Genomic DNA, 57,671 nt, shown 5'->3' on the forward strand with positions numbered 1-57,671 from the left:
TGAACAGGTCGGCAAAGATAAGGGCATTGATAAAGGTGTCGTTATTGATGCTGTTATCCAGGGTATGTTAGTGGCTGCTCGAAAAAAGTATGGGACTTATCGTGAAATTGAGGCTCAATATAACGAGGAGTCTGGTGAGATAGAGCTCTATGAATTTAAGGAAGTGGTCAACGACGAAGATTTTTGTGACGAAGAAGTTGAGATTAAGTTATCTAGTGCCCTCGAGTTGGACCCTGATGCTCAACTTCACGATTCGATTGGGCATAAGTTAGAAACCTCCGATTTGGGGCGAATTGCAGCTCAGACAGCTAAGCAGATTATCACTCAGCGAGTGCGCGATGCCGAGCGCGACCTTATTTTTAATGAGTTTGAGCAGCGAAAGGGAGAAATTGCCTCAGGAATTGCTCGACGAGTTGAAAGAGGGGCTATCGTTGTTGATCTTGGTCGGACAGAGGCCTACATCCCACCCCGGGAACAGATTCCAGGCGAGCAGTACAAGCCGGGAGATCGGATTCAAGGCTACATTGCTGATGTTCGCCAAACCACCAGAGGCCCTCAGATTATCATGTCTCGAGCTGATGAGCGCTACCTGATGAAGTTGTTCGAAATGGAAGTTCCAGAGATTTATGATGGTATTGTTGAGATAAAGGCAGCTGCTCGTGAGCCTGGTCAGAGGGCTAAGATTGCTGTGAGTTCTAAGGATTCTGCCGTTGACGCCTTGGGTGCTTGCGTGGGGATGAAGGGCAGTCGCGTACAGAGTATTGTGCAGGAACTGCGGGGCGAAAAAATTGACATTGTTAATTGGGACGATGAGCCAGCTCGATTTGTTTGCAATGCTCTGGCTCCAGCAGAAATTTCTAAAGTGTATATGGACGAGAATTTGATGGAAATGGAAATCGTGGTTCCGGATTCTCAGCTCAGCTTGGCCATTGGGCGAAAGGGTCAGAATGTTCGTCTGGCGGCAAAGCTCACGCGTTGGAAATTGGATATTGTTTCTGAATCGAATGCTTCGCAGAGAACAGCCGAGGCGATATTTAATCTGATGCTGATTCCTGGGATGAGTCAAACGATGGCACAGAATATTTTCCAATCAGGATATGGGTCTTTCCAAGCCATAGCTGAGGCACAGATTGACGATGTGATGAAGGTTCCTGGATATGAAGATATAAACAGGGCTAAGAAATTAGTTGAAGATTCAAAGGCTCTCCTCGCTCAGTACCAGCAAGAAGGTAAAGCAGTGCCAACGGCTCCAACGAAGACCCCAGAGGTGCAGTTGGAGGGAGATGCGAAGTCTCAGGCAGCGCAGCGTTTGAAAGAGGAGATGGTTCAGTTGACGGCGCAGGAAGAAGCGGCAGGTGGTGAGAAAACTGAGGTTGGCGGAATTCAGGAATAATTGAAAAATCTAAAGTGTGGTTGATTCGAGACAAAGAGATAGACAGCGGTATAAAGCGACAGTTTGGTTGAAGGAGAATGAGTGACCCAGCCCAAAGTTTATGAATTTGCAAAAGAGATTGGTATCGAGACTCTGACTCTCATGGATAAGATTCGTGAATGGAATCTTCCGATTCGAAGTCATATGGCTGGTTTAGATGAGGCCATGATCCTCGAAATCAAGAGCCGTTTTGATGCAGAGGCGGGAACAAAAAAAGAGACAAAGGCTAAAAAAGCCAAGCCAAAGAAGAAGAAGGCCACGACCACGTCCGTGCGCAAGGTCGTTACAGCCACTTCTAAGGCGGATGAAAAATCCGTGAAAGAAAAGAAGGCAGAGAAAGCCGCAGCGGCCCTACCAAAAGTGATTCGACGTAAGGCTGGAGAAAAAGAGGAGGCCGAGGCGGCGGCGGCAGCAGCGGCCCTGGCGGCACAAGTAGAAAGTCAGGAGATTTACACCTCAGAAGAAGTGAGTGCGACTGATGGGTCAGAAGAGGACTCTGATGCTGCAGCTCATTTGAGAGAAACAGGCTCCGAGATGAGTGCAGAAGGTGTGTCTCCAGATTCGATCTCACCTGAATCACCCGAGACGAAAACTCGTCGTAATATTGTGGGTCGCATGGATCTGAAGAGGGTTGTTCGTCCTGTGGCTCGAGCAAGCAGCACAGTTTCTTCATCAGGACCATCTGGAGCTGCAGGGACGGGGGCAGGGACCTCGCCTTTTTTTTCCGGGCAAGTTTCGGATCCTTCTCGTCCTCCGCGGCCGGGGGTTGGTCGGACTTTGAGAACTGGATTTGTAGCTCCCTCGCCTTTTCTCGATGAAGTTGTGATTGAGGAAACGCAGAAGGAAAAGGATGATAAATTAAAAAAGCGTCCTGGGGCGGGCAAAGAGCTTCCTTCGGCGGTATTTTCGGCTTCGGAGTTTAGAAAAAGAGAAGTTGTTTTCCAGCCAAAAAAGAAAAAGATTCCTGGTCGGGGAGAGGTGAGAAAGACTCAGATTACAACTCCAAAGGCCAGCAAACGAGTGGTTAAATTTCATCATGTAATTAAGGTCGGGGAACTAGCCAACCAAATGAATTTGAAGGCCCCTCAGCTGATTAAGAAATTAATGGGCGAAGGAATTATGGCCACGATTAATACAGATCTTGATTTTGATACTGTGGCTCTGATGGTACCCGAATTCGGTTTTGAAGCTCAAAATGTGGCTTTGTCGCCCGAGGGCCTGATAGAGGAAGCTGTTTTCGGTGATCTTTCTTCGGAGATGGTGCCTCGAACACCAGTCGTGACAGTGATGGGACACGTCGATCATGGCAAAACAACATTGCTTGATTCGATTCGCAACGCAGATGTCGCGTCCCGAGAGGCTGGAGGTATTACCCAGCACATTGGGGCTTACCAAGTAACTCTTGAAGATGGAAGTCACATCACCTTTATCGATACTCCCGGCCACGCAGCTTTCACAGCCATGCGGGCCCGCGGAGCTAATGTGACAGATGTTGCGATTATTGTTGTTGCAGCGGACGACGGGGTCATGCCTCAGACGGCCGAAGCCATTAATCATGCTAAGGCCGCCGGGGTCCCGATTATCGTGGCAGTTAACAAAATGGACAAACAAGGTGCTAATCCAGACCGAATCAAGCAACAATTGACTGAATTCCAACTCGTTCCTGAGGAGTGGGGTGGAAGCACGATCTTTTGTCCTGTTTCGGCTCTAAAGGGAGAGGGAGTTAAGGAGCTACTTGAGCAAATTCGACTTGTGGCCGAGGTTCAAGAGCTTCGCGCGAATCCGAACCGCTCAGGTACGGGCTTGGTGATAGAGAGCCGTATGGAGAAGGGTCGGGGATGTGTCGCCACTTTATTAGTGAAAGATGGGACAATCAGGGTGGGTCAGGACATTGTTGTTGGAACTGTGGCCGGTCGAATCCGGGCCATGAACAATGATCGAGGCGAGCAAATTAAATTGGCTGGCCCAGGCACACCCGTCGAAATTTTTGGTCTTCCCGAGACTCCTTTGGCTGGGGATCGTTTTGATGTCACGGAGACAGAAGCTCAGGCCCATGAAATTGCTGAATTGAGAAAACATCAGGCAGAGGCCGCGATCGCAAGTCTTGATAAAACCATGACGTTGGAGCAGATTTTTTCTAAGGTGAAGGCGGGTGCCGCAAAAGAGCTTTCGGTTGTGTTGAAGGCGGATGTGGCCGGCAGTTTGGAAGCCATCAAGGGGATGTTTGAAAAGGCGGGGACGGAAGAAGTCAAAGTGAAGATCGTTCACTCAGGGGTAGGTGGAATCAGCGAATCGGATGTGTTGTTGGCAGGAACGGCCCATGGGCTGGTTCTTGGCTTTAATGTTCGTCCGGATGGTTCTGCTCAAAAACTGGCAAAAGAGAAAAATATTGAGATCAAGGTCTATACAATTATTTACGAGCTGATTGATGATGTTAAAAAAGCTCTTGGAGGATTGTTAGCGCCTGAGATAGTTGAAAAATCATTGGGCAGAGCTGAAGTGCGAAATACTTTCTCGGTGCCAAAATCAGGAGTTATTGCAGGATGTTCTGTTTTGGATGGGAAAATTACGCGAAGTAACCAATTGCGATTGGTGCGAGATGGCCGAATTGTCTATCAAGGAAAAGTTTCCAGTCTGAAGCGGTTCAAAGATGATGTCAAAGAAGTGGCCTCGGGCTTTGAATGTGGGATCGGAATTGAAAACTTCAATGACATTAAAGTTGGTGACGTGATCGAGGCCTTCGAGGTTGAGAGCATCGCGAGGGAGCTCTGAGTTGTCAGGAGAAAGCAGGCGCATACAAAGGGTTGAAAAAGAACTTCGTCATGTTGTAGCTGGTTACCTATTAACTGGCCTAAGGGGGTCTTTTTCCTGCTTGATTTCAGTGACACATGTCAAAGTCTCACCGGATTTGCGCCACGCCAAGGTTTACGTTAGCCTCATGGGTGATTCAAAAACGAAGCAAACTGACTGGTTGCTGCTTGAAAAGCAAGTTTCGGAAATTCAAAGACATGTGGGCGCAAATCTCAAGCTGAAGTTCACTCCGCGATTGCAGTTGTTCCTTGATTCGTCTGCTGATGAGGTTGATAAAATCCAACGAATTTTGAATGATATAAAGGCGGGCGAGATGCAATTGCGACCCAGTGTTGAAGGCGAAGATGAAGGCTAAGGCTAAGCGATCTGAGCCAGGGCTTCATGGTCTTTTGTTGGTTGATAAACCAAGCGGGATAACGAGTCATGACGTGGTTGCCAGAGCTCGACGTTGTTTAGGAATGAAGGCGGTTGGCCATGCGGGGACCCTGGATCCTTTGGCAACGGGCCTTATTGTTTTGCTCCTAGGAGAGGCCACTAAACTATCAGATTATGTTTTGAATGCGGATAAGAGCTACGAAGTTAAGGTTCGGCTGGGCCTGATCACGGATTCTTTGGATATCACAGGAAGGGTTCTTGAACGTCGCGAAGTCAATGTTTCAGAAGAGACTTTAAATAGGGCGATATTGGATGCTCAAGGTGAGCTCTCTTTGCCTGTTCCTGCCTATTCAGCGGTCAAGGTGGGTGGAAAAAAACTGTATGAACTGGCTCGAGCGGAAAAACTGAGTTCCACACCAGTTCGCAGCATGAACTTTTTTAACCTGAAATTAGTTGAGTTTGGTCAGGATTGCTTCTCGGCTCGGGTCGATTGCCATAAAGGTGGCTACATACGATCCTGGGTTGAATTCGTAGGAAGAAATCTCGGTTGTGGCGCAACGGTTGAGGAACTCAGACGTTTGGGATCAGGCAGTTTCCGAGTAGAGAAGAGTCTCAGTTTAGAAAGTCTTGAAGAATTGGCGAGCCTCTCTAAGATGGAAGGGCGGGACCAACAGGCCTGTGGTGCCATAGATCCTCGGGCTTTTGGAGATTCATTTGTTTCTTTAAATCAAGCTCTTCCTCAGTGGAAGGCCTTGACCGTAAAGGGACGCGATGAGCATTTAATGGTGAATGGACTCGTCAGTCATGATCTGAGTCGTCGTTTGATATCAGAAAGAAAAAGGGCCAACAATCAACGTGTAATCGTGCCCGTGAAAATCCTGAGTTCTGCAACGGGTCAGCTCCTTTCCCTGATTGAAGCGATGCCTGAGGGTGGACTTAAGGTGAGGCGAATATTTCAGCTCCCGGCCCTCTGAGGACGTGGCAAAAAAGTCGTTTTTTCTTTCTCCACTTGCTCTTGTTTTGAAAGCCTTGTAAGTATGGCTACTTAATGCTCTCTGGGACGAAAGCCATAACGTTCCAATGGGGGTTTTTGGAGGTAACCAATGGCGCTTTTAGCTTCACAAAAAGAAGAAATTGTAAAAAAATTCCGTCAGTCTGAGTTGGATACGGGGAGCTCGCAGGTGCAAGTCGCTCTCCTCACTCATCGAATTAATCATCTAACTGAACATTTCAAAAAGAATAAAAAAGATGTTCATGGGCAACGTGGCCTTCTAAAACTGGTGAATCGTCGTCGAAAACTCTTGGACTATCTTCGTTCTCAAGATTCGGCTCAATATTCTTCGTTGATATCTGAGCTTGGTTTAAGGAAGTAATGTCTAAAAACTTAAATCTGGTTACCTACGCATCGAGGCCTATATCTCCGTTCCTGAAATGAGACGTCGCTGGCGTATGAGCCCGCGATAGGGGATTTGGTTGGTTTAAAACAAGGAGAGGAAATGAAACAGACAGTGACCTTTGAAATGAACGGTAAGGAAATCGTTCTTGAAACTGGTCGTTTAGCAAAACAGGCCGATGGTTCGGTCCTTGTTACCTGTGGCAGCAATATGGTCCTCGTGACCGCCGTTTCAAACAGGAAGGAGTCCACCATGGATTTCTTCCCGCTGACGGTGGAGTACGCTGAGAAATTTTATGCCTCAGGTAAAATTCCTGGCGGTTATTTTAAGCGCGAAGGCCGTCCCACTAATTTGGCTACTCTAACAGCTCGAATGATTGATCGCCCGGTTCGTCCTTGTTTTCCCGAGGGCTATCGTTATGAGACTCAGCTGGTCGCCACAACTCTGAGCTATGATGGCTCCTGCCCCATTGATATTTTGGCCAGCATCGGTGCGAGCGCTGCTCTTCATGTCAGTGATATCCCCTTCAATGGCCCAACTTCGGCCGTTCAAGTGGTACGAGTGAAAGGGAAATTCATCGCGAATCCGACACCGGAGCTTCTCAGCGAATCGGATATGGATATTGTTGTAGCTGGGACACGTAATGGTATTTTGATGGTTGAGGGGGAGCTTCACTTTATCTCTGAAGCCGACGCTTTGGCAGCATTGAAGTTTGCCCATCAAGCCATGATGCCTTCCTTTGATGCTCAGGATAAATTGAAATCCTTGGCTGGAAAAAAGAAGCGTGATTTTACACCCGTATTTCCGGATGCGTCTTTCAAAAGCGAAGTGAAGGATTTCGCTGCACCCAAGGTTGCAGCGGCCTTAAAAATCAGAGAAAAGTTAGAACGATACGCGGCCCTGGATGCGGTCCTTGCTGAGGCAAAGGCGAGGTTTTTGGCAGCTGATGAGGACAAAGAGGTACTTGCGAAGAGAGCAAAGGACCTGAATTCCATTTTTGAAGATGTGAAATACTCGGTGGCTCGAAATTTAGTTCTCGACACGGGCTTTCGAATTGATGGTCGATCAACTACTCAGATACGCCCCATTGCCTGTGAAGTTGCTTTGTTGCCGAGGGCACACGGGTCTGGATTGTTTACTCGTGGAGAGACCCAGGTTCTTGGGACAGTGACTCTTGGTACAGGCGATGACGAGCAAATGATTGATGCGTTGAGTGGTTTGGTAAAGAAAAAATTTATGCTTCACTATAATTTTCCTCCTTACTGTGTTGGAGAGACGGGGCGTATGGGGGGACAGAGTCGTCGTGAGATTGGTCATGGATTTTTGGCGGAACGTGCTATTCAAGTCGTACTTCCAGACTATGACAAGTTTCCCTATGTGGTTCGTATTGTGAGTGAGGTTTTAGAATCAAATGGCTCAAGTTCAATGGGAACAGTTTGTTCTGGAATTTTGGCTTTGTTAGATGCTGGCGTCCCTATTAAGGGAAACGTCGCTGGAATCGCAATGGGACTGATCAAAGAGGGCGATCGAGTGGCAGTTCTAAGTGATATTCTCGGTGATGAGGATCACTTGGGAGATATGGACTTTAAGGTTGCAGGTACCAGCAAGGGCATCACTGCTTTGCAAATGGATATCAAGATTGACTCCATTAGCTTTGATATTATGGAGCAGGCTTTGAATCAGGCTAAGGAAGGTCGCGATCACATCCTAGGGAAGATGGAGGAAGTGATTCGGTCTCCTCGCGGTGAGATCTCTCAGTTTGCTCCACGTATTGAAACTATTCAAATTAAGTCAGAGAAGGTTCGTGAAGTGATTGGTGCCGGAGGAAAGGTCATTAAGGGGATTATCGAAGAAACAGGTGTGAAGATCGATATTGAAGATGGTGGGAAAATCCATATTTCTTCAGTGAACCCTGAGGCGACCAAGAGGGCGATCATGATGATACGAGACATTTGCGCAGAAGCCGAAGTGGGCAAAGTGTATTCTGGCAAGGTCGTTAAAATTATGGATTTTGGAGCCTTTGTCGAGATTTTTCCAAATACAAGCGGGCTTCTTCATATTTCTGAAATTGCTCATGAGCGCATTAGAACTGTGTCAGAGGTTCTTAATGAAGGGGATGACGTGGAAGTCAAAGTTCTCGATGTGGATCGAGCTGGACGTATCAAGCTGAGCCGCAAGGTTCTCCTTGAAAAGCCACAGTGAGGTAAATATCAGGGGAAAAACTGCGGCCTTTGATTTTCAGCCGGAATTTCGTAAAACTATCTTGGATAATGGTGTTCGAGTTGTTACTGAGCATCACCCTTTTTCTCGGTCCACTTCAGCTGCAATTTATGTGGAGATAGGAACGAGAGATGAGTCCAAAAGAATTAATGGGGCAGCTCATTTTGTAGAACACCTCGTTTTTAAGGGGACCAAGTCGCGCTCTGCATTTGAAATAGCTAAAAGTCTTGAATCTGTCGGAGGTGAGCTCAACGCATATACCTCTCGAGAGGTGACCTGTTTTCATGCGACCAGTTTGCGTGAGCATTTGCCTCTCAGTCTGGACGTTTTGGTCGACTTGGTTGGGGGTGCTGTTTTTGATTCCAAAGAATTTGTTAAAGAGAAGGATGTGATCCTTCAAGAAATTGATATGTCGTCAGAAGTGATCGAAGATTACATTTTTGATTTGTATTTTGAAAAGGCGTACTCTGGTCACTCACTTGGAATGCCAATCCTTGGCACCCCAAAATCTCTAAATCGCATTTCTCGCAAGGATTTATTTGATTTTTATCATCATCGATATGGTGGTCGTAATTTGGTGGTGAGCGTTGCTGGTGATGTGGATCATGATAGGGTGTTAGAATTGGTTGGTAAATCACTGAGTCGCTCAAAAAATGATTCAGTGAGAAAGAAGCGGGTGAGGCCAAAGCAGAAGGCCTTTACGCAAGTCATCTCTCGCCCCAGTGAACAGGTGCACATGTTGATTGGGTTTCCCTCTGGTGCCTTCACGGATTCTGCGCGCTTTGAATCCTATATCGTTAATGCCGTTCTGGGCGGAGGTATGACCTCACGGCTTTATCAGAAGGTAAGAGAAGATAGAGGTCTGGTTTATTCAATATATAGTTACCTTCATTCTTTTACAGACTGTGGATCCATAATGATCTATGCCGGATCTTCCCAGAAAAATGCACCAAATGTTCTGAAGATCATATCCATGGAAATCAAGAAACTCTTAAAGAGAGGCTTGAGCAAAAAGGAATTGGAGTTTTTTAAGACGCAGGTAAAGGGGTCCATTTTACTTGGATCAGACGACGTTGAAAGTCGAATGAACTCGATCGCGGTTAATGAGATGGTGTTTGGAGAGTACCGGCCCGTCGATGAGGTCGTAGCGCAGATTGACAGGGTGTCTTTAGGGTCAATTCATGAGTACCTTGAGCGTTTTATTGATTTCAATAAATCAGGTGTCATGTTGGTGGGGGATGTGAACGAGGAGAGAGGGTCTCGTTGGGTGGAAAACTCATTCGAAAAATAGCGCAAGGAAGGAGTGGCAGTATGGGGAAGCCAGATTCGGAGAGGCACAGATTTGAAGTGAATTCAGACACAAACTTCTTAAACAAATTGAGGCAGTTTTCGGTTCGAGTGGGATCTGTCGCCGGGGCGGTGGAAGATTTTGTCGAGCACAACATTATTGAGAGAGAGAAACTGGATCACGAGATGAAGAGTCTTCTCTTTGGGATTGAAAAATTCGTGAAAGAGAACCTTGCCAAAGGAATCTCAAAGGGACTTCAAAATATCGAAGACCTTTCGCACGCTTCCAAAACAGTGGAGCTGAAAGTGAAAACCTGGCCTCATTTCAAAGGTGACTTGCCAAGTTATCAGTCAGCTCTGGCAAGTGGCTTTGATGTAAGAGCTCAATTGAGTGAGCCCATTAAAATAGCTCCTGGAGAGAGGGTTTTGGTGCCGACGGGTCTCAGTTTCTCCATTCCTCCTAATTTTGAACTGCAGATGAGACCTCGTTCCGGCTGGGCCATTCGTGATGGAATCACTCTTCTTAATTCACCTGGAACAATTGATGCTGACTATCGAGGTGAAGTGAAGCTTGTTGTTGTGAATCTGGGAGAGTCGGAGGTTATGGTTAAGGACCAGGATCGAATTGCTCAAGGGGTTCTTTGCCCTGTCTTTCAAGCTTGTTTAACTTTAACGACTGAACTTGATTCAACTTCGCGGAGTGATGGTGGCTTTGGCAGTACGGGAAAATGAAATAAAGGAAACTTGCTTCCGCTTCCATATTTGGCCATGGAACAGACTTGTTTTTAACTTCTTTTTAGAGCCTCTAGTTTTTTCTGAATAGCGTCTCGGAATTTTCTTTGATTGCCATCTGCCAAGAAAACAATCAGAAACAGAATAGCAAGAGCAAAAAATAACCAAACTGCAATGGGGAGAAGATCTCCTCCAACATTTGGCTTTGGGCCTCCAATAAATTCGGCCCCCACGGCTCTATCGCCTTCGAATCCCAAACTCCTCATCAACGCAGAGATGGTTTCCATTTGGTATACCTCCCTATTCAAATCTAGTCGACCAGGAAAACGGACACAGTCCATCTCGTCCCATACCCCATGTCACAAAAAAATAAAAGGATTTTTTTATGATCTCATTCCTGACCTCCTGAAATTCAAATTAGGTCAATAGAGGAGACTTCATTAGTCGACAGATATGGGGTCTTTTTTGGAGTGGGGAATTTCTGATACCAAAAACATTAAGACTGCCTGTTAATGCAGCAGAAAGATTTCGATTGATACCGAAATAGATTTTATCCAGTGTCCTTTTGCGCCTAGACCTCTGTTGCTTGCATCCTAATTTGATTTGGAGTTGGTCCGTGATTTGCTCTGGATACTCCGTGTGTGCGAATCACGCACATCAAATAAAAAGGAGTGGGAAATGAAATGCGCAGTAGCTCTCTTGATAACAGCAGTGACGTCAGCAACTTTAGGTATGAGCGCTCAGGCGGATGATATTAGGCTGGGGACACCAGGCTATGGTGGAACCGGATGCCCTGGCGGAAGTGCTTCAGTAACTTTGAGTCCCGATAAAAAATCTCTGAGCATTCTCTTTGACGAATATATTGTTGAGGCAGGAGGAAGTTCGGGAAAGAAAATTGATCGGAAGAGCTGTAACATCGCTGTTCCTGTTCATATCCCTCAAGGATATAGTGTCAGTGTGTTCCAAGTTGATTATCGAGGCTATACTTTTGTTCCGTCCGGAGGAGAGGCAAGATTTAATGCTGAATACTTTTTCGCAGGGATTCGAGGGCCAAGTGTCGAACAATCCTTTCGCGGATTTGTAGACAATCAATACGTTATTACCAACCGTCTTGCTGCTGAATCTCTTGTGTGGTCCGCCTGTGGACAAGATGTCAATATGAGAATCAATACGGGAATGCTGGCAAGGACCAATGGCCGTGGTGATCAACTCCTTGCAACGGTCGATTCCACAGACATTAAAAGTGGGATTGTCTATCATGTTCAGTGGCGCCGTTGCTCTTAAGTTGAATGAGTTGGTCTAAAGCCCTACTTTGTCACTCGAATTCAGCGAAGCGGTGAGAGAATCTATCTCTCACCGCTTTTCATTTCCCCAGTCTAAGCCAAGGGATCCTTAACAGAAGTCTGCCATTTTAAGCACTGATCCTCACCCCTAGACTTAAGCCTAGCATTAAGTTCACCTGTCCATCATCCGAAAGATTCACATGAACCGGTTGAAAATTGTCCAACTGTTTCAAAGGGTTTGTGAACGATATGGGTTTTGATTACGAAAAATCGAAATCAAAGTCAGAACACAACGATAGCTTTTGGGTATCGTACTCTGATCTTTTCATGATGTTGTCTGTTGTATTTTTACTCCTATATACGGTCACTAGTTTAAGAAGTGGTACCTTCGGAATAGAAAAAAACATGGAAGCTCAAAGAATAGCTTATGAGAACGAAGATCTAAAACAGCAAATCAAGGTTTATGAAACTCTAAAAGAGCAGCAGGTGCGTGAGTCGAGTCCAGAAGATACTCAGGTCTACGAAGAACTGATGGGTCAGTTGCATTTACTAAAAGACGAAGCCAAAGATGAAAATATGCAGCTGAAAAAGAAAGTCGCTGAAAATGAAACAAAAGAGAAGGCGTTAAATAAGTACCAACAAATCATTCGTAATATAATCAATTCAAATGTATTGGCCCAGGCTCGCCTTCATCGTCGGGACAAAATCATAAAAGAAAGAGAAAGCGAAATTTCAAATAAGTCAGTTGAAATTCGTGGACTGAAAAAAGTGGTCGATGAGAAGCAGAAATCAATTGCTCAGAGCGAACTGGAAGTTGCTCGAATAAATAAGAAGCTAGAAAATAAGATTCAGGAAGTGAAAAGGGCCTATTCAGAGAAAAGAATAACTGAGGAAAAAATGGAAAAATCCATTTCCGACCTCAGACGAGATTCTGTTGAGAAAGTGACATCTCTCCAAGAATCAAAAAGAAACTTGGAAAATGAGCTGAATCAGGTTTCAAGTAAGTTAAACGTAGCCAGTCGTGATTTGAAATCGGCAAATTCAGCTATCGCCCTCAAAGATCAAGAAAAACAAAAATTGGTCGATGAACTGACCTTTGTTAAGTCCAGCTACAAACAGCAGATGGGAAATCTTCAGGCAGAGTTTGATGCAAAACGCGAACGTGAGCAAAGAGAGCTGAGAACCGCTTTGGCAGATGCAAAGGCGTCCGCCGGAGAGATTGCAGCGAGGGAAGCAGAGCTTAGGGCCAAAACGGAAAAGGATCAGCAGACCCTCAATCGCCAATTGGGTTCACTTTCCAAAAAAATACAAGATACTGAGGGTAAATTGTCAGATGCGCTCGCAAGCAAAGATGCCATTGCTCAAGAGGCCTCCTCGATGAGAGAAAAAACAGTTGCTCTCAAGAAGGATCTCAGTCAGATGAGAGAGCTAGCTGATGCCAGGAAGAATCTTGCTCGAAGAATAAAGCAGAATTTCTCAAAAGCAGGAGTTAAAGCGGACGTGGACTCCAACACGGGAGATGTAATCATTTCGTTTGGAAATGAGTATTTTGACACAGGAAAATCTGATTTGAAAGCGGGAATGAGAGCCATCCTTGAGAGGTCAATTCCGATCTATTCGCAGAGTCTCTTTGAAGATAAGGCGACCGCCGAGAAATTATCCTCCGTTGAAATTGTTGGATTTTCATCCCCTACCTACCAAGGTCGCTACATTGACCCTGATTCATTAGAGGAGAGGGATAAGGCTGCTGTTAACTACAATCTGGATTTGAGTTACTACCGAGCCCGTTCGATTTTCTCCTACATTTTTGACACCAAAAAAATGGTGTACAAGCATCAAAAAGATCTCTTGCCGCTTGTTAAAGTGACGGGCCGAAGTTATCTCGCAGAAAAAAAGGGTTCAAGAAATGTAGCAGGGGATGACTCAGGATCGGGATTTTGTGGCAGTCATGATTGTAAGAAAGCACAAAGAGTAATCATTAGATTTGAATTGGAATAGTTTAGAATAGTAAGGAGAAAAAAGCGATGTTAACCTATTACATTGACCAGGTGGTGAACATGGTGGTCACGCTTGCAACAGGAATTCTCATGCCCACGATGGTGTGTGTCTTCTTTGTCGCAATGGTGTTGAGACTTCTGATTTTCTATACGGTGAAAAGAGAGGAATGGTTTGCAAAGGAGTTCGACCGACGGGTTGATAATTATCTAGAGGAAGCAAAGAAAAAGGACTTTGAATCTTTTTTCATTGCCTGTAAACGCCTCTTAGAGAAGACATATTATGAGATATTCGAAGTGAGAGCTCTTCTCAAAAGACGGAAACCAGATTCAGTTATGCATTGGAGTGATAGAGTCTTTTTGATTAAACAAGGGACGGCATGGATGGTGAAGGATTTGTTGAAGCACTTGCGCCATTTGCGATTTCATCACGATAGCCGTCCGAAATTGTTGCAAATATCAAAAATTAGTTTTCAGAGAAATCCTTGTTTTAGCAAGGTATTCGGTTTGCTTCCGGCATCTGCCTTTTCTGATATTTTGAATATTCTTCCCAGCATGTTTATCGTGGGAGGGATTTTCGGAACTTTTGTCGGAATAATGAAGGCCTTGCCGGAACTTGGAGGAATGGATTTCAATGACGTTCAAGGAAGCAAAACTGTGATGGATCAGTTTCTGATGAGCGTTGCTTTTTCTATGAAGACATCTGCCGTTGGAATTATGCTTTCTGTGACATCTGGTTTTGTCAATGCACTTTTTGTTCCAGAAAAGGTCTTTGTAGAGACAGTTGATCGGATGGAAAGCTCGTTAGATAAGTTGTGGCATATCAGCAACAACAATGATCTTCCACACGAAATCCCAGCTTTTGATGAGCATCGGGATCCGTTGGATGCTTTGGCGGAACAGGCGGTGGATTTAGAGTTTAACAAAGCAGAACGACGCGGTGGCGGTGTAGGAAGCAGCAGGGATAGCGAAAGAGGTCATGGGAAATCATCGACGGAGGGGTCGGAGGTTAAGCGTACCGGGTAGAGAGGATCATCTAAGAAGATATGTCAAAGGACACAGCTGTTTTTATTATTGAGGAGCTTCTGACAAGAGGCTCCAAATTTCATTATCTGGATGAGGAAAGCTTTTCCATCGGACGATCCGGAGAAGCTGGGCTCCAGATTGAAGAAAACGGCGTTAGTCGCGTCCATGTTGTCGTCTGGGTTAGCAACAATCAGATGTTTATCGAAGATCAAAACTCAAAAAATGGAACCCGTGTCAACGAACAAGCGATTTATCCATCGAGTCCTGTGCCTCTCCAGCATGGCGATATCATTCAACTGGGCAATTACAAACTGATTAAGATTAGTTTAGGTCCCGGGGCCACAAAAGCTAGTGAGGTGGAACCTCAAAGCGATCTTGAGTTCAAAGGTCAAAGTGAAGAACCGAATGAGGACCTTGAGGATAAGACCACCCTGGACGAGAATATGGATCCGGAAAAAACAGATGTTTCTCAGGTGGTTCACATGATAGAGGAGGATTCGATTGAACGACCTCCCTATTATGGCAAGTCGAGTCAGTCCACTGTCCCTTCATTTGGCGACGGAGCAGGCGCCGACTGGAAAAGCGACGCGCAAAATAGAAAAGATATAGACGCAGAAGAAAGTGAATATCGCCCTCCACTACCTCCTAAAGCTGTTGAAAAGCCATCGATCCAGTTTCATGAGGCCCAGAAAGTTCTTGGCGAGGCGAACCTAATTCGAGGTGAGGCACAGAAGAATTCCTCAGAGCTGATCCGTGAAGCACAAGAGACTGCCAATAAGCTAAAGCGAGAAGCCGAGCAGTCCGCAAAGTCGATAACTGAAAACGCGAAGAGAAGTGCAAAGGAGATTATCGAGAAAGCCGATTTGGAGGCAAAGGATGTAACAAGTCGATCAGAAATGGCTGTTGATTATGCCCGCCGCGAGCTTGAGGAGTTTGTTGATAAAACAGAAAAGGCAAGGGTATCTCTGGCCGATTTGAATCATGAGATACTGGGGCAAGAGAGTCGAAAACAAGAGCTGATCGAAATTCTTGCCAATTTAACCGAGGAAAGACTTCAGGCGGAAAGTGATCTGAGAGAGAAAAAGCAGAAACTTGAGGAGGAGGTCAAGCAAGTTGAAAGGGCCTTGCGGGAACTTAAATCTGAAGTGGCAGAAAAGGAGGAGAAGCTCCGTGACTTGATGCTGGAGTGCGAAAGGGTCAGGAGATCGGCAGAAAAGGCTCTCGAGGAAGAAAAAAGGTCCGTACAAGCACAGTTGAACTCTGGGGTGCTCACTGTAGAAGCAGAACGACGTTGTTTGAGAGCAGAAGAAGATTTCAATTTTCTGACGACGGAAATAAAAAAATTAGAAAGCGGAATTTTGAGTCTTCGATCAGAAAGAGATCTGCAGATTGAAGAAATTCGAAAAAATCGCGACGAGGCAGAGGAACATGTAAAACTTCTTCGCGCCGTGACAGTAGAAGAAATTGAGGCGTTTAAGAGTCTGATTGAGGATGAAGCCTTCAAGCTAATGGATGAGGCCGAAGCAGAAGTGACGAAGATTGCCGATCAGCTGGGCAGAGCCCTAGAGGGAAAGCGTGAAGTTTTGCGAGTCGAAAAGGAAGAGTTTGAAAAGAGAAGAGTTGAACTTGAGTTGGAGTCCAGTTCCAAGGCCAAGGAGGTGATGGCCGAGGCGCAAAGGCAGGCGGAAGTTGTATTGAAGAATGCTGAAAAGTGGGCAGATGATAATTTTAATAATTCCCGTCGAAAAGCGGAGGAGGAGCTCGAGCGCATCCGCATTGAAAAGAGAAGTCTTGTGGAAAAGGCCGAGGAGGATCTGTTAAAGGCGCAGAGGGAGTCACGAAGCCTTTTGGATGAGAGCCAGATGAAAGCTGAGAGCGTTTTGCGCTCGGCCAAAGATCAAGCGCAGGCGGAGTGGACCAAAGCCGCAGCTTTGGCTGAAAATGAGTTGGGCACTGCCAGAGAAAAAGCTCGGGAGCTGTTGGAATCTGCCGAGGCCCAAGTGGCGCGACGTCATAAAGAGGCTCAGGAAATATTGAGCGAATCTCAAGCCAAGTCCGAGGAACAACTGGAGAAGGCCAAAAAGACAGCGGAGGAACTTGCGGTCTTTTCTCAGCGTGAGTCAGATCGTTTGACCGAGGAGGCTCGAGAGAAAGCACGGCAAATATTTGAGGAGACTCAGAGGAGTCTAGATCAGGAAAGGACCACCTGGGAGGAACGAAAGCGCAGGATTGCTGAGGAAGTAACCTCAATTCGTGAAGAGGCAGAGGCAAAAACAGTTGAGATGACAACTTCTGCCCAGAGAAAATCTGAGACTTTGCTTAAGAAAGCACAAGAAGAGTATGATTCTAAGATGCAAAAATTGGAAGCGGAGCGAAAAACTGCTGAATTGGAGATGACACAGGAAAGGGAGAGGGTTCAAAAGGAAGCGGCCCAAGAGCGCGAACGACTTTTGGAACAGGCAAAAAGTGAATACAATGAGCAGCGGCGCAAAGATAGCCTGGAATTGAGTGCCTTTAAAATGAAACAGGTAGATGAGGCGAAGGAGAGATTTAAGGAAGCAGAAAGAGAAAATCAGTTTCGCAGAAGAGAAGAGGCCTCGGAAATCGCAGCCGCTATTGATAAGGCTGTTTTGCGAAGGATTCAAGATATTGCATCGAAGGATGTGGCTCCAGAGGTGCGAGATCAAATCTCAACAGAAATCCAGGACGTTGTTAAAAGAATACTCAATGATGAAGCTCTCAACGATCAGGAAGATTTGAAAAAAATCATGTTTTTTACTTCAAAATCAGGATGGAAGGCAAGACGCTTTTGGCGCCGCATGGGTTACGCGGGGGCAGTCGCTGCATCAGTTATCATTTTCTTCACAGTTTTTCCTCTTGTATTTCCTCAGTGGAGTTCCAAGGTTGTGGATTTGGCCTCGTCCGATAAATCAATTCAGGAACGCTATGTCGACGAAATTAGAAAGCAGCGTGAAAATCGTCCTCGTTATGAGCCTCCCCAAACGGATGATTTCAAAAATTCCTATGTCGAAAATGTTCTTTATACTCGAGATTTCGTCAAAATTAAAACCGACAAGGGATTTCAAGAGCGCTGGATTTCTGACCTAAATAAATTCTTTCTTGATAAGTTGCGATTAAATGAGAGTGTGATTGTCAACTTTATCTCACGGGAAAACACCTTGCTAAAGGATCTGCAGATGGTTCAGCAGTCCCTCCAGCCAGCAACTGCTGAAGAGGGAATAAAGCGAATGAATGACATTGAAGCCATCGCAATTGAGGACATGAAGAAGATTTTGGGTGGAAATCTCAAAATAAAAAAATACAAGGAATTTGCGGCGAGCTACTATGTTTCTCATCAGGGCAAGCAGGGATCTGCTTACGAAGAAGAAGTGCCAAGTCAAAAAACCTCTTCTCAAAGTGCGAGAAAGGGTCTTGGAGAAATGAAAGAAAAGACTGAGGAGGGCGTCGCACCACCCCTTAAAGGCGAAAAGCAAGAACTGTCTTCTTCTGAGACAGAACAAGATTCTTCTGTCAAAAGTCCAAAGAATAAAAAGAGACAAAGAGAAGAAAAGATCCTGGACACTGAAGTGGATCAGCTGGATCAGCTGGAACAGGAAATTCAATAAATTAGCTTTTCTTTTGTTAATTTGGGTTGGCTAAACACCGATATGACTCCAGGGTGTCGATTAGAGCTCAGGGTGGGAAGATCCAAGTGACAGCGGCAAAGCAACTTGAAATTTCTCAGTATCATTTATCTCTTATTCAGCTCTTGGATAAAGCGGATCAGGTGATACTCGGTAAAAGGCCTCAGATTAAATTGGCCCTTTGTTGTCTTTTGGCTCGCGGGCATTTACTTATTGAGGATATACCGGGTGTTGGAAAGACGACTTTGGTCCGTTTGCTCGGAAAAAGTTTAGGCTTAAATTCCACTCGAATTCAATTCACGAACGATCTCTTGCCGTCTGATATTATTGGAACGACAGTGTTTGATTCTGATAAAAGGCTATTTCATTTTCATCGCGGCCCGATTTTTGGTGAGATGGTAATTGCTGATGAATTGAATCGGGCGACTCCTAAAACGCAGAGCGCCTGTCTCCAAGCAATGGAAGAGCGCAAGGTTACCGTTGATGGAGTAACTCATGAACTTCCAGTTCCGTTTTTTGTGGTCGCTACTCAAAACCCGATGAATCAGGCCGGAACCTATCCGCTGCCAGAATCCCAATTGGATCGCTTTTTGATGAGAATTGAAATTGGCTACCCTCATGCTCTCGCCGAAAAAGCCCTTTTAAAGGGTGAGAGTAGAGACAAGTTGATTGAGGAATTGGAGCCTTCTCTTTTTCCTCAGGACTTAGTTGAAGTGCAAAAAATTGTCGGAGGGATCCACTGTTCGGATCCCATTATTGACTACATTTATCGAATTCTCGAATACACTCGCAATCAGGCGACGGACCAATGGGGGTTGTCTCCACGTGCAGGACTTGCGCTCCTGAGAGCATCAAAGGCGTGGGCCTTTATTGAAGGTCGTAACATGGTGGTTCCGGAAGATGTCCAAGCCGTGGGAGTTGGTGTCATTTCTCATCGACTTAACGGGGGAGACAATTTTCAGAACGGGATTGCAAACCAGAAAGCCAAGGAAGTCCTGCAAGCCGTTAGGGTGGACTAAATGGAAAAATGGGCTCGCCATTTTCCTGGAATGAGGTACGGAAAGGTTTATATTTTTCCGACGGGAATGGGCTTTGTTTTTTTGATTGGAACGGCTCTTGTGATCATTACGGGAGCTACTTACAACAACAATTTGGTTTTTCTCTTGGGCTTTTTTCTATTTTCCATTTTTGTTATCAGTATGGTTGAAACTCACAACAATTTGAGGGGTATTAGTGTGGAATCGGCTTCGATACCCGATCAATTTGCCGGCTCGCCTTTTTCAATCCCTCTGCGGTTTGTGAATCAGGGGAGCTCTGTTCGTCAAATGGTTGAATTCTATGCTTCTCATTCGAAAAATTATCTTGGCCATCGCAGCTTGATCGAGGAATTAGGAGGTCGAGCGATGGTTCTTCATCCCTTGGTTTGTGGCGCTGGAAGCCGTGGGATCTGGCCAGTTCCTCAGGTTGTCTTGACGACAGTCTTTCCTTTGGGGTTGTTTCGCGCTTGGACAGTTCTGAATCCTGGAGGGGAGGTTATTCTTTATCCCAGTCCAATTGGTAATTTGCCACTTAGCTATACCACTAAAGAGAATGATACTTCCAGCGTGAATAGGAATCTGGGACATCAGCGCGGCGATGATTTCAGGGAGCATAGAAAGTACGTACTTGGTGATAGCTTTCGGCGTGTCGATTGGAAGATTTTTGCTCGCCGAGAGCGACTAATGGTTAAGGAGTTTGAGGGTACCACGGATAAGAAGATATCGGTTAGATTTAGTGAGGTTTTGGCTCGTGATTCAGAGCTCGTTTTAAATCAATTGTCCCGTTGGCTTGAATTGGCAAAGGAAACAAATGCGCCGTTTGAATTGGTTATGCCGGGGGGGAGAATTCCATTTGGAGTCGGCCCTCAACATTACCAGAAGTGTCAAAGAGAACTGGCGCGTTTTAATAGGCCCGCATGAACTATGATGATAAAAAGCGAAATCTCATTTATTTCCTAGTTGGATTCAATATTCTCCCTCATGCGCTGACGGTACCAACTTGGGTTATAGGGGTGTCGGCACTTTTTCTCCTCTGGGGGCTTTCCCATTACTACCGTTCCTGGCCGCTTCCGCGCTCGGGATTTTTGAAGGGGATAGTTGCACTTGGGGGAGCGGGTATATTCTTTCAGTATGGCACTGTGATGGGACAAGAGCCGGCAACAGCACTTTTGGTTCTGATGGTTTCGGCCAAACTATTGGAGTTAAGGAAGTTTCGAGATGCTGTGGTCGTCATTTTACTTTGCTACTTGATATTGATGGCCAAATTAATTGAATCACAATCAATGGAAATGACGCTATTCATGGTTTTTGATGTTCTGCTCATTACAGCAGTTCTGGCCACCCTTTATTCGTCCTCTACTCAGGGAAAAATTCGATTTCTCATGCGTCGGTCCTTGATTTTTGCTTTGCAATCGATGCCATTGGCATTTGTTCTTTTTGTTGTCTTTCCTCGATTTAGTCTAAATCTTTGGAATCAGTCAAAGAAAGTAACAGGAGAGACCGGATTTTCTGATTCTCTGCGCCCGGGCCGAGTGGCTCATTTGGCAGAGTCCGATAAAGTGGCATTTCGAGTTTCATTTCCAGAGAGGCAACCAGGTTCGGTGCGAGGTCTTTACTGGAGGGGACTGGTGTTGACTCTCAGCCGGGGTTTGGATTGGGACAAAGGGGTATTTCAAAAGGGAGTTCCTGTTTCACCGAGAACACCGGAAGACGGAGATACAGCACGCAATGAAATCGCGCAGGACATATTTTTTGAGCCCTCTTCTGATCCCTATTTATTTGCTTTGGATTGGCCAGCCTTCGTTGGCTTCTCAGGCGATCCCACTTCGCGTTTGGTTCGGACATCAGAAGGAAAGACTTTTGAATCAAAGATTAACCTGAGCAGTCGGCTCTATTATCGCGCATTCTCTGTGGTTGATAGCACGAAAGCGAAATGGATGTCCCCTGATCCAGAGATATACCTAAAGGTAATTGGAGGGGTCAGTTCAAGGGTGGAGGATTTAGCAAAGGAATTTATTGGGAATGGCAAGCAGAGTTCAAGAGAGGTTGTCGACAGAATTCTGAACTATTTCACCTCTAACAAGTTTAGATACACTCTGAAACCTGGGGAAATGACGGATCTTGATGATTTTTTGTTTTCTAAAAGAATGGGATTTTGCGAACACTATGCCGGTGGGATGGCCAGTCTTTTGCGATTGGCTGGGGTGCCCTCGCGAGTTGTTGTTGGTTTTCAGGGAGGAACACCCAGCCTGTTAAACGACTATTACTTCGTTAGATATTTAGATGCGCACGCCTGGGTCGAATTTTGGGATTCGGAAAAGGAGACCTGGATGAGGGTAGATCCAGTTGAGGCTATTTCTCCACAGCGCATCGCAATGGGTGCTGCCGCCTATTCAGAAATGGTAAGGGAGGATGTCAGTGGTATTTTTAATTCACAAAACCTACCCAAGTGGCTAAGAGGAGGTCTTGGAGAGGTGGGTGAAAGGATTCACCTGATTTGGGATCAAACTGAGTCTTTGTGGGTCAATTTTCTCTTGCGTTATGATTGGTCATTTCAGAAGGATATTTTAAAAAGGTGGGGAGTAGAATCCTACGGTCGCTGGGTATTTGTTGTGGCAGGTGTGCTTTTCTCAGTGATGATGGTGGTATTTACTCTGTTTATTTTGCGCGGCTCTCATGATCATAACGAGCCAGACTTGGTTTTGTACAGGTTGCTTTGTGACCGTCTTTCTCGGGCTGGATTGGTGCGAGAGAAAACGGAGGGCCCACTTGAGTTTTGGAGCAGAGCAAAAAACAAGTTTCCCCAATCAAAATCGCTTCTCGATTCCATCTTTGAGCCTATTATTGAAAGTCGATACGGTAGATCTCGCCTTGATCGAAGGAAACTAGGCGAATTGCGATATTTGATCAAGAGACTGAGAATCCAAGTCCGAGGGGAAGAAGCACAAAAGCCGAGGATGCTTAGTTAAGTTCACTCAATTGGTCGTTGAGGGTCCAAAGATCGTATAGCCACCCGATACCGAAAAGAGATCCCGTTAAAAGCCAAATGATTCCCGTCACAAATTTTCCCATGTAAAAGCGATGAATTCCAAACACTCCTCAGAAGACAAGCAATATCCATGCGACGTTATAGTCCAACGGACCATCCTTAAAGCGGCGATCCGCTTGCTCGTTCATTCCCGGAATAAGAAAGAAATCCACGACCCAACCGATTCCAAGTAAACCTAAGCTAAAGAAATAGATAGTCCCCGAAATGGGCTTGCCAAAATAAAAGCGGTGAGCTCCCATAAATCCAAAAATCCAAGTGAGATAGCCGATAAGGAGACTGTGCGATGATCTATTTGTATCCATGAAGTCCCTCTTGAGGTAAGGTTAGGCAAGGTTGCAAAAGAACTAACTGGATTCTGAGTCTCATTTGACTGAAGTCAAGCCGCCATTTGCCCTTCTCTGCGGGGTGGTCAAGACGGATGCTTTTCTGGAAGGAGTTTTAATGCCTGCCAAGTCGCTGGAACTGTCGGTTTTTTCTCCATTTAGTCGGGAGGTCCTTGAATCTCTGCCTTATGATACGCCTCAAGAAATTGAAGACTGGCTTGTTCAGGCCCACAAGTTGAGCCGCCAGCCCAGATCTCGATTGTCGGTGAGTCAGAGAATTTCTATTTTGGAAAGAGCCAAATCCTTTGTTGAAAAGAAATTTGATCGCATTGTCATGACGGCAACTCAGGAGGGCGGCAAGCCTTTGTGTGATTCCAGAATTGAGATTGAGAGGGGGATTCAGGGCATCCGAACTGCTATTGAATCGCTTAAATCTATGGGAGGGGAAGAAATTCCGATGGGATTGACGCCAGCCTCAGAAGGCCGATTGGCGTTTACGAGACGAGAGCCGGTAGGAATTGTTTTTGCTGTTAGCGCATTCAATCACCCCTTCAACCTTATCATTCATCAAGTCATTCCTGCGGTTGCTGTGGGTTGCCCTGTATTGGTTAAACCTGCTAGGCAAACGCCCTTGAGTTGTCGTCGTCTCATCGAAATTCTTTACGACTCCGGTTTGCCTGAAGAATGGTGCCGGATGGTCATCTGTGATCATCAAATGACAGAGAATTTAGTGAGAGATCAGCGCTTGTCTCATTTTAATTTTATAGGTTCGGCCGAAGTGGGTTGGAAATTACGGAGTCTATTGGCGCCTGGGGTGACAAGCACTCTTGAGCACGGCGGAGCTGCGCCCGTTATTATATGTGAAGATGTAAAGTTTGATGAGGCGATTCCTCTTCTTTTGAAGGGCGGATTCTATCATGCAGGTCAAGTTTGCGTGTCGGTCCAGAGAATTTTCGTGCATGAAAGCAAGGTCAGGAATTTCGCCGCACAACTTGCGAGAGGCGCAGAAAATCTTAAAGTTGGTGACCCCTTAGATGAATCCACAGAGGTTGGTCCCATGATCGATCCTAAGGAAGTTCGAAGAATTGATGATTGGGTCAATGAGGCTGTGCAAACGGGGGCCCAGCTTCTCGGAGGAGGGCAAGTTCTTGCTCATCACTGTTACTCGCCAACGGTGTTGTATAACCCCCCCGAGGCCACTCGCATCACTCGCCACGAGGTCTTCGGCCCTGTCGTTGCCATTTATCCATTTAAAAACATCGAAGAGGCGATTCAGAGAGCCAATCATTTGCCATTTGCTTTCCAGAGCTCCGTTTTTACCGATAATATTCATCTTGCCTTAAAGTGCTGTCGAGAGCTTGATGCCACAACCGTGATGGTGAATGATCACACAGCCTTTCGAGTGGATTGGATGCCCTTTGGCGGGCGACGTCAGTCAGGTGTCGGCGTCGGAGGGATTCCTTATTCTATGAAAGAACTGACTTACGAAAAACTTATGGTATGGAAGTCACCTGAGTTGATGTGATTCTATGAAACTGAAGAAAAACGGAGAGAAGAAATGAACACACACTTAATTCGACTTATAGCGGTGATTGGCGCTCTCGTGACAACAGGCTGCCAGTCGATTTCTCATCGCAGAGCAGCTGACCCAGAAGTGGCGATCCGTCATTTTGAAGCAAATCTTGCTCCTGCAAAAAAATGTGCCGACGATCTCGTGAAAAAGAAAAAGGACAGAGAGGGAGAGATCTCTGTTCAGTGGACAGTGAATGACAAAGGTGAAGTTTTGAATCCCCTTGTGGCGGAGAACACCTTTGGAGATCTTGCTGTTGGCGATTGTTTTCTGAATTTGCTGCATCGCCTTAAATTTCCCCCTACCCAAATCTTTACAAAAACCACAGTGACCTACGCATTCCGGTGGACGAGTCTTGTCGAGAGAGCTTCACCTCCAACTAAAACCCCCTAATCATTTTATTTAGTTGAAAAAAATTCCCGAGGAAATTTGCTTCAAGCGAATTTTTTTAAGATGTCTTTGAATAATCCCCAAAATAGGACTAGTTACTGGGGCGCTTCTTAGATTCATTTTTTGTTTGGACCCCTTGATGGAGGAAGATGATGATACAGTCGGTGCCCATGAAAATCGAACGAAGTTCATTTCTAGTGAGAGTTTGGTCTTTTGCATTGTTTTCTTTTTTGACATTAGGGTGGGGGCAGGCTTCCTTCGCGATTTCCGAAGTAGATGGAGGTACGTTTCCCTTCGCAAGGCCTGCTACTCTTCCTTCTGGTGACGCAGATTCAACCTCAGAACAGCGTGTCGTTGACGGAATAAACTCATTGGCAGAAGGAGACGGCAAGCTCGTAGATACTCAACCAATCGAAGTTGAAGGAGAAAAGCTTCAGGTGGCTAAGCCCACAAAGGAATTTGCCCAATTTCTAGATGGGCTAGGGGAGATTTTCGCAAAGCTTGGGCCTGTCGGTGTTGTTCAGCAGATTGAATTAGCCTTGGCACAGAACAAAAAATTACAAGGCCTCATAAAACTGACCCAATCTGAAGGGAAATACACTGTGACGGTGAGAGTCCACCCAAGTGCCGTTGAATCAGTTACTTATCTCAACCAGAGATTTGCTGAAATGGGTTTGAATAACTTGGTGTTTGTCGCTTCAGAGGATCCTGCCTTGGAGGACCCAACTGCCCTCCCAAGAGAAAAGATTAAACTTGTCAAGGTTGTTCGTATTGGGTTGGGTGTTGGAGTGGCTTTGGTGGCCGCCGCCTTGAGTATGCCCAGCTTGGATATCCCCGCGAGGGAGTTTCTCATTGGCGGGGTTCCAGCTATGTCTGTGGGGGTAGCGTCAGCAGCTTTGGAGTACCAGTTTGCCGCCCCGGGAATGAACCGATTTTGGAACAAGGTCTTCAGTGGTGGACCTGTTATTGGTCGAATAAAAAATATTGGAGTTAACTTTGCCTACGGAATGATACTTTACGGAGCGGGAGTGGGAGCTTCGCAACTTCCCACCGTATGGGGTGGCTCACCAATTCCTGTTGATGGCCAGCTGGCTTTGACAGCGGCAGTGATTCAGGCGGCAATTGGAGGAATTTGGTTCAACGCGGTGATGGGGCAATATCAGACTGATATAGGGCTTCAACAGAGGCAAGGCAGACTAAATGCACCTGATCGTTATCGCCTTGAAACCATTGGAGTGATTGTTAACAACGGCGGTCGTGTTCTTAGTTGGATTATCCCTGGCAATCTTGGTATGTACGCACAAGCGTTATTCTTTGCATTTAGAACTTTTCCCAATGCGGGCAAGACCTATCTGTCTGACCAGGCCACCGACGCGCGAATTTATAGGTCCATTCACACTAAGGAAAAACCCGGTGGAGGCCGATGGAAGCGGTTCGTTCGCAGTTGTGCGCAGATTGTCTATCCGGGACATTGAGGCTATCTTAAATAAACTCTGGGCCTCATTCTTTTTTTAGATCAGTGGCTATCGAGTCGCCCAGAGACATCTTTTGAATACTTGAGTCTTCAAAAATATGCGCTGCATCGGGAAGTGCGGGATGCATGCGCATAGGATTTTGACAAAAATGAAGAGTTTCATTCTTGCGCCAATAGATATCTCAATGGCTTTTCAGGATGTGCGGTCCAAAGTGTCGCAATCTGGAATAAGGAGGACAGGGTCTTTCTCGTTTTCAGCTTGGCCTTAGGGCTAGTCCTGAAAAACTGTCTAAAGTCACGCCTCAGCAAACTGGTCCGACTTGTCAATTTTCTATGGAGTGATTTGGATCTGACAGTTTTTCTATGGTTTTCAATCGAATATCTCGACCTTAGGACGGCTCCCTCCTTGCTCTGTAAAGAGTCAACAAAATGACTTTCAAAAGGGGGACGTGTGGGATTGACAAAACGGATCATAATCGCTCAGGCATTTTTATTTTCATTAGGCCTTTCGACGATGGGCTGCCAACAAGGATATCAGGAAAGAACTGTTGTTGGTGCGGATCAGATATCATTAGATGATAGTTCGCCGGAGAACGAACTTCCAACTAAGGTGAATCAAGTCAGTGTCGTTGCAGAGCTGACCGAAGCCGCTCTCTCTGATGCCACGATTGAGATAGACAGTCTTGTGGATTCAAGTGGCAGCCTTGGCCTGAATTTCTCTTCTGGCAACCTAGGAGCTCAGAGCGCTCTTGATGTACTCAAGAAACTGCAGGAAGCCTTTGATAAGGTTTTGGCTTTTCTCAATCAGGTAACAGAAAAACTTGATGAAGTCAGGGCTAAGTTGGACGAGGCCAAAGAGTGGTTGGATCCTACCAATCCAGCGCACGCAAAGCTCATTGAAAAGCTGGATAAAATGATCGCCCGCTTGGAACTTATAGAAGATCGAATCGATGGTCTTCTGGGGCAAATTGTTCAGCGAGTTGATACTGTGGTTGCCAGTCTTGATCAATACAAAGCAAAATTAAATCCATTGAATCCAGTTCATGTAGTCGTGCTTGTGTATGTTGATCAGGTCAGGGGCAAACTGATTGATTTTAGACAGAAAATAGCAGACGTCATTGCGAACTGATTCCAAATAAACACCACTGTGGAGGGTAGAACCTGAACCGCAAATGAATCAGCCAAGACAATCAAACCACTTCGCCAGCGCCCCATTGGGGCGTCTGGCTTTGACGGTGTGAAAGATAACAGAAGTATTCCACGAAAACCGCTGGATCAGCGTCATTCTCCTACCAGTCGCTTGCAGCTAATTAAACTAAGTTCACTCACTCTTACAGCTGGCCTTACGGAGCCTTTTGCTCGCCCTTGTTCGCGGCTCTCTGCTTTGCGTAGGTTGTCACGACATCCTGAACGGGCTCGGAGCGGCGATGATCTTTCCTTCGGACCTCTTCAATCGCCTCCGTATTTGGATTTTTGCCCTTGAAAATATTCAAAATATTGTCGACAGTTTTGACCGCAGTTTGAAGATCCTTTTCTACGGCTTCACTGTAAGTATACCCGGTCAAATGAACACCCTCAGAATGCAGTTCGCCAAAGACGTAAATCGTTTGAGTACCGGGTCCCCAGTTAAAAAATACCTGGGCAACAAAGGCCTCTACACCATCATCACTCGGATTGAGAAAGGAAAGGTATCGAACATAATACTTGTCGTATGTGGCGACTTCTTCGCGGTTCTGATCAGTCAGAGAGCGAACATATTCGCTTTCCACCCATTTTCCTTCATCGCGCAATTTGACTTCACCCATATCGGACAGATTGTAGGTTTGGGTCTTTCCATCTTGTTCAATACAAAAGGTCCGAGTTTGATCCCAATAAGCGCGATAATCCTCATAGGGTTTGTGAGAGCACAGATCTATTTTAACGTAAGGAATCTCCTCTGCACGCGCAGGGAGTGCTGTGAGTAAAATGAGGGGTAAAATCAATGAGCAAGTTCGCATATGGGTTCCTCCTGTGTGGCGAGAGAGAGAAATTTGAGACAGAAACGGCGAGAGAAAGAATAAATTTCAGATTCAGGACTCTCCTTTCGGTCCCCTTTGAGACGATGGATCTTGGAGGAAAACTTCAGCAAATCTTGTGCCAGACTTATTTATGATGACATGTTCGCGAGAATTGGTGGTTCAATGAATATAAATATGTGGGATATGGGCGTATGTTATTTGGGCGTGTTATATTGGCATCTTTGCTTTTGTTTCGAATCTAACTCTCAACCTAATTCTGTGTGCAAGTGATCTTATCTTCCTTACAAAATGAAATTAAGGTCCTATCGTGACATCTTTCTAATACTTCTGCGCGAGCCTCTTTTTCGGTCTTTCCGATAGCAGACACCCGATGGCCCATGGACTGGAGTTTACAGGTGTAGGTTGAAACAATTTTAGGACTGCCTTCAGAGAGGTCGAGCATTTTAGTCCCACTGTCTTTATTTTCGTCATTTGGATGAATGACCTTTAATCCTGAGCAACCCGCAAACGAAGACATCACAATAAATATACCCAATATCGTTTTTGACATCCGAATTTCCTATTCCTCTACCCTCTAAAGCCTCTCGACTCGGCGAAGAAAGGTCAATAGGCATTAACAAGTTTGATCAGAAATTAGGACTTAACAACATAAGAGCAGCCCAAAATTTTGGTTCGGCCAGATCTGGCACATTTGTTGCTGAATTCTGGATTTGCTTTGCTTCTGTGGTCTGGGCTTTTGAATTCTCGCTGAGTGCCATCATCGTCTGAATCCAAAGAGAAATCAATCAACTCAACGACTTGATATTTTTGACTATTTTGAACTGTGGGTTCAGTTGATGATTCGTGTGTTCAGATTCTTAATCTTCTATTTGTGTCATTCCAGGAAAATGGCCGGTTTAATACCAAGCGATTCTGACCGCTGCATCGGGTTAAAAAGCACTTTCTTGAGCGGCGCTTTCCCTGTTTGGGAGCATGGAATTGAGTGGGCGTGGCCAGCCTCTTTCAGCAGGGGTTAAATTGAATTCACTTTTAAGTCGACGGTTGATATCGGCCTAACAGCGCCGAAGAGGATCGGTTCCTCATGCGCTGTGAAGTGGCGGCTTGCCGCCCTCGGGCCAATTGATGAAAGAGACTGGCCAACATCGGCAAGCTGAGGGAAGTCAGGCGATCATTTTTTGAGCTTGATCAATTTAACCGGATGGGTCGACCGCAAAATAGCACTGCCATTGCCCAGGCTTTGAGAGCGGATTTCGATTCTTTGGTTGTAGATTGAAAATTTCGGTTGATCAGCGATCATATTTTTCTCCGCCGAGACTGATGGTGTGATCTCGATTAACAACCCTGTATTTTTATGCAAAAGATCTCTTCAAGTTTACAGTGCGCCGGAGCCTTGGTAGGCGGGTTTCAGTCGTGCGGCCTCACAGAATAACGGGGTTATGCTGGTGAGGGAGATACACGGTTTTGAGATATTCATTGGCTTGTTCCATAGTTCTGATCTTATTTAACCTCATCTCGGCCACGAGTCGATCCTGAAACGTTTGAAATAGCCGTTCATGGCTTCGCTTCTGGGGAGTGAGCGAAGATGATCTGGCACCAACTTTCTCGAGTGCGCGACCGACTTGAGAAAAGCCCTGTCGCTTGATGCCGCCATAAATGCCAGCTTTGTCCACGTACAAAATTTTGAATACACCTTTAACCGTGATCAAGTCCTTTAGAATCTTCAGACATGCGAACGTCGTCTCACCCTCGAAAAATTCACAGCCACCACCTCACTGGTTGCGTCGTCGATGGCCGCATAAGGCCGGGTTTCGCGATTATCAAACCATCTGTGATGACTGCCGTCCATTTGGATTAAAAGGCCCGATTGAGACATCCTGGTGCGTTTATATCGTGGCTTTGCCCGGCGCTTTTTTGCTCTCTTAACCAATCCTATCTCGTGACACCAGCTGCGGAAAGTTTCGCGCTTGAGATCGATGCCTTCCTCATGTAACTTTTAGGGCATGAACCAGTTGCTTTTCCTCGCTTTTGCACTCGACGTTTTAATTCCGGTGCCAATTTGTTCTTTGGCGCACGACCCCTATTCCCATGTCGAATGAAGGCAATTCCTCTTTCCGGTAATTAGTTAGGTAACGCCTTAATGTTCGACCCGAAACCTGCAGAAGCGTTTCTGCTTCAAATCAGTCAACTTGTTTGCCCAACTTTGGCTATGACCTCAAAACGAGCAAATCCTGTGATCCCATGACTAACCCCTCCACTTGCAACCGTGAGTGGCTGAAATCAGATCAGGGAGTGTCGCACAATGAAACAAAAAGCGGTCATTTTCCCTTGGTAATTAAACCCGGACAGAATCGCTTGGTAGTTACACTTAATCTTCTATTTGGTCGCTTATTTGATCGTTTTGCAGTCTGATTTTGCGCTAGCTGACGATGAAAGAAACTATATGGTTGAGGCTGATCAACCAAAGCGACAGTGTCTATTGGAAATTCTTTCACCCGCCATGAGAGAGCCTGGAGTTCAAGATGAAAGAATCGGCACTGGCACTGGTGTCACCCCTTATATTCTGAGCTTGTTGACTTTGTACCTTGAGGGGCATGCCTTGCACACAGATGCCATCTCAGCGCCCAGTGATCACCATATTGAAAGCGTAACACAGAGATTTTTTGGAAGGCCCTATTCACTGCAAACGATCGTCCGGCACCTTAAGAGCACCTATGACTTTGGTTATTTTGATTTTCTTGAAAGTTTAGGAATCGATCTTAAACTTGTTCGGTCACGTAAGGCAAAATTGGATTTAGATAGAATTTCCACGGCTTTGGCGCAATTGGATCAGGAGAACTATTCCTTGAGCCTAAAACCAGCAGACCCAGCTTCAGCGAAGAGGCTGAGTGAATTGTTGGGGTACGATATGAGTCTCCGCATGCTCAATGATAGATTGGAGGGGCTCGGTCTTGGGTATTATGAGTTTCTTGAATCGATTGGAATTAATCCGCTCAAATACTCCGAGAAGGGTGCAAGCTCTTTATTGGTCAAGACGCTGGTCGGTTTCACATTAATTAAGCTTTATAGGGCGGGTTTCTCATTGACAGAAGAATCCCTACTCCGAAAGTCGAGAGAGGCGATATCGCCCATTATCTTGACCACAATGGGTCGAGATCTTAGCATCCGTACAATAAGAAATAGAATTGTGGCCGATTTTGGAGGGTATTATAACTTCCTGGAGGAAATTGGATTTGAGGTCAATGAGCTTCGATCTCGGAGATCGAATAACTCCGAGCAGACAGAGACAATTCGACAAGAGACCGAGCGGAGAATTTCCGACTGGCTTGTGGGACGCTTGCTGACCCACTTGCATGATCGAGGAGGAATTTTCACGGGAGAGAATCAGCCCATGATCGATCAGTTATCTACTTGGCTTTTGGGCAGGCCGGTTTCATGGCTGCAACTGAGGCATATTAAACTTCGGATCGGAGTTCACCTCAGAGAAATGCCCGTATCTCGAGCCAGTCTCATACTTCAAGATATACGGGAATCTCAATTTACCAAAGCTAACATGATACTTTATGTGAAGGCTCAATATGCAGATGGACGCTTCCGCAAGCGAGCTGATCCCAATTTAAACATTACGCGAGCTATTTTTGGATTTCCCTATACTCATGCGCAGGTCATCGATTCGTTTGTATCAGCTAACAAGATTTCATTTACCTCTTTCTTAAAGGAAATCGATGCCTACGACCTGGAGAACTTCTATCTTACTCCTCACCTTGGCCATTTATCTATTGAGGATCTTGTTTTATTTTTTAAAGAGGTTCAGAGGCTCGATTCACTTTCTTATTATTTTTGGAGTGATGATATGGTTAAGCGAGGAGTTCCTGAGCTGATTCACAAATATTTTGGCGAAGGAGTTGAGCCCAGGAAAGTGGTCAGTCATATGATTCGACGAGGCCTTGGCTGGAGTGGATTTTTTGATGAACATCAGATACGCCACTCAGGAAGCAGAAAAAACATTCGAAATCCGCAATAAAAAGGCAAACACAATCAGGGATTCAGGATGCAAGAACCTCCAGAATCGATACGATTTTCTTTAACCCATGCCTTTCATTGATCGCCGTGTTTCCCTAATTGGTTGGTATTCGTTCACTGACCGTGAATGAAATTCGAGATTTTTTTAATTAAGATCGGCCGTCTGAGATTTTCAAAGGCGGTGAAGAGGAAGTTCTTTCGATTTAGAACAGGAATTCGGAGCTGTTGCTCGAGGATATTGTTGTCGAGTGGGGCCCCTGGGTGGCGGAGAAATGCGGTGAGCCCCTTCGAATGCTTTTGCATGTATTTGACACCGGCTCCTAGTTTCGAATTGGGCTCAGCGAGCTTGGTTGGAAATACTTTGTCAATCCAAGTCTTGAGTTCTTCCATGGGACGTGCACTTCTCTCTTGGTGGTATTGGAGGCGTTCTTCGGGGGTAAATTCAGATATTTGCAGTGCTGGTCGTTTGCGCAGACTTGAGAAATGAGCCCCAGGTCAAATTCACTTTCGCTTTTAAAGTCCTGCTCGATCATCCATCAAGCTTGACTCAATGTGTCGTCGCGTGTTCGCTTTGTGCTCCGTGAATTTGATGTCTTCTCTCAATAAATGCAGCCGAGGTGAAGATTTGGAGGAAGTTGTCTTTTTTGGGCCTCACAATGGGAGCAGATCAGTGCCGTCTTTGAGGATTTGGGTTTTCTTTTCAGCTACAATCATTCTGGGTGGTCTGAGTCATTGGTTTCAAGCCAAGGCGTCCTCGTTAAGATCCCAGCCTTGCAGATTGTTCTTAGAAAAACCAGCAAATGGCGAAGAATTAAGTCTTCCCTTTAGAGAGCTTTCTGAGTGGCTTTTAAATGAGCCTTTGTTTTCTGGTCTTCCCTGGGAGGTGTCCTCAGAATGGATCAGCCTGAAGGGTTTGGTGATTCATTCGACAGATGAGGTTGAGGCAAGGCTTGTTATATCCCCTGAGCTTAAGCGACTCTATTGGCCAAACCGTGGCCTCACCGGCGGAGGCCCTCCTAGAGATATTATTCTACAAGCTTTAGTTGGAACGCAATTTCATCCCTACAATTCAACAGCCAATGGGCCAAATAGTCTAAAAGATTCTCAACGAGATGCTGTTAAAGTCATAGAATCTTTTCGCAAACGCGGCCTTGATAGAATGTTACTGGTAGCCCCTCCTGGGTTTGGAAAGACCGAGGTTGCGGTTCAATTTTTATCTCAGTCTAAAACCCTTGGTCTTCGTCTCATTGTTGCAGATCGAGTGCTTAATCTAAGAGATTTTTCAAAGAGTCTAAATCTCAGGGGTATTCAACACAGTTTGTGGTCGGCAAAATCTCAAGAGCCTCCTAATTTAAGAGCGGCCGTTACTGAATCTACATCAGGTGAAAAATATGTCGTCACAACGACTGCAACTCTGAGAAATCAACTCAAAAATTTGAGTGATAATGAAAGAGATGATCTCGCGAGGGTCTTAAAAGTGATGGTCTATGATGAAAGCCAACATTTTGGAGCTCCTCTCATGCGCGAGTTCTTACAAGACATAAGTGCTCGGGATGATTTTTCTGGGTTTATTCTGGGTCTTACGGCAACACCCGTCCATCGAGAGGTCTCTCTTCAGGAGATGTTCTACAATCAGAGCTTTTGGGTTCATCTTGATCGTGCGGACAAGGCGATGGTTCAGACTGAATTTTTCGAAAGAAATGTCAGTGATGTTGTTGAGCAGCTTTATCAGACATTTTCAAAGGGAGAGCTGACTCCATTTGATCAATTATTTTTTCTCTCAAAAGAGATCTTTGAGATTGAGGATCTCTTCGTTCAAGGTCATGACAACCTTGATGTGCCAGGCGTTCGCTACGTCATAAATCCAAAACATTACGAATATATTGCTCGGTTTTTAAAGAGTCTAATTCAAGAAAAAAATAAGATACTGATTGTCGCAAACTCAATTGAAGAAGCTGAATCATTGAGCAAGGTTTTCAGATCTGTATTTCCAGGTCTTTTTGTCGAGTTTATTCACTCAAAACAAGAGGTCGACACAAATATTGAAATTATAGAAAAGTTTAAGAAAGCCCCAAAGGGAATCATTCTATCGGTCCGTATGCTCGATGAGGGGGTTAATTTATCAGATCTTGATTTATTGATCGATCTTAACTCCTCGGCCAGTGTCACCCAGTTTTTGCAAAGACTTGGTCGTCTTCTTAGGCTTAAGGCAGGAAAGCCTTGGGTAGATGCTGTTAGCCTTGTTGAAATAAATGAGGACACAGCAGGTGACTTGCTGAGCATCTTGAGTGAGCTAAAAAATATGACTCAACCCAGATCAAATGGTCAGAAGCCATTGAAGAGGCAATATCCATCAGTTTCGGGAATAGGCACAGGCGATAAGGTTATATTGGCACAGAACTCGTGGATTAGGCTTGAATCAAGTATTCAAGAGTTCTGGCAAAGGAAGAAGATCAAGTGGAGATCCTTTGACGATGCGAGAAAATGGGCGAGAAATAGCGGGATTAAATCCAGTTCTCAGTGGAAGGAGGCCTCAATAGAGGGGAGTTTACCCGGAGATATTCCAGGCAAGCCCGATCTTGTGTATAGAGACAGATTTCAGGGCTGGGGCGATTGGCTTGGGACGGGTCGGCTTTCTAAGCGTGGGACTGAATGGCTATCCTTTGACGATGCGAGAGAATGGGCGATGGGTAGCGGGATTAAATCCAGTCCTGAGTGGTCTCAGGCCTCTAAAGAAAGGCGTTTACCCCAAGGTATTCCAAGTAATCCCAATGTCGTGTATAGGGGGAAATTTAAAGGTTGGAGTGACTGGCTTGGGACTGAATGGCTACCCTTTGATATTGCGAGAGCATGGGCGAGAGGAAAGAGTCGAATTGGATCCTGCGCCGAGTGGAAGAAGGCCTCTAAAGAAAGGCGTTTGCCCCAAGGTATTCCAAGTAATCCCAATGTCGTGTATAGGGGGAAATTTAAAGGTTGGAGTGACTGGCTTGGGATTGAGATTGAATGGCTATCCTTTGACGATGCGAGAGCATGGGCGAGAAAAAGCGGGATTAAATCCAGTTATGAGTGGGTTCAGGCCTCTAAAGAAAGGCGTTTACCCCAAGGTATTCCAAGTAATCCCTATGTCGTGTATAGGTGGGAATTTAAAGGTTGGCGAGACTGGCTTGGGACGGGTAGAATTTATAGATTTGGGACTAAATGATCGATTGGCTACCAATTGAACCACCCAATTTGCACGAACTGACCCACCCAGCTGCCTGGGTCAGCTCTAGCCTGCTAGGTGGGTTAACTACTTTGAATTGGGTGGGTCAATTCAGCCCGAATCGGCCAATCAAAACAATCTCAGTTTTCATTCACAGCCGGTGAACGGATGCATTGGTTTGGGTTCATTTGAGGCTCTTGTTGACTAAACATTCAATTGCAGCTGAAGCAGTGTAAAAACCAAAAACGCCGGTCACAAAACTGGCAGTGCCATATCCAGTCCGACAATCAAGTCGGCCAGATGGAGAATTCTGCTTGTCCTGAGTGTTGTGATCCTCTTGAACGTCTTGATTGCATTGACTGTCTTGATTCCGTGAAGCAGCCTGAATATTATTGTGATCCATCTGGACAGGCTCGAAAGGATCTTGAGATAGTTTAAAAGCATCTTCTTGTGGCAAAGTGGGGCGCTCGCTGCTCGCCACAACGGTAAGACCAAATTTCTGATTTGCCGCTCGTGGGAATCCGTATTTTTGGCGGAGGATCCGTCGCACCCTCGCCAAAAGAGGATCCTCTTGAACATCAGTGATGTCGCTGATTTTAATGAGAGCTGGGTTTCGTCTTCCTCCAGCAGCACCGGTGACGACGAGAGGGATGCCTCTATTTTTACATTCGCTGATAAGAAGACACTTGTTTGACGCCCGATCTATTGCATCGATGACCACGTCCAAGTTTCCGCCCAACACGGCTTCGACCGAATCAGGATTGAAGGGGAAATCCAATATATTAACTTTGATTTCGGGGTTAATGAGGCGAAATCTATTCGCTAAAACTTGGACTTTGAGCTTTCCAACCTCGTCGGAGAGAGCCTGAATTTGTCGATTGGTGTTGGAAAGGCAAACCTCGTCGAAATCAACCAAAGAAATCTCGCCGACTCCACTGCGCACCATGGCCTCTGCAGCCCAGCCTCCAACGCCACCCACTCCAATCACGCAGGCATGAGATGAACGCAATTTTTCCAGCATTGGCTTTCCTATGAGTCGACCCATTCCTCCAAACCTAAAAGCATAATCATCAGGTAAACTCACTATTTTCCCTCTCGATCTGAGGACTCCGCTGCCAAATCAGAAATCAAAATTAAAGGCCGCACAAAACCTCAAGATTTTGCTGATTTCTCTGCTGGACCTCAGTTATAGGCAGTCCTTTGATCTTCGCTATCTCCTGAGCCACTCTGTTTACAAGTCCGAGATCCAGTTCAGGTTCAAGGCGGTCGCTAGGTGAATCGCTTTCGATCACAAGATGTTCCATTTTAATATTCAAGGCAGTCCTTTTAAGCTGTTTGAATCCCTTTTTCAAGAGAGCGGGTCCGATTGAAATTAAAAAACCTAAGCTGATGTATTCTTGAGCCATTTCTGTGCTGGCTGAGAAACCATGAATAATCCCTGGCCTTGAAGGGAGCGGTTGTTCGTTTAGTAACTCAATGGCGAGTTGATGGGCTTGAACGATATGGAGGACCAAGGGACGATTGAGAGTTCTAGCAAGATCCAAATGTCGTCGAAAAAAATCCACTTGAGTGGCTCTTACTCCCGGATCTTGAGTAATAAAGTGGTCTAAGCCGGTTTCTCCGATCAGATGAGCCTGAGGAGACAATTCTAAAAGTTGATCCCAAGCCTCTTGTCGAGAGGCTGAATCTAACTGCAAGAGTGCCCAGGGGTGAAGTCCAAAACAGAGCCTCAGTTGACTTGGGTATGATTTTGAAATCTCGATTTGGCGTTTCCAATCCTGAGGATCGTAGCCTCCTTGAATAAAATGCCCTGCCAAGTCTGGGTTATGGGAATCAACATGGCGGAAAAGAGTGGCCAATTGTTCATCTCTGAGAAAGGACAAATGACAGTGAGCATCCCACCACTGATCCAAAGTATAATATCTCCTATTTCTTCGAAAGTAATTTGCTTCTACAAGATGTTATTAGCCTTACCGGAATTCTTGAAGAACGAATTCCGTCAACGGAATCTGCTGAGGCGGGACTTGTTCTTTTGCGAATCGATCGTAAGTCCTCGTCCGTCTTACTCTCTGCGATTTGTTCTAAAATATTCAACCGATCTTTGAGTTGCGATCTCTTCTTGAAGTGCCAAACAGGGGTTGTTTTCAGGGTTCCATTGAGGGCGGACAAAAGTCCCTGAAACAATCTGTTGGCCTCTAAATACTTTCTCGCATTTTCTTGAAGTGTGGTCTCTTGCGCTCCGCTAGATCTTTGGATCTGGCGCCTCAATTCAATTTGGCTTGTGATAAATTGCACGAAGTTATCAAAGCGAGGATTGGCAATGTCCGCCAAAGAAGAGCGGCTCTCAGCCCCAGAATGAGTGAGTAAATAGAATAGGCGGCTCTGTAATTTCGAAAGCAGCGAAGAGACACTCTGCAGTTGTTGTGGGGGAGCTGAGTGCGATGAAAGGTGGCTAAACCTCAACTTTAACTCATCTTCCAGGAGCAGCAGTCGCAAAAATGGATTGGCAAAAAGGATTGCTGGGTAGGCTGGAGTCTGCATGATTTTTGAGATGCGAGGAATGTTGCCGGGATGAGTAGAATCGAAGGAGTGAGCGGCTCTATCGTCTTGTGAAAACTTCGCTTGAAATCTTTGCCACTGCTGGTGCACTTGATCGAGCATGGAGATTCGATCATCTCGTTGCAAGCGAACATCTAGGGTTGCAAAAAGAGTCGCGGCAGCTGTTTGGTCGCTGGAGGTCACACTGGTTCCGAATCGGTCAGCTGATTCTTCTTGGGCTTGTGAAAGGGCATTAAATGCCCTATTCATTTGTCGAAGTAGACCATCCGAAGGCAATCTGTTTTTTTCGAATCTATCAAACGGGTTCAGAGCAGACAAGGATATATGAAAAGAAATATCTTCCTTGTGGGCCTTCATTTCTTTCAATCACTTCAGTTGAATGTCAAGAAAATCTCTCATCAGAGCCTCAAACTCAGTTCTTTCGATTGCTAGCAAGCTTTCAAAGGCATCCTCAATGATTTTCCTTAAATTACTTCCCGAGGATGGCCGGAGTCCATCTTCGCCCTCAGAGTTGGCTGTGATTTTCGATTCTGGTCCACGGTTGATATGCCTCACGTATCTTAAAAGGCGTTCAAGCAGGTCACCGTCAACTTGATCGGGAACGCCATTTGAATATATTTCGACGGCAAGACTACTCAGTATGCTTTCAATATGTTTTTCAATGATGTGTTGGTTTTTAATGTGAGAGAGTTCGTGCGCGAAAACAGATCTGAGCTCAACAGAATTTAATTTTTCGATCAGTTGGGAGCTTAGAACAACGAATATGTGCTCAGCCGTTTTGCTGACTGCAAATGCATTTTGGCCGAACTCGACATAAACTCTGCGATTTTTGATGGCCTGGGGAGAAAATCCAAGGTCAACGGCCGTACGAGTAAGGAGTGAGTAAATCGCGGCATAATGTCCTTTTGCCGCAGGGGCCAAGTTCGAGCAGCTCTGCCCCCCTTTTAAGTTCGAAAGCGCGCAGAGATGCTTCTTCGTCTTTAATAAAATCATCTACAATCGAAGCTAAAGCAGATTGGCTGGCAATAAATTCATGCAGAGTTCTGTCGGGATTCGAGCTAAGATAGCGATCTTGAAGATCTGAAAAGACCATTCTCAAGTAGGGGTCGCCCATAAACTCGGCAAAAGTGGCTCGGCTGGATCTGAGGGTGAAGTCATCCCCATCGCTCTGCCCAACTGCCAAGGATAAAGAGCAAAACAAAACTAAGAATGATAGGGAAGATTTTTATGCGCATTTAATTCCCATAAAATATTTCGCTAAGATGTTTCACATCTTCCGTGTCACATTTGGTTTCGGCCCTCCAATTCTGGCCTTTGTATTCGGAATCTCCGCTCTTTATTGTATTCCAATTGTTTGAACTTAAAATCTATTTATCGCACTCAATAGATTTATCTCCTATAGCAAAAGCCTGCAGATCTTTTGTTTCAACCGGCCTTTGCTTGAAAGTGGTCGTGATCACGCAGCCATTCTTTGTCGTAATATATACGACGTAAGGCTGTCCAGGTGTATCATCAATTTCTATGCTTTTTATGCCACCAGCTTCTCCCATAGCTCGCCGACCTTCACCTCGTGAATTCAAGGATGAGACTGCAGTTTGAATGATTCGATTTGTATTCATATAATCCGCAACATTTATTTCCTCTCTATCGGATTGTTGTGCACTTGAATAATTGGCTGTGCTCAAGGCTAAAAGGATCGCAGCCCCATTTAACATTGATTTTACGTAGATTTTGTTTCTCATTTTTACATCTCCTGTTCGAATCAGTGTAAATTGATTCATTGATAAGGCTCTATTTACCCAGCCGGAAATCCTCCATTTCTTGTGCCGAACCGGATTGCTAATCTGATCGATTTGAAGAGAACTAGTCTGAAAAATTGTGAAGACCGGTGACAATAACTGGCTCATTTTAAGACAAGTAGAGATCCTCTCTACGTGGGGCTATGTATAAATTATGGCTAGAGAAAATTGATTAGACAGCAAGGGAGAGGCTCCTGTCCTTCTTGGGCGTCCAGTGGCTTCCCGTCGGGCAATCATCGAGAGGCACCGTTGCCCAAGAATTGCAGCAATGAAGCGCTAGGGCCAAAGGGGTTTTTATTGAACGGATGTTCGATTTATTGGGGAAGGGACTGACGTGAAGTCTGTGAAGTCTTTAAAAGGGACCTTGAATTTTATTTTGTCTGGACTCGTCTTGATTGGATTTTTTCAGAATTGTTCTGGTGTAAACTTCGGAAGAAATTCAGCCTCTAGTGACTCATTGAAAGGAAATGATGGGGAGGAAACGGAGGGCATCGATGATCCTTTTTACGACACGGAGGAGGGACTAAAGGGAGGCCACTTTGACCTCGACACCTCACATCAGGTTTATTCTGCAGGGATGGGAAAAACAGATCACCATGTGCATGAGTATGATGACAAATTTGGGTTAACTTATGCAGATTTTTTTCGACTGAAGGACTCCAGATTTGAAAATATCAATGAAAGAGTGGGTGCGAGCACCGAATTTATTTTGGTTATTGCCAACGCGCAACTTTCTCCTAAAGGTGTTTTGAGCATTAATGGGGTGGCGCAGTCGGTGGGAGATTATCAGACGAGAGTCAGAGATTTTATAAGTGGAAACAGAAATGCCCTGACTGTTTACAGTTTAAACGGTTCGAAAGGGGAAATGCTGACGGATCTAAGAATTGGGTTTTCAGCTGACGCGATTTTGAATGGGGGCTTGATAGGAACAGAGACTGGCTGTGTCGTGAGAAATGACCCGGGAAGACTCGGAGAGTACCGCAATGGTGCTCTCACCTTGCAGGCGATTGATGCCAACTCAGCGCATTTTAACTCTGAGACTGGAGTTGCCGATGTTCAGGGCGGCCTCATTTGGGAGAGCACAATTTTTTACCACAGAGAAAGAGGCGGCTGCTATCGTTAAATAGGGCCGAGAATAGGGCCGAGACGGCCTCCCTCTATGACCGAGACGGCCCATCTTTTAAAAAATGGTCTTTCACTGTTTGCTTTCTGTCTTTTCAGGACGAAGATTTTGAAAATAAACCCCAAGTGCTTGCATCTCCTCGTCCGTAATGGGCGGATTTCGCTGCTTGAGTAGTTTGGGCATTGTCGTTGCATTTGTGCGCTTGCCTGAGAGAAATGCCGCCAATTGGTTCTCAATATAAACGCGGTCTTGCCCAGCTAGGCTTGGCCACGCAGACGGACCCGGAAGAAGATTTGGCCCAGAAGCGTGGCAACCATTGCATGACATGCTTTTCGCAAGCTCCTGGCCCTTTTTAAAAAGAACACCTAAATCCAAATTCTCTATTTTTTCAGCAGAAAGCGGAGCGGTGACAGGATGCGGAAGGTCGCTGAAATAGGAAACAAGAATTTCCTGCTCTTCCTTGCTCAAAGAGCCTGCGATCATATTCATCGCCCCTGACGTGGAGTCTTTTCTTTTGTCCTCTCGAAAATGATTGAGTTGTTCGTTTAAGTAAGTCGCACTTTGACCGGCCAAATGAGGAAACCCGCTCGCAGAGGAAAGGCCTTTTTCGCCGTGGCAGGCGGCACACTTTTCCAAGGCAAGATTTGTTCCAGAGGGAGCTGGAGAAGTCGGAGGGGCCGCCGGAGGAGGAGCTGGAGAAGCCACAGTCACTTCGGTCCCCGGTCCTGGAGGGCCACCATGGCCTTCATTCCCAGTTGCGTCGGCACCTGATTGGTCTGCCGTTGTCGTAGGACCTGTTGGACCACTGTCACTCGGGCTAGGTGTGGCATTCTCACTTGCCGCATCAGCAATACCCGAGGCCCATTTGTGGATCATTTCTTTTTCCGCAGTCGTTATCGCAGAAGCCTCGGGAGAGCCTGCGGGTGGCATGTTTGTCGCGACTGCCACTCGCTGAATTAATTTTTTTGCATTGGTTATAGCAACTTTCTCATCACCCCAATTGGCCAACCCATTTTGATTGTGGCATCGTCCGCAGCGCTTCAGAAAAATGGGTTGGACGTCTGAATACGCTATTTTTTGCCCAGCGTCCTCAGTACCAGTGTTAGTTCCGCTTTTTGTAGTTCCTTTTTTAGCTGCTGGGCTGAGCTCCTGATGAGGGCCCTTTCGGCTGCATTGGATACTGAAAAGAAGAATCGCCAAAAGGAAGACAAAAGAAAAAGCCGGGTTCATCAAAAACCTGATATTTCTGCGACACATAAAGACTCCAATCCAAAATCCATCGTTGATAGACCCTCATTAACCGAATTCCTTCGATGACAAAAGCAACTTTCGAGCCAAGTCTCAATTTATACAAAAATAGTCGCGAATGTTTGTATAATTTATATTTTTTATCTTTTTATTTGTTTGCCTAGGCATGTTTGTTAATCGCATAGCAGTAATTATATTTCTTCGGGTACTGATTGGTATTGTGATTGAAGTGAAAGGACGGCGTGGTGAAACAAAATCTGCATTTTATTATGGGGAAAAAGCAACCTATTTCTTACCTGTTTCTTGTTGTACTTGTGTTTTGTCCCATGCTGGGCCAAGCGCGGCCCGAATATGCAATTCGCCATGGCTTTACTCGATGCACGACCTGTCATCTCTCTCCAGTCGGAGGAGGGACTAGAAATCTGATGGGTAAGTCATTTGGTCTGCGAGGCTTCAACCCGGGGCCTTTTGCGACACAGGACGTTTGGTCTTTGGATGTCCGGGGAATATATTTAAATAATCCAGAGGGGCCCAACACCTTAAAGGGAGGTGCTGGAATCATGGCGGGAAATTTAAGTGCGAACCTGCCAGTGACCGCTGAAGAAGAGGGAAAGGCACCTCTGAGAGCCGTTCTTACTCACAATGTAGGAGGATTTCCAGGGGAGCCGGTGGGCCGAGAGAGGCCTATCTGCGTTGGGAGTTGAAGGATGATTCTGCCACCGGCTTCAGCCCTCAGTATGTTCTTTTGGGACGATTTGTATCGCCCTTTGGTATCGTTACAGATGAACATCGGACTTACACAAAACTTCAAACTCAGAGCACCTGGAACAATCTCGATATTGGAGCCTTGTTTTCAGGAAATCCATCCAGTTTTCTTCACTATGATTTTTCATTGGTCAATGGTCAGAAGACAAATGGGACAGGTTTTGGGGACGGCAATGCAGCGGTCTGGGGTAGCACTTTGAATCTGAGGTTGATGACTTCGGAATCTCCGGTGGGCTTCGGGCTGAGCGGGCTTCATTACGAGAAGGTAAAAGACCAAGACAGTGCTTCGGCGAGTGCGGCCTACATGATGGTGAGCATGGATCGCCTCACTTGGGATGTGTTTAAGGGATCTTTGCTGGTCGAATATGTGAGTGCCCAGGGATTGAATTCAAACAACGATCTGGCCAGGATGTTTACGGATTCAGCCTACCTCGATACTGTAAAGAACTCTGAGTCCCGTGGTCTTTACGCCCTACTGAATTGGGAATTCAGTGAGGTCTTGAGTTTTTGCTATAAATACGATCAATATACTCCGAACTTGAGCTTTGTAGCGGACTCTTATGTTCGGCACGGACTTGGATTTAAATACTATTTTGGACCCAACCTCTTCACTCTGGTGCGCTTTGAAAAGGCTGAGGCAGGGCACCCTTCTGAGCAGAATATAAGCACTACTCCTGGGCTCGGAGCTTCCGATGCTGCTTGGGCCTATCTGCAGCTATCGATTTAAGTGGTCGGTTTAAGCTATCGGTCTCGGTGGTCGATTTTAGGCCTTTGAGTGGGGTGTTTTTGATTGAGGTATTTAATTGGGCCTGATGGTTAACGGCTAGAGTTACAGCGGGAAGAGCAGTAGAAGAAAGACAAAAAAGCGGCAGGAATATTTCACAGCAATGGCGAGGGCAAGATGGCAAAAAAGGATATCTTTGGGGATGAAATTGTTGAAAGCAAGGCTCAGGATTATGAGCGTTTTTTGGCAGAGACATCCAAACCAGTTCGAAAAATTTCGGTAGGCGATCGGCTGAAAGGCGAAGTTCTTTCAGTTGGCAAGGAAGAAGTCTATGTCTCAACTGAAGGTCCTGTGGATGCGGTCGTTGCGCGCAAAGAGCTTCTTGATGAACAAGGTCAAGTCAAAGTAAAAAAGGGGGAGATTCTTGAAATCATCGTAACTCAAGTGCGCGAAGACGTGGTCAAAGCCAAGCCGGCGGATTCTCGAAGTGGCACCGAAGAGATCGACAATCTAGAAGATGCTCACGACATGGAACTTCCAGTTGAGGGTCGTGTTTTGGAATTCGTCAAAGGCGGATTTCGCGTTCAAATTCAATCTTACAAAGCTTTTTGCCCCATGAGTCAAATGGATTTGGGGCCAATAAAAACCCCAGAAGACTACGTAAATAAGAGATTTGAATTTTTAATTACCCAAATAGACGAGAGGCATACAAATATCGTTGTGTCTCGACGTAAACTTCTCGAGCTCTTGCGATCTGATCGCGAAGGAGAGGTGCTTTCAAAATTAAAGGAAGGGGATCTTGTTGAAGGGCATGTGACGCGGATAGAGAGTTTTGGTGCCTTTGTTGAGGTCATGCCTCTGGTTGAGGGATTGATTCATGTTTCTGAGTTGTCCTGGGCTCGCATTAAGCATCCTGGCGAAGTTCTTGAGGTTGGTGCTCCAGTCAAAGTCAAGGTTCTCAAGATACAGGAGAGTGATCAGCGGCTGCATATTTCTCTGTCTCTCAAGCAAGGCGGAGGAGAACAAGATCCATGGATGCGATTCACTCAGCAGAATCCTCTCGGTACCAAGATTGAAGGGCACATAGAACGAAAAGAACCATTTGGCTTTTTTGTAAAGTTGGCCAGTGGTGTCAATGGGCTTCTTCATCAATCCAAATGGCGCGATGCGATCGACGGAAAATCAATTGAGGCGAAGAGACCCGGTGACTCATTATGGGTGGAAATTGAGAAGATTGATTTGGAGGCTCATAAGATCAGTCTTCGTCTCCCTGGCGAAGGAGAGGATCAATCCTGGAGAGATCACCTGCCTGCGCCAAGCACCCAAGGGCTTGGAACCTTTGCCTCGCTCTTTCAGAAGGCTGCGAAGAAATAGGAGTTTACTCGCTAAAAAGTCCTTTTCATTTCGTCGCTTGCCGTGATGTAGTTGAGCTCGCTATTTTAGACTTCCAGTGGAAGTATCCTGGTTCGGGATTGGCAAGGAGGACGATGGAACTCAGAAAATGCAAATTTGTTTTTTTATGTGTTCTGATACTTGGTTCAAATTTTCTATTGGCCTCAGTCCAGACTGAAAAAAAGCCGACCGTCTTTGTTCTGACTGCTAAGCGCACAGAGATCAGTCGAATCTTGAGCTATCCGGCTTTGATTGAAGCGAGAGTTCATGCGACAGTCCTTGCAGAGGCAGATGGCGTTGTAAGAAAAATTCATTTTGCGCTTGGGCAAAAAATTGCGGCAGGTAGCCCACTAATTACCTTGCAGCAGACAGATCCCATTTTTCAATTTGCTCCGGTCTCCACGAAGACCCCAGTTGCCGGTATTGTCAGTGACATAAGCGTCACAGTGGGAGCCTTGGTTACAAAGGGACAAAAGTTGGCGTCTGTGACGGACCCAAAAAATCTTAAAATTCTTGTTGAGGTGCCAGCTCAGGATATTTCCTCATTGCGAGTTGGCTTGGAGGGGAGCTTTGAAAGTCCGTCAATTCCTGACAGGGTACCTCTCCATCTCGCCGGCTTGAGTCCAAATGTCGATCCAGCTACGGGTACCGCTTCGTCGGAGCTCATTCCTCAAAAGGGCGAGCGATCTCTTCTGTTGCGTCCTGGGATGATCGGAAAGGTCACGTTTAAGGCAAATGTTCGTTCTGGATTTGTTGTTCCTGAAGATGCCATCATTAAGGTTGAGGACCGCAAGTATTTGAGACTTGTCGTCGACGGCAGAGCTCGGAAAGTGCCAGTTTCGATTGGAGATCGCCAGCGCGGAGAGGTGGAGGTGACGGCGGGCCTTGAAGAGGGGGCTAAAATTGTGGCGCGTTCGAGCGGCTTTGTTGCGGATGGAGATGAGGTGTTAGTCGAAGAATCAAAGCCTTCCGGAGAGGGCCATTGAAATCTCTCTATAGCTCCCCGTTAAGAGTGTACTTGTCATTGGGGCTACTGGCCTTGTTTGGTATTTTCTCTGGAAATAAGCTTCCCATTTCTATGTTTCCTGAAAGCTCCAAACCAACCGTCGGCGTTCAGGTTCCCTACACGAACTTGACTCCTGATGAATTTTCCAAAGCCTATGGGACCTTCATTGAGAATCGGCTCCAATCTTTATCAGACAGTCAGATGAAGATTGCTTCCATTGAAACCAATTATCAAGCCGACCAGGCACAATTTAAGGTTGTTTTTGATTGGGGAACGGAGCAAAGGCGAGCGGTAAAGGAAGTTGAAGCAGCTGTCTACGGAATGAGCGGACAGTTCCCCAAGGAAATGCGAGATCGCCTAAACGTATGGACTTGGTCTGAAAATCAGGGCTTTCTTGCGATGAGCTTTTACAGCGAAAAGCGGAGCATTGATGAACTTTACGAGTTCCTTGAACCGATTCTCACACCAATGTTGGCAAATGTGCGTGACACGGATCAAGCTGGACTCTGGAATCCCTCTCGAAAGGAAGTTCAAATTGAGCTTATTCCTGAGGCCATGGCGGCACTTCAGGTATTGCCGCGTGAAGTGGGGTTGGCGGTGGAGCAGGCCACAACGGCACAAAGTGGTGGATCCCTTTTGATCAATACGACAAGTCAACGAATTCAAATGCCACGCCAGGCAAAAAGCATTGAGGATCTAAAACGAATTCCCATTTTGTCGCGAACGGGTCGCGCCATTCATTTGCAGGATGTTGCCCATGTCGAGTTGAGGCCATCCATTGGCGGATCAAAGAGCTTTAAAACAAGTGGCTCTCCCAGTTTGATTTTATTTGCTTCTCCTTCTCCCGGTGGAAACATCAAGGCGATGTCTGAGGACATCATTGCCTTGGTCAATGAGAAGAAGACAGGTTGGCCAGAAGATGTTCAGATGAAGGTTTTGGTGGACCCTTCAGAATTTATTAGTAATTCCATTCGCAATGTTTTTCATGAAGTTGTTTTGGCTGCTTTTCTCGCTGTGGTTATTTTATTTCTCTTCATTGGGAGCTTAAGAAATGTGGCGACCGCTGCGATTGAGATTCCACTGAGCATAATTCTGGCCTTTATTCTTATGTGGTACTGGGGGATCAACATCAATCTGATCTCACTCGGAGGACTGGCGCTTTCGGCCGGCATGAATGTTGACGCCTCAGTTGTTGTTATGGAGAATATTTTTCGACATTTTGAATCACACAAGGGATCTCTGAATTATCAAGAACGATTGAATATACTGTGTCGCGCAGTTTCCGAGGTGCGATTGCCAGTCATTGCTTCAACAATTGCTTCTATAGTTGTTTTTTTACCCCTGGCTTTCACGTCCGCTTTGAGCTATTCAATTTTAGGTGATCTGGCCAAAACGGTTGTCTTCTCCCATGGGTTTTCTGCCATTGTCGCTCTCATTTTGGTTCCGACGATTCGCATGCAGCTGATGTCTCTTGATGAGAGAGGGACCCATAGGTCACCCATCGAGGCTTGGCTGAAAAAGTTGGAGCAAATTTACAGTTGGAGTCTGGGTGAATTTCTCAATCGGCCTCGGTTGCAATTGGCCACCTATTCTTCCTTGGCGACTGCTTTGCTCCTGTTGGTTTTATTTGCATTGCCTCGATTGCCTAGGGAGGTGATCGGGGTTCCTGATACTGACTGGATGGTCGTTGGCCTAAGTACTCAAGGAAATACTCTCCTTCGTCAAATGGAAGATCAGACCGCTGAGGAAGAATCCAAATTACTCAAGAAGTTTGGAGATGAAATTTCCTATACCTTCACTCAGGTGAGAAGCGCCAATAACTCAAATATCATGGCACGATTGAAGAATAAATCTAAGATGCAGGAGACTTGGAAAAAATATCTCGAATTTTTCCAAAACACTCCTTTTGTTCAGTATTATGTTGAACCCTGGAATCCCTCTGAGTTGCCAATTCCGGATCCACCACATTTTCAAGCTTCAGTTCAGGCGGAACGCCACGTCGTCGGCTGGAGATCGCACATCAGCTTCATGAGGTTTTGGAATCAAAGAAAAATCTATTTAGTCGTAGTTGGCAAAAGCCAACTTACTCCGCTGGAGAGGATTTGGTGATCAATCCTCATTTGGATCAATGGACACCCCTCATTGCAGCAGGTGTGTCCATCATGCCGTCTGACCTGACTGATATTTCGAGGATTGCAACACAAGGTCGCTCTCTGGGGCAGTGGGCTCTGAATGATCGAATGTACGATATGATTTTGACCTATCCGCAGGGTACAATTCAGGAACCGGAGGATCTAAAGGCCTTTCCTCTTGGAATCAAAAATAAGATTATTCCGCTTGGTGCCCTTGCTCAGATTTACAGTCAGGAAGGCGAATCGCCTCGGTTTCGCAGAAATCAACAGGATGTCGTATTGCTCTCGGCAAAACAGGATAAGGGAAATGAAGATAAGCCAGAAGAAGCTGTTCGTTCTGCCACGTCCGTTCTAAAGGAATGGATCAAACAGAACAAGGAAGCGATGGGACCTGTGACAGTTCAATTTGAGGATGCACAATTTGAACTCAACGATGCCCTTAAACAATTAGGTTGGGCGGTGGCACTTTCGATATTACTGATTTTTGTGACGATGGTGATTCAGTTGGGTGATGTTGTGAGCTCATTATTGGTGCTGGTTGCTATTCCATTAGGATTTATCGGCGTCATTTCTTCCTTGTTTGTGTTTCAGAGTACACTCTCTCTTAACTCGGTTTTAGGAGTCATTCTACTCAATGGAATTTCCGTGGCAAATAGCATTATTCTCGTCGATTTTTTTAACAAGCTCATGAAGGCTGGAAAAGGTATCACAGAATCAGCGCTTGAAGCAGCGAGGGCGCGGTTACGCCCCATCCTCATGACATCTCTGACGACCACCATTGGAATGTTGCCGATTGCCTTTGGTTTGGGAGATGGAGGACGAGTTTTGCAGCCGCTTGGGATTGCCGTGAGCGGTGGCCTTTGGATTTCTATGTTGTTTACGCTCTACTTTGTTCCATCTCTGCAGGTCGCCTATTGGAAATTTCGCAAGAAGAGGTTGTCTGTGAAGGGGATTTCGCTCGCAAGCCTTGAATCTCCCGAGGCGATCCAATGAGTCATCGAGACCGAAAAATCTCTTTCCTGTTTTTCTCTGTTTTTATCTGTGTCATCGTGATCCTCCTTCCATTTAATTCCAGAGTGTCAGCTGAAGAAGATCAGTCCCATGAGGATTCCCAGACTTCTTCGCAAAATCCTAATAGGAAGCTTAAGTTTGCCGAAGCACTCAGACGAATGGAGGAGAGAAGTACAGAGCTTGAGGCTCAGCGAATTCAGATCAAGAAAATCGAATCGGATCATTTGGCTTCAAGAGCTAATTTTGTTCCATCCCTCGAGGCTCAGCTTTCGGATTTACAAGTGACTCGTCCGGGTTTTTCTAGAACTCAAGCAGGGATGCTGGTTGGTCGAGTTAATCTATTTAGATCTGGAGCTGATTTGGCTTCATTTAGAAGCTCACGACTTGCTGTTTCTCGTGAAAAGGAATTGTTGAAGCAATCAGAATTGGATGCTGAACAAAAAAATGTGAATTTGTTAATCGAATATTTTCAATCTGCCTTTCAGATGAAATTGGCCGAGAACATACTCAAGCTGAGCGAAGAACTTGATACCATTGAAGAGGCACGTTACCGTCGAGGTTTGATTCCTTTGCAGGAGTCTCAAAGATCAAAAGTTGAAAAGAGCAATGCTCTGGCAAGACTGAGCGATGCCAAGTCTGGCTTGGAAGAGATTAAATCCAAATTAGTTGGCGAACTAGGGGCAGATGAAGTGGAACTGGTTTGGCCATGGAAGGAGATATTGACTTCCATCGCTCTGGATGGATTTTCGGCTAAGAAGTTGAATCTATCGCTCTCTCCAGTCTGGCGAGCCACGCAGGTGTTGGTTGAAAAGGAAGAAGAATTACTCAGATCAAAATTTCGCTATTTTTTACCCTCAATTGATTTGACGATGGGATATGGTTATCCTGATTATGACAGGAGCAGAGACCTTCACTCTGAAACGACGCTCACTGTGACGATCCCTCTTTTTGATCTCGGCAAACATGCTGGGTATGAACTGCAACTTCAAGAGAAATCACTTGCAATGGTGACAGAAGAGAAAGTGAAACGAAATATTCAAGTTGAGTGGGAGCAAACGCAAACCAATTTGATCGAGGCCATCAAGTCGGCTAAGGAACGTGAGGAAAGCCTTCAGTTAGCGAAGAATCTTCATCAGGACAACAAGAGGCGACTGCAGGCTGGCCGCAGTAGCATGAATGACATTTTGGTTGATCAAAATCGGCTGATCGAAGCGGAGCGTTTGTCTATCGATGGGTGGGTGAAGTCACACCTCTTGTACTCCAAGTTTTGTCACCTCCTTGGAAAAAGGGGAGGTCAAGATTGTTTTCAGTAGGTGGTGAAATGAGGAAGTCATGAATTGTTCTTTTAAAGATGGTGGAAATATTCTAACCAAAATCCCAGGGACAAGATATCGCGAAACTGCCGCTGAGACAAACTGGACAGAGTTTGAAAAAGTAATCCGTAGTCGCCGAAGCGTTCGCGTGTATACGGGAGAAGCCATTCCCGAAGTGATCGTACAGAATTGCATTGATATGGCTTTGCTCGCACCCAATTCGTCAAATTTGCAACCTTGGGAATTCCATCGAGTTATTTCTAAGGAGAAGAAGGTCTTGCTGGTTCAAGCTTGTTTGGGACAGAGCGCGGCGCGTACGGCGGCCGAGTTGATCGTCTGTGTGGCGCGTATTAAGACTTGGAAGCGAAACGCCCGCCAAAACCTTGAATTTTATGAGTCTCATTCGGATCCGCCAAAATCTGTGCTGGCCTATTATCAAAAAATTGTGCCACTCGTTTATGGTCAGGGACCAGGTGGAATTTTTGGGTTTATAAAAAGGCCCCTGCTTTGGTTAGTTGGATTTTTTCGACCGATTCCGCGCGCACCTGTAGGAAAGGCCGATATGCGAATTTGGGCTCACAAAAGCACAGCTCTTGCCTGTGAAAATTTGATGTTGGCCTTCCGAGCGGCGGGTTTTGATACTTGTCCGATGGAGGGGATGGACGAAAATCGAATAAGAAGAATTCTAAAATTGGATCATGATGCCGAGGTGTGCATGGTTATCAGTGCCGGCCGTCGCGCTGAGAACGGCGTATACGGACCTCAGATTCGATTTTCTCGAGATCAGTTTGTAAAGCAAGTCTAGTGATCAGGTTTTGTCTATTACCTAGGTGATTTAGACTTGGCTTTGCAGGAAAAGCTTTTGCGAGTTTTACAAGAAAAGAAAATTAGGCGTGTTGGTGAGAATCAATATAATCCGGTCAATTGTCGAATTATTTCAGCAACTCATAAGGACTTGTTCCTAGAAGTTCAAAAGGGGATTTCGTGAAGATTTGTTTTTTAGACTCAATGTTATTCCCATTCATATTCCGCCACTTCGAGATCGCAAAGCAGACATCATACCTCTCGCTGAACTCTTTTTGAGAAAATATGCCCAAGGAAATGGATCAACTGCGAAGACTTTCTCAGAAGCTTCCATTCAATATCTACTTGATAATGAGTGGAAGGGAAATGTGCGAGAATTAGAAAACACGATAGAGAGAGTTGTTGTTTTATCCTCTATGAAGCGAACTTGCCCTTTAAATTCCAGTTTATCGCCAAATTCAACTGTATCGTTCTCGTACGATTTTCAAAGTGAGCCACTTTAGCCGAGGTGTCTTTTTACCGAAAAGATGAGCGAGTGGTACGTAGATTATTAGAAAGAGTTTTTTTGGAGGCCTTGCATTGAGTTCATTTTTTTCTGAACTTGAGACATTGAGCTTAGCTCCTTGTCTGTCGACGAGGCGAGAAGCCACTGATAGTCAGCAAATTTTCCTAACCACATTGTTTTTTGCCATTATCATTTTTTTGATGGGATGTGATAACACCATCAAGGGGACGATGGGCAAATCTGATGCAGAGGTTGGAGGAGTCCATAGTAAGCTTATTATGTATAGTGGTTCATCGCTAACCTTGTCTCTAGCTGAGGGGGATTCCTATTCCATTTCTGTGTCATTTAATAGAAGGTCAGCAAAAGATCTGAGCGTAGATTGGACTGTGGGTGGAAGTGGCCAGTTTACGACTCATCAGGGATCTGTTTTGATTTCTCCAAACTCTTCCGGTTTTGAAATCAACCTGTCAACGATTGATGACTCTGTGAGTGAGGGAACTAAATACTATTCGATGTTTATCCTTGGACCGCCATTTGAGTTTCAAAACAGCATTCTTTTGCTTGTTGAATTGATCGACGATGATACCAGCCCTCCCCCAAATCCCGCTTCCCCTTCGGTCATTATCGACTCGACTTCGAGCATGACTCTCTCTTGGGTTTCGGGAGGTGGAACCACGGTCGATTATCGCATCGCCTACCAACCGGGAGGAACTGCTCCTGTAAATTGCAACTCCGGAACTGTCGTATCTGAATCCTCAATTAGCGGAACGTCACATCAGGTTACAGGTCTTGCTCCATCGACACAGTATTCGTTCCGTATTTGTTCGGTCAATGGGAATGACACCCCTGACGTATCGAGTGGCGTTACGGTTTCAGGGGTGACGAATACTCCTGCCGATACAACAGGGCCTGGAGCTGTCATCTGGAGTTTTAAGCCAGACAAATTGAACTCTCTTGCGACCGAAAAAGTATTTTTGTCTTGGTCAGGTCAGGGGATAGATGCAGAATCAGGTGTTCGCGACTATCGCGTCGAGCAGTTTAGCAACGGAAATTGCTCGGGATCGCCCGCATCCACAGTTGCTCAAGCTGAAGCCAGTGGATGGTACAATCTTTCGATGGGAGCGAATTCAATCCGCGTTACAGCTTACGATAAAGCGAATAACCTGGGAACCCCGGATTGCTCGGGTGGTTTGAACCTCGTGGCTGCTGGTCCCATGGTAACGGGTTTTGGAACAAACGGGGTGAAGTTTTTTGACACTTCGTATGGCAGTTCTGGGTTTGTGGATTCTCTTGCACTTTCAAATGATCAGATTGTAGTCTGTGGGAATTTTTATGTCGGATCGAGATCTCGGCCCCTCTTAGGAAAACTTAACACCGACGGCAGCTGGGATACCTCATTTGGTGAAAACGGAACTGGTTATCGCGGTCTTCTGCTACCCTTGAATCAGGGCAGCGAATCAGTGTGTGAGAAGATTGATCTGCAGACCGACGGTAAAATAATTCAAGGCGGCTGGGATGAAGGTCAAGGCCTTGGGTTTGTTGCGAGGTACAGTTCAAGTGGAGTTCTGGATGGAACTTTTGGAGATGGAGGCTTGAAGATTCTGCAATTAGGATCAACCCGGACAAGAATCCAGGCAGTTAGAGTGCTCTCGAGCGGAAAAATCGCAGCTGCTGGAATTATCAATGACGGTGCAAATGACGATGCCGTGGTATTGATGTTGAAAGCGAACGGAGAATTTGACACCACATTCAATGGAACGGGATTTATGTCATTTGATAATTCCGGTCTTGAGACTCGGGCTCTTGCAGTGGCTGAGGGGCCGAATGATTCGATTCTGGTCGCGGGTGAAACAAATTCATCTAATCAGATATTTGTCGCTCGAATCAATTCGGCAGGGAGTCTTGATTCTGGTTTCGGTTCGGGTGGGATAACCGTATCTGATCCATCAGGAGGGGGCGATCAGCTATACGATTTAAAAGTTTTGGGAGACGGCAGGTTGTTGGCGGCAGGGACTTCTTCCTGGTGTGGTCTCCTTGTCCGATACGATCAAAATGGCGCTCTTGATGCGACCTATGGAACAGGCGGGTTTGCCTCCGAATGTAGTGCTTCAGAAGTTTTTTATAGGGTCTTTCCTGTGAGTGGGGGGAAGGCACTGGCCATTGGGTCGGACTCCTTGTTTGTTGCCCGTTTTTTATCAGACGGGAGCCTTGATATAGGATTTGGAAATAGTGGAATCAATGAGCTGTGGTCACCTAACTCAAATGCCAGGGGACTTAGCGGGGTGATATTGAGCACTGGAGAAATTTTTGTGGTAGGGTATGGGTGGGTCAATCGTTTGGACGGTGAAACTCTTGTTGGCGTGTACAATAGTGACGGAACCGTGCTTGGCAGTTTTGGTGTGAGCGGATTACGAAGTTACATGAATTTTGGAAAGGCTCAGGAAACCTTATCTAGTTTGAAGGTGATGCCGATTACCGATAAGATCGTTTTGGGATTTTCGGTTGAGGACTCTTCCAATGGATTTAACTACGGCCTGTTGCGAACAGATTTGAACGGAGTTTTAGATGCCACTTTCGCCAGCGGAGGAAAAGGTATTTTCGATGTTTCCAACGGGGCTGGAGATAATTTTGATCAACTCATGAACATGTTTCTTCATGCCGACGGAACGCTGACAGCCGCAGGGATAGGTTGGCAAAATGGTTCCGATATGTCAGTAGCGAGGTGGACTCCTGCCGGAATTTTTGACATCACATTAAATGGAACTGGCCAGAAAAACTTGAACCAAGCTGGCGGGCAAAATTCTTTCGGCATGACCGTTCAGTCTGATGGAAAGACAATTCTCACCGGTTACAGTGGGTCGGACGTGCGAGTGGCGCGGTTGAATACAGACGGGTCCTTTGATACATCTTTTAATGGAACAGGATATGCGACCACAAATTTTGGAAGTACGACCTGGGAAGGGGGGTATGCAGTTGCCGTTCAGACGGATGGTATGGTTGTCACTGTGGGAGCGAAAGATGAGGATGCCGGGGTTATAGCTCGATACACAACAGGAGGGGTCTTAGATACGGGATTTAATACAACGGGAAAGATCACGGTCGATCGAGGAGGCCGAGAATTCTTGACCGATCTATCAATTCAAGTCGATGGTAAGATACTGACTTTTGGAATTGAGGGCGCAAATTTTGTTTTGTCTCGATATAATACCGATGGATCTGTGGACACCTCGTTTGGAGGCTCATTGGGGTACACTCGAATTACTTTGCCTGGAGGTCCAACAGAATGTGACAGCGCACGCATGCTTGTCCTGAGTGACGGTTCTATTATTCTGACGGGTTCAGTCAGGTACAGCGGAGTCTATCGGGATATTGTGGTGGCAAGATTAACAGCGTCGGGTGTCTTGCATTCATCCTTTAATGGAGGTGCTGGAATTCTCGTTTTAAATCTCGGTGGGCACGATGATAGCGCCGTTGAAGCCGGAGAAATGAGTGACGGGAGTGTGGTCGTTGGCTTTAGAACGAACCGCGACATTCAATATGATATCGGAGTTTTAAAGATTTCGCCAAATCTTTGAATTGACCGCTCTTCAAAGAAATCTAGAATAGAATCAATATGAAGATGATGGGGGTTCAAATGAACAATTTTTTAAACTATTGGTATTTTCTTGCTTTTCAATCCAGGCATTTGCCTTTGATCACCCACATGTGAAGTGGTCCGATGTATTGAAAAAATATCAGAACAATCAGGGGTACGTGAGTTATAAAAAGTTGAAGGAAGATATATCCCTTGATAAGAAGCATGATTTTTATCTGTATCTCACTGAAATTCAGGCGGTGAAGCAGCCCGAGTATGATCGCTGGACCAATGATGAGAAGAAAGCGTTTCTGATTAATTCATACAACGCACTCACTTTAAAATTAATTGTCGAGCATTATCCTGTCGCGAGCATTAAGAAAATCGGTGGATTCTTTACGAAGCCGTGGAGCATCGAGTTTTTCTCGCTCCTTGACGGAAGAATCAAGAAGCTTGATCCAATCGAACACGAGTGGTTGCGCCCGACCTTTAAAGACTATCGCATTCATGCAGCCGTAAATTGTGCCTCAGTATCGTGTCCTCCGCTTCGGAATGAGGCTTTTGTCCCATCTCAATTAGAGGCCCAACTTGATGATCAAATGAAGCTATGGCTCAACGATAAGACCCGAAACCAAATAAGTTACCAAAAGAAGGTATTTAAGATTTCAAAAATATTTGATTGGTACAAGGCGGATTTTGAAGATTGGGGTGGCGGAGTGGCCGAGGTGATAGCAAAATATGTGGCCAATCCTTTGCGTCGGGACGTGTCCAGTCAGATTAAAGTTCAATATTTGCCTTATAACTGGGACCTCAACGAGGCGAAGTGATCAAAAACAAAATGGACTAAGAATCCCTTCTTTCTAAAGTTAATTTATCATTAAGAAAAAATTCCAATTGAAGAAGAGATAACAAAAATCTGCTTCTTTCACAGTCAAAAGGCACCACACGCGTGGCGGCCATTTTTGCTTTCTTTTTGTGCTCTACCTCCTCTTCTCTTTTTTATATCCTTCTTTGTTTTAATATTATGTTCTCAAATCTTTTCTGATATACTCGACTTTTGTTTCTTAGAATAGCTGATTGGTGTTGGTCTAAAAGGCCGTGAATTTTTTGCATTTATAGGCGTATTTTTTTGTCTCATGCAGGGCGACTGATGAGAGGAAGGCGAATTGGCGAAAAAAAAGAAAAGCATGAAAAAGCAGACCTCTCGAAAGATCTCTGTGCGCAAAGTTCCTGGTGCAGGTCCACTGCCTGAGAAGGTGAGACCTCAAGCAGTGAGGAGGGCTAAATCTTCCAGTCCTGCCTCGCATCAAAAACAATCCGAGCGAGCTAATTTTCCAATTGCTGCCATCGGTTTCTCAGCAGGTGGATTGCAGGCACTTAAAGACGTATTCTCTTACCTTCCTGTCGAAACAGGAATGGCATTTGTGATCATACAGCACCTTGACCCGAAGCATGGGAGTATGTCACGAGAGATTCTTTCCAGGTCAACGAAAATGCCCGTTATAGTGATTGAGGAGGGAATGCGGGTACGACCCAATCATGTTTACGTGATCCCACCAAATTGTAATTTAGGTCTTTCAGATGGGGGGCGTTTGCAGATTCTACCCCGCGCTGAAACGCGTGGCCAGCATATGCCCCTGGATTTCTTTTTTAGAAGGCTCGCGGAGGAGCGCAAGAGTCAGGCTATTGGGGTTGTCTTGTCTGGAACGGCTTCCGATGGAACGCAGGGATTGATTGCGATTAAGAATGAAGGTGGCATCACGCTTGTTCAGGATCCTCGAACGTCGAAATTTGACGGGATGCCTCGAAGTGCTATTGCTTCCGGAGCCGTTGACTTGATTTGTCCTCCCAAAGGAATTGCGGCTGAACTTGCTCGAATTGCCAGGCACTCCTATGTCGCCTCTAGGACGGGGAAAAAGATAAGATTGCTCCTCATGAGAAGCCTGAAAGCCTGGCTAAGATTTTTTCTCTCCTTCGAGCTCATACAGGTGTTAACTTTGCCCATTACAAAAATAGCACGATTCAAAGACGCTTGGCTCGAAGAATGTTGCTTCAAAAGACTGAGGACCTCAAGGAATATGCGGACTATCTTGAAAAAAATCCTGGCGAGGTGAGAGATCTTTTTGCGGATCTCCTCATAAACGTCACGACTTTTTTTCGGGACAAAGATAGTTTTGAGGCGCTTAAAACTCATGTCCTGCCCAAATACATGAGGGGCCGAGATCCAAGTGTTCCCTTTCGTCTATGGGTAGCTGGCTGCTCAACTGGCGAAGAAGTCTATTCTCTGGTCATGTCACTGCTGGAGTTTCAGCGTGATTCGAAGTCCCTGACCCCCATTCAGGTGTTTGCATCAGATATCAGCGAACAAGCCTTGCAGAGGGCTCGTTTGGGGGTTTATCCAGATTCCATCTCGGAAAATGTTTCTAAAGATCGTT

General features: G+C 45.7%; 47 protein-coding genes and 1 pseudogene (2 of these 48 running past the window's edge). 36 read left to right on the forward strand and 12 right to left on the reverse strand.

Annotation, left to right across the window (positions count from 1 at the left end; genetic code table 11):
- The 8 genes from nusA to dut all read left to right on the forward strand — a co-directional run.
- Positions 1–1,393 carry the 3' portion of a transcription termination/antitermination protein NusA gene (gene nusA, locus IPJ71_00770; protein ID MBK7842217.1) on the forward strand. Its footprint begins 41 nt before the window's first position, so the window shows 1,393 of its 1,434 coding nt (coding positions 42–1,434); the start codon falls outside the window, past its left edge; it ends in the stop codon at positions 1,391–1,393.
- An 81-nt stretch (positions 1,394–1,474) separates the two neighbouring features.
- Positions 1,475–4,204, forward strand: coding sequence for a translation initiation factor IF-2 (infB, locus tag IPJ71_00775; protein ID MBK7842218.1), 2,730 nt, complete (start codon positions 1,475–1,477; stop codon positions 4,202–4,204).
- 1 nt (position 4,205) lies between these two features.
- Positions 4,206–4,598 carry a 30S ribosome-binding factor RbfA gene (gene rbfA, locus IPJ71_00780; protein ID MBK7842219.1) on the forward strand — a complete coding sequence of 131 codons (393 nt, stop codon included), beginning with the start codon at positions 4,206–4,208 and terminating at the stop codon, positions 4,596–4,598.
- Complete coding sequence (truB, locus tag IPJ71_00785) at positions 4,588–5,592, forward strand: tRNA pseudouridine(55) synthase TruB (GenBank protein ID MBK7842220.1); 1,005 nt, start codon at positions 4,588–4,590, stop codon at positions 5,590–5,592. The genes rbfA and truB overlap by 11 nt, the downstream gene beginning before the upstream one ends.
- Before the next feature lie 129 nt (positions 5,593–5,721).
- Positions 5,722–5,991 (forward strand): 30S ribosomal protein S15, encoded by a 270-nt coding sequence (gene rpsO / locus IPJ71_00790; protein ID MBK7842221.1) that lies wholly within the window; start codon positions 5,722–5,724, stop codon positions 5,989–5,991.
- Positions 5,992–6,114: 123 nt separating this feature from the next.
- On the forward strand, positions 6,115–8,214 hold the full coding sequence (gene pnp, locus IPJ71_00795) for a polyribonucleotide nucleotidyltransferase (GenBank protein ID MBK7842222.1): 2,100 nt from the start codon (positions 6,115–6,117) through the stop codon (positions 8,212–8,214).
- Positions 8,198–9,523: an insulinase family protein gene (locus tag IPJ71_00800; GenBank protein ID MBK7842223.1), complete on the forward strand. Its 1,326-nt coding sequence runs from the start codon at positions 8,198–8,200 to the stop codon at positions 9,521–9,523. The genes pnp and IPJ71_00800 overlap by 17 nt, the downstream gene beginning before the upstream one ends.
- A 182-nt stretch (positions 9,524–9,705) precedes the next feature.
- Positions 9,706–10,251, forward strand: a complete 546-nt coding sequence (gene dut, locus IPJ71_00805; protein ID MBK7842224.1) for a dUTP diphosphatase — start codon at positions 9,706–9,708, stop codon at positions 10,249–10,251.
- 53 nt (positions 10,252–10,304) lie between these two features.
- On the opposite strand, the gene IPJ71_00810 is transcribed toward dut, so the two are convergent.
- Positions 10,305–10,538, reverse strand: coding sequence for a hypothetical protein (locus IPJ71_00810; protein MBK7842225.1), 234 nt, complete (start codon positions 10,536–10,538; stop codon positions 10,305–10,307).
- 391 nt (positions 10,539–10,929) lie between these two features.
- Here IPJ71_00810 and IPJ71_00815 point away from each other — a divergent pair, with 391 nt between their 5' ends.
- From IPJ71_00815 to IPJ71_00845, 7 genes are all read left to right on the forward strand, one after another.
- Entirely contained in the window at positions 10,930–11,535 is a 606-nt protein-coding gene (locus IPJ71_00815) for a DUF4360 domain-containing protein (GenBank protein MBK7842226.1), read from the forward strand.
- A 239-nt stretch (positions 11,536–11,774) separates the two neighbouring features.
- Complete coding sequence (locus IPJ71_00820) at positions 11,775–13,532, forward strand: hypothetical protein (protein ID MBK7842227.1); 1,758 nt, start codon at positions 11,775–11,777, stop codon at positions 13,530–13,532.
- 26 nt (positions 13,533–13,558) lie between these two features.
- Positions 13,559–14,554 (forward strand): hypothetical protein, encoded by a 996-nt coding sequence (locus IPJ71_00825; GenBank protein ID MBK7842228.1) that lies wholly within the window; start codon positions 13,559–13,561, stop codon positions 14,552–14,554.
- A 20-nt stretch (positions 14,555–14,574) separates the two neighbouring features.
- Positions 14,575–18,180 (forward strand): FHA domain-containing protein, encoded by a 3,606-nt coding sequence (locus IPJ71_00830; GenBank protein ID MBK7842229.1) that lies wholly within the window; start codon positions 14,575–14,577, stop codon positions 18,178–18,180.
- Positions 18,181–18,290: 110 nt separating this feature from the next.
- The gene (locus IPJ71_00835; GenBank protein ID MBK7842230.1) at positions 18,291–19,217 is read left to right on the forward strand and encodes a MoxR family ATPase; all 927 of its coding nucleotides are present in this window, start codon (positions 18,291–18,293) and stop codon (positions 19,215–19,217) included.
- Positions 19,218–20,156 (forward strand): DUF58 domain-containing protein, encoded by a 939-nt coding sequence (locus tag IPJ71_00840; GenBank protein ID MBK7842231.1) that lies wholly within the window; start codon positions 19,218–19,220, stop codon positions 20,154–20,156.
- A complete protein-coding gene (locus IPJ71_00845; protein MBK7842232.1) occupies positions 20,153–22,204 on the forward strand; it encodes a DUF3488 domain-containing transglutaminase family protein in 2,052 nt (683 codons plus the stop codon). Before IPJ71_00840 ends, IPJ71_00845 begins: the two co-directional genes overlap by 4 nt.
- On the opposite strand, the pseudogene IPJ71_00850 reads toward IPJ71_00845, so the two are convergent.
- A pseudogene (locus tag IPJ71_00850) lies at positions 22,197–22,586 on the reverse strand (TM2 domain-containing protein). The gene IPJ71_00845 and the pseudogene IPJ71_00850 sit on opposite strands and share 8 nt — an antisense overlap.
- 139 nt (positions 22,587–22,725) lie before the next feature.
- Here IPJ71_00850 and IPJ71_00855 point away from each other — a divergent pair.
- The 4 genes from IPJ71_00855 (at position 22,726) to IPJ71_00870 (ending at position 27,170) form a co-directional block, all read left to right on the forward strand.
- Positions 22,726–24,132: an aldehyde dehydrogenase family protein gene (locus tag IPJ71_00855; GenBank protein ID MBK7842233.1), complete on the forward strand. Its 1,407-nt coding sequence runs from the start codon at positions 22,726–22,728 to the stop codon at positions 24,130–24,132.
- A 33-nt stretch (positions 24,133–24,165) separates the two neighbouring features.
- The gene (locus IPJ71_00860; protein MBK7842234.1) at positions 24,166–24,570 is read left to right on the forward strand and encodes an AgmX/PglI C-terminal domain-containing protein; all 405 of its coding nucleotides are present in this window, start codon (positions 24,166–24,168) and stop codon (positions 24,568–24,570) included.
- 149 nt (positions 24,571–24,719) lie between these two features.
- Entirely contained in the window at positions 24,720–26,042 is a 1,323-nt protein-coding gene (locus IPJ71_00865) for a hypothetical protein (protein ID MBK7842235.1), read from the forward strand.
- A 450-nt stretch (positions 26,043–26,492) separates the two neighbouring features.
- Positions 26,493–27,170 carry a hypothetical protein gene (locus IPJ71_00870; protein MBK7842236.1) on the forward strand — a complete coding sequence of 226 codons (678 nt, stop codon included), beginning with the start codon at positions 26,493–26,495 and terminating at the stop codon, positions 27,168–27,170.
- Positions 27,171–27,384: 214 nt separating this feature from the next.
- Here IPJ71_00870 and IPJ71_00875 read toward each other — a convergent pair whose 3' ends face one another.
- The 3 genes from IPJ71_00875 to IPJ71_00885 form a co-directional block, all read right to left on the reverse strand.
- Positions 27,385–28,038 (reverse strand): hypothetical protein, encoded by a 654-nt coding sequence (locus IPJ71_00875; GenBank protein ID MBK7842237.1) that lies wholly within the window; start codon positions 28,036–28,038, stop codon positions 27,385–27,387.
- 271 nt (positions 28,039–28,309) lie between these two features.
- A complete protein-coding gene (locus IPJ71_00880; protein MBK7842238.1) occupies positions 28,310–28,609 on the reverse strand; it encodes a hypothetical protein in 300 nt (99 codons plus the stop codon).
- An 868-nt stretch (positions 28,610–29,477) separates the two neighbouring features.
- Positions 29,478–29,765 carry a hypothetical protein gene (locus tag IPJ71_00885; protein MBK7842239.1) on the reverse strand — a complete coding sequence of 96 codons (288 nt, stop codon included), beginning with the start codon at positions 29,763–29,765 and terminating at the stop codon, positions 29,478–29,480.
- Positions 29,766–30,436: 671 nt separating this feature from the next.
- Between IPJ71_00885 and IPJ71_00890 the strand changes: the two genes are divergently transcribed.
- Entirely contained in the window at positions 30,437–32,080 is a 1,644-nt protein-coding gene (locus IPJ71_00890; protein MBK7842240.1) for a hypothetical protein, read from the forward strand.
- Between the two features lie 113 nt (positions 32,081–32,193).
- On the opposite strand, the gene IPJ71_00895 is transcribed toward IPJ71_00890, so the two are convergent.
- A complete protein-coding gene (locus tag IPJ71_00895; GenBank protein ID MBK7842241.1) occupies positions 32,194–32,553 on the reverse strand; it encodes a transposase in 360 nt (119 codons plus the stop codon).
- A gap of 196 nt (positions 32,554–32,749) precedes the next feature.
- Here IPJ71_00895 and IPJ71_00900 point away from each other — a divergent pair, with 196 nt between their 5' ends.
- Entirely contained in the window at positions 32,750–35,281 is a 2,532-nt protein-coding gene (locus tag IPJ71_00900) for a DEAD/DEAH box helicase family protein (GenBank protein ID MBK7842242.1), read from the forward strand.
- A 184-nt stretch (positions 35,282–35,465) separates the two neighbouring features.
- Here the strand turns inward: IPJ71_00900 and IPJ71_00905 are convergent, their stop codons facing one another.
- The 5 genes from IPJ71_00905 to IPJ71_00925 all read right to left on the reverse strand — a co-directional run bounded on the left by IPJ71_00905 (position 35,466) and on the right by IPJ71_00925 (position 39,582).
- A complete protein-coding gene (locus tag IPJ71_00905; GenBank protein MBK7842243.1) occupies positions 35,466–36,365 on the reverse strand; it encodes a tRNA threonylcarbamoyladenosine dehydratase in 900 nt (299 codons plus the stop codon).
- Positions 36,366–36,414: 49 nt separating this feature from the next.
- Positions 36,415–37,194, reverse strand: coding sequence for a TatD family hydrolase (locus tag IPJ71_00910; GenBank protein MBK7842244.1), 780 nt, complete (start codon positions 37,192–37,194; stop codon positions 36,415–36,417).
- Positions 37,195–37,207: 13 nt separating this feature from the next.
- On the reverse strand, positions 37,208–38,197 hold the full coding sequence (locus tag IPJ71_00915) for a hypothetical protein (GenBank protein ID MBK7842245.1): 990 nt from the start codon (positions 38,195–38,197) through the stop codon (positions 37,208–37,210).
- Positions 38,198–38,206: 9 nt separating this feature from the next.
- Positions 38,207–38,833, reverse strand: coding sequence for a M48 family metalloprotease (locus tag IPJ71_00920; protein MBK7842246.1), 627 nt, complete (start codon positions 38,831–38,833; stop codon positions 38,207–38,209).
- Between the two features lie 374 nt (positions 38,834–39,207).
- Positions 39,208–39,582 (reverse strand): hypothetical protein, encoded by a 375-nt coding sequence (locus IPJ71_00925; protein ID MBK7842247.1) that lies wholly within the window; start codon positions 39,580–39,582, stop codon positions 39,208–39,210.
- Positions 39,583–39,973: 391 nt separating this feature from the next.
- Here IPJ71_00925 and IPJ71_00930 point away from each other — a divergent pair, with 391 nt between their 5' ends.
- Positions 39,974–40,762 (forward strand): hypothetical protein, encoded by a 789-nt coding sequence (locus tag IPJ71_00930; GenBank protein MBK7842248.1) that lies wholly within the window; start codon positions 39,974–39,976, stop codon positions 40,760–40,762.
- Positions 40,763–40,834: 72 nt separating this feature from the next.
- On the opposite strand, the gene IPJ71_00935 is transcribed toward IPJ71_00930, so the two are convergent.
- A complete protein-coding gene (locus IPJ71_00935; protein MBK7842249.1) occupies positions 40,835–41,992 on the reverse strand; it encodes a c-type cytochrome in 1,158 nt (385 codons plus the stop codon).
- Positions 41,993–42,255: 263 nt separating this feature from the next.
- Between IPJ71_00935 and IPJ71_00940 the strand changes: the two genes are divergently transcribed.
- The 14 genes from IPJ71_00940 to IPJ71_01005 all read left to right on the forward strand — a co-directional run.
- On the forward strand, positions 42,256–42,714 hold the full coding sequence (locus tag IPJ71_00940) for a hypothetical protein (protein MBK7842250.1): 459 nt from the start codon (positions 42,256–42,258) through the stop codon (positions 42,712–42,714).
- On the forward strand, positions 42,711–43,502 hold the full coding sequence (locus IPJ71_00945; protein MBK7842251.1) for a hypothetical protein: 792 nt from the start codon (positions 42,711–42,713) through the stop codon (positions 43,500–43,502). The genes IPJ71_00940 and IPJ71_00945 overlap by 4 nt, the downstream gene beginning before the upstream one ends.
- 174 nt (positions 43,503–43,676) lie before the next feature.
- Positions 43,677–44,873 (forward strand): S1 RNA-binding domain-containing protein, encoded by a 1,197-nt coding sequence (locus tag IPJ71_00950; protein MBK7842252.1) that lies wholly within the window; start codon positions 43,677–43,679, stop codon positions 44,871–44,873.
- 113 nt (positions 44,874–44,986) lie between these two features.
- Positions 44,987–45,877, forward strand: a complete 891-nt coding sequence (locus tag IPJ71_00955) for an efflux RND transporter periplasmic adaptor subunit (GenBank protein ID MBK7842253.1) — start codon at positions 44,987–44,989, stop codon at positions 45,875–45,877.
- A gap of 26 nt (positions 45,878–45,903) precedes the next feature.
- Positions 45,904–48,006 (forward strand): efflux RND transporter permease subunit, encoded by a 2,103-nt coding sequence (locus tag IPJ71_00960; GenBank protein ID MBK7842254.1) that lies wholly within the window; start codon positions 45,904–45,906, stop codon positions 48,004–48,006.
- Positions 48,003–49,022, forward strand: coding sequence for an efflux RND transporter permease subunit (locus tag IPJ71_00965; GenBank protein ID MBK7842255.1), 1,020 nt, complete (start codon positions 48,003–48,005; stop codon positions 49,020–49,022). Before IPJ71_00960 ends, IPJ71_00965 begins: the two co-directional genes overlap by 4 nt.
- Entirely contained in the window at positions 49,019–50,353 is a 1,335-nt protein-coding gene (locus tag IPJ71_00970; protein MBK7842256.1) for a TolC family protein, read from the forward strand. The genes IPJ71_00965 and IPJ71_00970 overlap by 4 nt, the downstream gene beginning before the upstream one ends.
- 19 nt (positions 50,354–50,372) lie before the next feature.
- Entirely contained in the window at positions 50,373–51,158 is a 786-nt protein-coding gene (locus tag IPJ71_00975) for a nitroreductase family protein (protein MBK7842257.1), read from the forward strand.
- 36 nt (positions 51,159–51,194) lie between these two features.
- Entirely contained in the window at positions 51,195–51,341 is a 147-nt protein-coding gene (locus IPJ71_00980; GenBank protein MBK7842258.1) for a sigma 54-interacting transcriptional regulator, read from the forward strand.
- 4 nt (positions 51,342–51,345) lie between these two features.
- A complete protein-coding gene (locus IPJ71_00985) occupies positions 51,346–51,660 on the forward strand; it encodes a hypothetical protein (GenBank protein ID MBK7842259.1) in 315 nt (104 codons plus the stop codon).
- A gap of 76 nt (positions 51,661–51,736) precedes the next feature.
- Complete coding sequence (locus tag IPJ71_00990) at positions 51,737–55,237, forward strand: fibronectin type III domain-containing protein (GenBank protein ID MBK7842260.1); 3,501 nt, start codon at positions 51,737–51,739, stop codon at positions 55,235–55,237.
- A 130-nt stretch (positions 55,238–55,367) separates the two neighbouring features.
- Positions 55,368–56,063, forward strand: a complete 696-nt coding sequence (locus IPJ71_00995) for a DUF547 domain-containing protein (protein ID MBK7842261.1) — start codon at positions 55,368–55,370, stop codon at positions 56,061–56,063.
- A gap of 360 nt (positions 56,064–56,423) precedes the next feature.
- Entirely contained in the window at positions 56,424–57,350 is a 927-nt protein-coding gene (locus tag IPJ71_01000) for a chemotaxis protein CheB (protein MBK7842262.1), read from the forward strand.
- Positions 57,281–57,671, forward strand: the beginning of a protein-coding gene (locus tag IPJ71_01005) for a PAS domain S-box protein (GenBank protein MBK7842263.1). 3,467 nt of this gene lie beyond the right edge of the window; 391 of the gene's 3,858 nt are visible here — the first part of the coding sequence; it begins with the start codon at positions 57,281–57,283; its stop codon lies beyond the right edge, outside the window. Before IPJ71_01000 ends, IPJ71_01005 begins: the two co-directional genes overlap by 70 nt.

It is taken from the genome of Bdellovibrionales bacterium (genome assembly GCA_016714165.1).
Lineage (GTDB): Bacteria > Bdellovibrionota > Bdellovibrionia > Bdellovibrionales > UBA1609 > JADJVA01.

Excerpts from the sequence above, each read along its gene's own strand:
- IPJ71_00875 (MBK7842237.1), bottom strand. The coding sequence starts at position 28,038 with ATGCGAACTTGCTCATTGATTTTACCCCTCATTTTACTCACAGCACTC.
- IPJ71_00825 (MBK7842228.1), top strand. The coding sequence starts at position 13,559 with ATGTTAACCTATTACATTGACCAGGTGGTGAACATGGTGGTCACGCTT.
- dut (MBK7842224.1), top strand. The coding sequence starts at position 9,706 with ATGAAGAGTCTTCTCTTTGGGATTGAAAAATTCGTGAAAGAGAACCTT.
- IPJ71_00880 (MBK7842238.1), bottom strand. The coding sequence starts at position 28,609 with ATGTCAAAAACGATATTGGGTATATTTATTGTGATGTCTTCGTTTGCG.
- IPJ71_00830 (MBK7842229.1), top strand. The coding sequence starts at position 14,575 with ATGTCAAAGGACACAGCTGTTTTTATTATTGAGGAGCTTCTGACAAGA.
- IPJ71_00865 (MBK7842235.1), top strand. The coding sequence starts at position 24,720 with ATGATACAGTCGGTGCCCATGAAAATCGAACGAAGTTCATTTCTAGTG.
- IPJ71_00815 (MBK7842226.1), top strand. The coding sequence starts at position 10,930 with ATGAAATGCGCAGTAGCTCTCTTGATAACAGCAGTGACGTCAGCAACT.
- IPJ71_00860 (MBK7842234.1), top strand. The coding sequence starts at position 24,166 with ATGAACACACACTTAATTCGACTTATAGCGGTGATTGGCGCTCTCGTG.
- IPJ71_00925 (MBK7842247.1), bottom strand. The coding sequence starts at position 39,582 with ATGAGAAACAAAATCTACGTAAAATCAATGTTAAATGGGGCTGCGATC.
- IPJ71_00845 (MBK7842232.1), top strand. The coding sequence starts at position 20,153 with ATGAACTATGATGATAAAAAGCGAAATCTCATTTATTTCCTAGTTGGA.
- IPJ71_00935 (MBK7842249.1), bottom strand. The coding sequence starts at position 41,992 with ATGAACCCGGCTTTTTCTTTTGTCTTCCTTTTGGCGATTCTTCTTTTC.
- IPJ71_00840 (MBK7842231.1), top strand. The coding sequence starts at position 19,218 with ATGGAAAAATGGGCTCGCCATTTTCCTGGAATGAGGTACGGAAAGGTT.
- IPJ71_01000 (MBK7842262.1), top strand. The coding sequence starts at position 56,424 with ATGAAAAAGCAGACCTCTCGAAAGATCTCTGTGCGCAAAGTTCCTGGT.
- IPJ71_00975 (MBK7842257.1), top strand. The coding sequence starts at position 50,373 with ATGAATTGTTCTTTTAAAGATGGTGGAAATATTCTAACCAAAATCCCA.
- pnp (MBK7842222.1), top strand. The coding sequence starts at position 6,115 with ATGAAACAGACAGTGACCTTTGAAATGAACGGTAAGGAAATCGTTCTT.
- rpsO (MBK7842221.1), top strand. The coding sequence starts at position 5,722 with ATGGCGCTTTTAGCTTCACAAAAAGAAGAAATTGTAAAAAAATTCCGT.
- IPJ71_00810 (MBK7842225.1), bottom strand. The coding sequence starts at position 10,538 with ATGGAAACCATCTCTGCGTTGATGAGGAGTTTGGGATTCGAAGGCGAT.
- IPJ71_00915 (MBK7842245.1), bottom strand. The coding sequence starts at position 38,197 with ATGAAGGCCCACAAGGAAGATATTTCTTTTCATATATCCTTGTCTGCT.
- IPJ71_00970 (MBK7842256.1), top strand. The coding sequence starts at position 49,019 with ATGAGTCATCGAGACCGAAAAATCTCTTTCCTGTTTTTCTCTGTTTTT.
- IPJ71_00950 (MBK7842252.1), top strand. The coding sequence starts at position 43,677 with ATGGCAAAAAAGGATATCTTTGGGGATGAAATTGTTGAAAGCAAGGCT.
- IPJ71_00920 (MBK7842246.1), bottom strand. The coding sequence starts at position 38,833 with ATGATTTTATTAAAGACGAAGAAGCATCTCTGCGCGCTTTCGAACTTA.
- truB (MBK7842220.1), top strand. The coding sequence starts at position 4,588 with ATGAAGGCTAAGGCTAAGCGATCTGAGCCAGGGCTTCATGGTCTTTTG.
- IPJ71_00955 (MBK7842253.1), top strand. The coding sequence starts at position 44,987 with ATGGAACTCAGAAAATGCAAATTTGTTTTTTTATGTGTTCTGATACTT.
- IPJ71_00855 (MBK7842233.1), top strand. The coding sequence starts at position 22,726 with ATGCCTGCCAAGTCGCTGGAACTGTCGGTTTTTTCTCCATTTAGTCGG.